Genomic DNA, 45804 nt, shown 5'->3' on the forward strand with positions numbered 1-45804 from the left:
TGCGCCTCGACTTCACCGACGGCTCGTACCTGGTTCTGCTGACCCCGTCCGCCCACGTGCAGCCCTTCCTCGACGGCTGACCCAAGGCCCTGTCGGCAGTACTTCTTGTCGGCCGCCTCGACGACTGCCTCCGCATCAGTGACGAGCGCCGTCATCGTCCTCTTCGCGTGGCCGGACCTCGCCGTCCACGCCGTGGCGGCGTTACGGGCGCGGGTACGCAGTTCGGCGATGGCGCCATCGTCCGGGTCGCCGCCGCCGGTGAAGCCCGGCGCTTGAGCGACCGCGTCCCGGGAGGCGCCCAGCTTCGGGCCGCGGCGAGGTGGGTGCCGAGCCCTTTCAGATCCGGTTGCACCATGACGGCCGACTCCTGGCTGCGCCCCACCCCGACTCGCCGGACACCGACCAACCGCGGGGGTGTCCACATTGGCTCGTCACGGCGACTCGTCATGTCCTACGAGATTCCGCGCAGGGTGCGGCGGCCGGCCAGGACGGCGGCGCCGGCCAGCAGGAGGGTCGTGACGGCGGCGGTCAGCAGCATGGTGAGCAGGCGGGGCCAAGCGGCCAGAGGCAGGGCCGGCGGATCGAGCCCGGCCAGCGGCAGGGCCCATCCGGTCAGCCACCAGCCCACCGTGGCCACGCCCGTGCCGGCCACAACCGCGGCCACGACCAGCACCGGGTACGTCCACAGGGTGGCCTGGCGCAGCGCCGAGCGGCTCAGGCCCTGGCCGCGCAGTGCCGACAGGTCTTCCACCTGCCGTTCCCGGTCGACGGCCGCGGCCAGCACCAGGGCGCCCGCGGCCAGGGCCGTGGCCAGGGCGGCGACGATCACGTAGAACCAGAGGGCGATCGCCGGGCCCTGCTTGTCCAGGCGCTTCCGGACGTCGGCCGCCCGGACGTCGGCGATCACGGTGAGGTTGTGGGCGGACAGGGCGGCGACGACGTCCTCCGGGGCCTTGTCGTTGAGCCAGACCATCGCGTTGCTGCTGGTGGCGCCGTCGGTGGCGAGGCGGTCGGCGTAGTCGAGGTCGGTCAGCACGGCCGGCGAGCCCGCGCCGGGGACGGCCGGCAGCGACGCCCGCACGTCGACCGGGGTCGCGCGGGCGTCCAGGTTGTCGATCGCGGGCAGCGCGGTGACGCCGGAGACGGCCACCGGCAGCGGGTACGGGGCGGACGCGGGGTGCACGAACATGCCGTCGGGCAGGCCGTTGAGCGAGGTCACCTCGATCTCGAGGCCGCCCGGCGCACCGGCTCCGATCCGGCCGCCCTCGGAGGCACGCCACGGCGCCGGGTCGTTGAGGACGTCGGACGGCGCGTCGTTGATGCTGTGCACGGTCAGCACACCGGCCACGTCGAGGGTGCCCTGGCCGCCGACGATCCGCAGCGAGTTCAGCGTGCAGCCCCGGGCACAGGCCTGAACGCTCTGCCCGTACGTGTGCCGGCCATTGCGCAACACGCCGAGCTCGACCACCTCGTCGTTCCCGCCCTCGCGGGGGGACAGCACCGCGGTCACGGCCACCGCCTTGCCCTGCGCGAACCGGGCGCTGATGTCGAACGTCACCTGGGCCCCGTCCACGTTCACCGGGGGCGCGGCCGCGGGGTGCAGCTGCTGGGCGATCCGCGTGGCTGCCGGCCCGCCCGAGGGCCACGCGGCCACCGCGTTCAGACGGGTGGTGTCGACCGCGACGGCGGACGGGGCGCCGGGCTCGGACGGCAGTGTCACGGCCGCCATCGCGAACGTTCCCTGCGGGTCGACCGCGCGTACCGCCGCGAGCAGGTTCTGCCGGCCGGTCGGGGCCAGGTGGAGCACCCGCGTGGCGCCGGTGCCGAGCACGGCCTGGTCGCTACGGCCGCCCGCGGCCACGTCGACCGCCGCCGCCGCGTACCCGATGACCGCCACCGCTGCCGTGAGCAGCGCGAACAACCGCACCGCGCCGGGCCGCCGGGACAGCTGCAAGCCGGCCAGCGCGACGCCCAGCCGCCCGCGCCGCAAGGCGCGACGGCCCAGCACGGTCGCCAGCGGCACAAGCAGCCGCGCCGCGACCAGCGACCCGGCCAGCAGCACCAGGGCCGCCGCGGCCGTCCCGACCCCGCGCAGCGTCGAGCTGAGCTGCACGACAGCCACCGCGGCCAGGATCACCACCACCAGGTCGGCGGCGACGGCCCGGGCGCTGTCGGGCACGGACGGCGCGCGGCGCAGCAGCTCGGCGACGGGGGTGGCGATCTGCCTGCGCTCGGCGAGCAGCGCGGTCAGCACCGCCGCTCCGGCCGCCACCGGCGCCCAGCGCAGCGATTCCAGACCGGGATCGGCCCCGACGCCGGGGAAGCGGTAGGCCGCGAACGCGTTGACGAGCAGCTGACCGGCCAGGCAGCCCGCCGTCGCGCCGATCAGGATCGCCACCAGGTTCTCGCCGGTCGCCAGCCACCAGCGCTGACCCCAGCGGGCGCCGCGCAGCGCCACCACGGCCAGCTCGGGCCGCCGTCCCTCGGTGCCGTAGCCGACGGCCAGGAAGATGGTCAGGCAGGCCAGCAGCACGAGCGCGACAGCCAGGACGGGAACGATGCGGTGGCCGGCGTCGCGGCCCGAGTCGATCCGGGCCAGCAGGTCGGGCAGCTGGCTGTGCAGTTCGACCCCGCCCTGGAAGGCGGTCACCCCGGCCCGCACGTCGGCCAGACCATCGCGTACGGCGGGAAGCTTGTCGACGTCGAGAGCGCCGGGCTCCGGGAAGGCGTCGAGTCCGGTGTCGACGGCCCCCCGGTCCATGGCGTGAATGGTGGCGCTGTTGACGAACGCCGGCAGACCCGCGCCCGCGGGCAGGCTCGCTCCCGGGTTGATGAAGCCGCGGGATCCCCAGTAGACGTCGCCCGGGTCGGGCACCCGGTAGAGGCCGGCGACCAGGAAACGCTTGGCCGCGCCGTTCTTCACGTAGAACGGGGGCTCGCCGCGCGGGACGATGCGCAGGGCGAAGCTGAGCGAGACCGAGTCGCCCGCGCCGATCTCGAGGCGCCGGCCGATCTGCTCGGGCAGCACGATGTCGGACTCGCCGACCAGGCAGCGCCCGGCGGTCATCTCGAGGTGGTCGCAGACGTCCTGGCGGTAGGCGAACCTGGTCGCGTACGCGATCGACGGCTCGATGCCGATCGCCGGGAACTCCATCGAGTAGACGTAGTCGAAGCCGGGCAGCCCGGCCAGCGCGGTGCCGCTGCGCTCCAGGTCGGGGCCGCGCGGCTCCGCGCCCGGTTTGTCCTCCCGAACATCCTGCTGATACGCCCGTACCGCGACGGCGAGCTCGTTCGGAGTGGCCGTCTCGACCTGGCCGGCGGCCACCGCCCGGTCGGCCGCGCGCAGATACGCCGGCGCCGCCACGGCCGCCGCCACCCCGAACAGCGCCAGCAGCGCCACCACCAGCGTCTGGCCGCGGCGCGCCCACACCATCGCGAGCACCAGGGCGATCATGAGAGTTCACCGTTCAGCCGCCGCACCGACAGCCAGGTCGTCACGCCGAGCACGACCACGGCCACCGCGGCCGCGATGCCCAGCGCGGCGGGCCCGAGCGCGCCGGGCGGCGGGATCACCCGCCAGCCGTCCGGGAACGGGGGTGCGATGACGTCGGCGATCGGACGGGCGGCCAGCGCCGCCGCCAGCCCGCCGAGCAGCCCGGCCAGCGCCACCGAGCCGGCCCCGGCGTACGCGGTGGTCAGGGCGGTTCGCCGGGGCAGGCCCTGATGACGCAGCGCCCGCAGATGGTCGAGCTGAGGTTCGCGGTCGACGGCGGCCGCCACCGCGAGCAGGCCGGCCGCGAGCAGGGCGGCCAGGACGGCGGCGAACAGGCCGAACGAGGCGGTGACGACCGAGCTGCCGGCGGCCAGTTCGGCCACCCGCCCGTCGGCCGTGCGGTCGTCGAGCACGGGCAGACCGATCGCCTCGACCACCGCGGCGGGCGCGTCGCCGGTCAGCCAGACCTGCAGGGTGCCGCCCTGGTCGCTGTCGCCGGCGACCCGGCGGGCGGCGTCGAGGTCGGTCAGCACACCGTCGGCGCCGATGACCGGCAGCACCCGCGCCGCGGCGGCGACGCGGACGGGCGTGGCCACGTCCCCGAAACGGCCCAGCGCCGCGTCGTCGAAGAACCAGGTGCCCGGCGCCTTGCCGGCCAGCACGACCGGCAGCGGGAGCGGCGAGTCGACGACCGCCGCCTTGGTGCCGCCGGCCTGGCCCGCGCTGAGGGTGAGGCCGCCGGGACCGGCCGCGACGTGGACGGCCGGGGTGGTGAAGTCGCCGCGCCAGCGGGTCACGTCGCCGAGCCCGGCGGTGCCGACGACGGTGGCCGGCGGGTTCTGCTGGCTGAGCGAGCGGATGGTGACCGCGCCGGTGTCCGAGCCCCCGGGGGTGAACAGTTCCCACCCGACCAGGCGGCAGCCGGGGGCGACCGCGCAGGCCGGCACGGCGGCCGAGACCGACTGGGCGCCCCGCCGGATGCCCCTGAACTCCAGGCGTACGCCCTCGCCGGTGCCCTCGTGCTGCAGGATCACGCCGAGCAGGGTGGTGGTGCGCCGCCCGCTGGTCACGTCCACGGTCAGCCGGTTGCCGGTGATCAGCGGCAGCAGCTCCGGGGGCTTCGCAGTGGTCAGGGCGGTGACCGGGCCGTACTCGGGACGCCAGGTCGCCACGGTGGCGAGCCGGCTGCTGTCGACGGCCAGCACGGGCGGGGTGCCGCCGGAGTCCACGACGACGGCCATCGCGTAGCGGCCCTCGGGGTCGGCCTGGCGCACGGCGTGCAGCAGCTGGGTGCGGGATGCCGCCGAGACGGTCAGCACCCGGGCCGCGCCCAGCTCGACGCCGGCCCGCTCGACCCGCTCGGCGCGGCCGGCCGCGAAGGTGCCCAGCGTCAGCGCCAGCAGCGCGACGGCCACCACGACCAGGGCGAAGACCCGGTCGGTGCCGGGCTGGCGCGAGACCCGTACGGCGGTCAGCCCGAGCCGCACCCGGCCGGCGCGCAGAGCCACCGCCCCCACCCGGTCGGCCAGCCGCCGCAGCAGCCGGGCCAGCAGCAGCCCGACAGCCAGCGCGACCAGCGCGGGCGCGACCACGCCGAGGCCGCTGCCGCCCGACCGGGCCTGGTAGACCGCCCCGGCGGCCAGCGCGATCAGGGCCAGGTCGACGACCCCCGAGCGCCAGTCCCGCCGGGCCGAGGGCACCCGCCGCAACAGGGCCGCGACCGGCGCCCGTTGCTGCAGCGCGTCCACGGCGAGCAGCACGAGCAGGGCGATGCCGAGCGTGACGACGACGAGGCCCAGCGACAGCAGCAGCGCCACCCACAGCTCGACGCGCACCGGCAGACCGCGGGACAGCGGCCAGGCGACCAGGAACCCGGCGACCCACCCGGCCAGGCCGCCGCCGGCCAGCGGCAGCAGATGCTGGCTCAGGGCCAGGCGGAGGATGCCGCGGGCTGTGCTGCCGCGCAGCTTGAGCAGGCCGGCGTCGGCGCGGCGGTCGCGGCCGGTGAAACGGCCGGCCAGCGCGATCGCGAACCAGGCGAGGACGGCGACCTGGCCCAGGGCGATCGCCACGCCGCCGGCCACGGCCAGCCGTTCGGCGCGCACCCGGTCGACCAGCTTGCCGGTGGGGGCGACCAGCTCGAGCTGCTGGGCCGCGAAGCGGGGCGCCGCGTGGTTGACCAGCCCGTTCAGGTCGTACCCGCCATCGCCGCGCAGCAACGGGAGCGGCACCTCGAGGGCCCACGCGTGGACCGGGCGGGTCAGGCCGGGGTCGCGGAACGTGTCGAGCGAGGTGAACAGCGGGTCGAGCGAGCCCTGGGCGCGGAAGAGCTTGTCGCTCCAGTACGGACCGCCCGGGTCGATCGGCTGGTAGACGGCGGTGACGCGGAACGTCATCGGGTTCACCGTGGTCGCCGGCCGGACCCGGAACGTGTCGCCCGGCTTCAGCTTGAGCCGGGTGGCGGAGTCGCTGCTGACGGCCGCCTCGTTCGCGACCGCCGGGCAGGTTCCGGTGAGCCGGGCGTGCTCGCAGAACCCGTCGCGGTAGGCGATCGGCAGGCCGGTGGACGCCCCGGCCGCTCCGGGATAGACGAAGCTGGCGTCGGCCACGGCCCCCAGCACCGGCTCGGCGCCGGGCACCGGCAGCAGGCCCCGAGCGGTGGCGCCGAAGTCATCGAGCGCGCCGCGCGGGTCGTCGGTGCCCGCACCGGCCTGGCGCACCAGGATGACGCGTTCCTCGACCGGGGACGAGGTCACCACAGTGCCCGCCGAGCGCGACGAGACGGTCAGTCCGTACCACGCGGCGCAGCCGGCAGCCGTCGCGAGCAGGGCCGCGAGCAGACCGACCAGCAACGCCGGACCGGAGCGCCGGCGGACGGCGCCCAGGGCTATGTAGTACATCCGTTCCGATCCCCCGTCGTACTCGATCAACGGACACTCTGGTACCGCCGATCGCTTTTGCCAAGCGTCGATTAGGTTGAGGTCCATGAGCGTACGTTTCGGGGTGTTCGTGCCCCAGGGCTGGAAGATGGACCTGGTCGAGATCGCCGACCCGGTCGAGCAGTACGAGGCGATGACCCAGGTGGCCCGCGTGGCCGACGCCGGTCCGTGGGACGCGATCTGGCTCTACGACCACTTCCACACCGTGCCCGAGCCGACGGACAACTCGGTCTTCGAGTGCTGGACGGCCACGTCGACGCTGGCCCGCGACACGAGCCGGGTGCGGATCGGCCAGATGGTGGGCTGCAACGGCTACCGCCAGCCCTCCCTCTACGCCAAGATCGCGTCGACGGTCGACGTGGCCAGCAACGGCCGGCTCATCGCCGGTCTGGGCGCCGGCTGGTACGAGCACGAGTGGAAGGCGTACGGCTACGAGTGGAAGGACGTGCCGCAGCGGATGAGCGAGTTCCGCGAGGCCGTCCAGGTCGTGCACAAGCTGTGGACCGAGGACCGCCCGGTCTTCGAGGGCAAGCACTACCGCCTCGACGGCGCGATCAACCAGCCGCGCCGCAAGCCCCAGTTCTGGCTGGGCGGCGGCGGCGAGAAGATCACGCTGAAGCTGGTCGCCCAGTACGCCGACGGCTGCAACGTCGGCGGTGGCAACCCCGAGGTGATCGCCCACAAGCTGAACGTGCTGCGCGCCCACTGCGACACTGTGGGCCGCGACTTCGCCGACATCACCAAGTCGACGACGATCGAGCTCGACCTCACGGAGTCGACGTCCGACACCATGGCCCGCGTCGAGAAGGTCGTCGAGGCCGGCGCCGACTACATCATCTTCTACATCCCGCGCGTCGCCTACGACCACGCCCCACTGCTCCGCCTGGCCGAAGACCTGATCCCGCAGTTCCGCTGAGGCCGCACCCGGCCCCGGCGACTCCCACTTCGCCGGGGCCGGCATCCGCCGCGCGATCGACTTCTGGACTCCTCAGGCCGGCTTCTCCTTGGTCACCAGGCGGCGGTTCTCCTCGCCCGCGCTGACCGAGAGGGCCCAGCCCTTCACCGACGACGCCCGGCGGGAGGACGTGATTGTTCGGCCCTTGGTGGCGTCGGGGCAGGGCTGGCCGGCGGTGGGTGGGACCGAGGTGCCGGAGATGCCGAAGCTGGCGCCGGTGATCCAGAAGCCGACCAGTTTGCCGCGGTAGCCCTTGGCCGTGCCGCGGCCCTTGTCGAGCACGGCGGCGTTGCGCAGTTCGTAGCGGCCGAACTCGCGGTAGTGCGTCACCGGGAAGGGTTGCTTGCCGCAGGCGACGGTGTAGGTGTCGTTGGTCCAGAAGTCGTGGTTGAAGACCAGGGTGGACGCCCGGGCCGACAGCTTGGTGTCGCTCCAGCCGAACGCCTTCTGCAGGTCGGCCCGGGCCACGTAGCCCTTCATCGTCCGCGAGTCGTAGGTCACCGCGGCCGAGGCCGGGGCGGCCGCGGCGACGGTGGCCACGAGGGCCGCGCCGGCGGTGGCGAGGCGGAGCAGTGCTTTCATTGTGCGACTCCTGGGCTGCGGGGATCCATCGGAACCAACGATCATGGTCAGTCGTGGGATGCGGGGAGGACGACGGTGAAGACGCTGCCCGCGTCGGCGCCGGCGGCCGGGGCGGCGGTGATGCGGCCGCCGTGGGCGTCCACGATGGCCTTGGTGATGGCCAGGCCCAGGCCGGTGCCCTCGGTGCCCTGGCGGACGGCGTTGCTGGCGCGGAAGAAGCGCTCGAACAGCCGGTCGTACTCGTCGGCGGGCACGCCGATGCCGGTGTCGGCCACCTCGATGACGACGTCGCCGGCCAGCCGGGCCGTGACCGTGACGGCGCCGCCGTCGGGCGTGTACTTCACGGCGTTGCTCACCAGGTTGTCGAGCACCTGGCGCAGCCGGACCGGGTCGGCCAGCACGGGCAGGTGGCGCGGCACGCCCGCGGTGACGGTCAGGCGCTTGGCCTGTGCGGCCGGCTCCTGGGCCTGCAGGGCCTCGCGAATCAGGCGGGCGGCCGAGAGCGGCTGCGGGTCGATGTGCAGCTGACCGGCCTCCAGGCGGGCCAGGTCGAGCAGGTCGTCCACCAGGTGCTGCATGTGGGTGGACCGGCGGTCGATCACCTCGGTCAGGTGCCGCTGCTCGTCGGAGAGCTGCGGGTCGTCCAGCAGCGTCTCGCTGTGGCTGCGGATCGCGCTGAGCGGGTTGCGCAGCTCGTGGCTGACCATGCCGACCAGCTCGTCCTTGACCCGTGCGAGCTCCAGCGCCAGGTCCTCGGCGCGGCGGCGTTCCATGTGCCGGCCCAGGTGGGCGCAGACGCCGTCGAGCAGGTCGAGCACGTCGGGGTCGGGTTCCTGGGGTACGGCGGTGAAGAACAGCAACACGCCGAGCACCCGGTCGTCGGAGCGCACCGGCACCCCGATCGCGCTGTGCAGGCCGGCCGCCCGCACCTGGGCCGCACGGAGGACCGTACGGGGATCATCGAGCACTTCCGGCAGCCACAGCTCGCTGTCGCCGGCCCAGATGTGCCCGGCCAGACCCTCGCCCCACCGCACGTGCGCCGGCCGGTCGGGGACGGCGTGCCCGGGCGCCGCCCAGGAACCCACGCGGTCGATTCGGTCCCCGTCGACCTGCCAGAACTCACCCAGGGCCCATTCCAGTCCGGCGCACACGGCGGCCACCGTCCGGTCGGCCGCCTCACCGGCGCTGTGCGCGTCGGCCAGCCCGCGGGCAACGGCCAGGAGCACCTCGCGGAACACCTCGGCCTGCCGCTGCTCGGTGATGTCGTGCATGGCGACCACCGCGCCGAGGCGTTGCCCGTCGGGCGTCTCCAGCGGGCGGGCGTTCACCGTGAAGCGGCGGGACGGTTGGTCGGCCGGGGCGATCACCAGTTCGGCGTGGTCGACCCGTTCGCCCGCGTACGCCTTGGCCAGCGGGACCTGGTCCGGCCGGAGCGGCGTACGCCCGTCGGGGTGGTAGAGGTCGTAGGCGCGGGGCCAGTCCTCGGGCGGCAGCTCCCGGGCCGCGCAGCCGTGGATGTCGCGCAGCGCCTGGTTGAACAGGGTCAGCCGCCCGTCCTCGTCGCAGGCGCCGACCCCGGTGTCCAGGCTGTCCAGCAGCGCCTGCAGGAAGGCCCGCTCGCGTTCGAGCTGGCGCTGCGCGGTCCGCCGGTCGCTGATGTCGTGCAGGAAGGCGTGGAAGCCGCCGTCGTGCTGGAGCAGGCTCATCTCGATCGGGAACTCGGCGCCGTCGCGCTTGCGCGCACACAGCTCGACCCGCTTGCCGACCAGCGTCGACATGCCGCCGCTGTGCATCCGGGCCAGACCGGCGGCGTGCGCGGAGGCGAACCGGCCGGGGATGATGAGGTCGGCCACCGGCCGGCCCTCGGCCTCGCCCGCGGGGTAGCCGAAGAGGCGCTCGGCCGCCGCGTTCCAGCCCGTCACCACCCCGTAGGCGTCGACCGAGACGTGCGCGTCGGGCGCGTTGTCGAGCATCTCCCGCAGCCGGCGCACGGTGGCGGCCTGCTCGTGTTCGCTCGCCCGCAGCGCGATCTCGCTCTCGGCCGCGGCCGCCAGGTCCTCGATGAGCAGCAGCTCGCGCGGTTCCCAGTCGCGGGGCCGGTTGTCGAGCACGCCGAACGCGGCCAGCGGGTAGCCGTCGGGGCTGCGGACGGGGAACCCGGCGTACGCGATGATGCCGCCGGCGACGGCCGGATGCCCGGCGACGCGCTCGTCGGTCCGCGCGTCGCACACCAGCAGGGGCGCGTCGGAGTCGACCACGAGCCGGCAGAACGTGTGCTCGGGCGGCGGGCCGGACTGCCCGGCCACCGTACGGTCGTCCGCGCCGACGAGCGAGACGACAGCCCGGGCGGCCCGCAGTTGGTGCGCGGCGGCGTGGGCCAGCCGGTCCAGCGACGGGTAGGGCGGGCGCCCGAGCATGCCGGTAGCGCGCAGGCGGCTCAGCCGGACGGCGTCGCTCAGCCGGCCGGCCGCACCGGTCGTGCCCGCTGTCGGCCCCACTCCCTCCGATTCGGCCGCACCGGGGCGGGCCTGAGCCGGAAGACGGAAGTCGTCGCTCAGCCCTCTTGTCAGCTACGGAATCAGTGGGAGGATGGCTGCCAAACAATGGAGATCCTGCGTCTGGAGATCGCGTGACCGCCAAGACCGTGCTGCACAACTTCATCGGTGGCGCCCCGGCCGCGCCCGCCGAGGGCCGATACGAGGACCTGATCGACCCGGCCACCGGCGAGGTGTTCGCGTCCGCCCCGGTTTCCGGCCGGCCGGACGTCGACAAGGCGATGCAAGCGGCCTCCGCGGCGTTCGAAGGCTGGCGCAACACCACGCCGAGCGAGCGGCAGCAGGCGCTGCTGAAGTTCGCCGACGCGGTCGAGGCGCGGGCCGACGAGCTGGTCAAGGCCGAGTCGCAGAACACCGGCAAGCCGCTGGGCCTGACCGCCAGCGAGGAACTGCCGCCGGCGATCGACCAGATCCGCTTCTTCGCGGGCGCCGCCCGGCTGCTCGAGGGCCGCTCGGCCGGTCAGTACATGCAGGGCTTCGAGAGCTACGTGCGGCGCGAGCCGATCGGCGTGTGCGCGCAGGTCACGCCGTGGAACTACCCGCTGATGATGGCCGTGTGGAAGATCGCGCCCGCGCTCGCCGCCGGCAACACGGTCGTCCTCAAGCCGTCCGACACCACCCCGGTCACGTCGGTCATGCTGGCCGAGATCGCCGCCGAGTTCCTGCCCGCGGGCGTCCTCAACGTGATCGTCGGCGACCGCGACACCGGACGCGAGCTGGTCACCCACAAGACCCCGCAGATGGTGTCGATCACCGGCTCGGTCCGCGCCGGCATGGAGGTCGCCTCGGCCGCCTCGGCCGACCTCAAGCGCACCCACCTCGAGCTGGGCGGCAAGGCCCCGGTCGTGGTGTTCGACGACGCCGACATCGCGGCCGCGGCCGCCTCGATCGCCGAGGCGGGCTACTTCAACGCCGGCCAGGACTGCACCGCGGCAACCCGGGTGCTCGCCTCGCCGCGGGTCTACTCCGACTTCGTGGCGGCGCTCAGCGAGGCCGCGAAGGGCACCAGGACCGGCGCGGCCGACGACGAGGACGTGCTCTACGGCCCGCTCAACAACGCGCGCCAGCTCGAACGGGTGGCCGGCTTCGTCGACCGCCTGCCCGACCACGCGGTGCTGGGCGCCGGCGGCTCGCGCGTGGGCGACCGGGGCTACTTCTACTCCCCCACCGTGGTCTCCGGCCTGAAGCAGACCGACGAGGCCGTTCAGGACGAGATCTTCGGCCCGGTCATCACCGTCCAGCAGTTCAGCGACGAGGACGAGGCGGTCGCCTGGGCCAACGGCGTCGAGTACGGCCTGGCCTCCTCGGTGTGGACGAAGGACCACGGCCGCGCGATGCGCATGACCCAGCGGCTCGACTTCGGCTGCGTGTGGGTCAACTGCCACATCCCGCTGGTGGCCGAGATGCCGCACGGCGGCTTCAAGCACTCCGGCCACGGCAAGGACCTGTCGGTCTACGGCCTAGAGGACTACACCCGGCTCAAGCACGTGATGCACAGTCTCGGCTGAGCCCACAGGCACATGGGGGCGGCTGGCGGGCCGCCCCCATGTTGTGTCTTCACCGCTCCTGCAGGTCCCAGGGGCTTCCGTACGCCGTGAGCAGGTCGAGGAACGGGACGGGATCAAAGGCCTCGGGCCCCAGCACGCCGGCGCCCGCCCAGACGCCGGTGGCGAGCAGTTCGAGGGCGACGACCGGGTTCACGGCCGTCTGCCAGACCACGGCCTGGGCCCCGTACTCGCGCATCGACCACTCGTTGTCGACGAGGTGGTACAGGTAGACCTCGCGCGGTTTGCCGTCCTTGCCGGTGCCCTTCACCCACGTGCCGGCGCAGGTCTTGCCGGTCATCCGGTCGCCCAGGGTGGCCGGGTCGGGCAGCACCGCCGCCACGACATCCCGGGGCGAGACTTCGACGCCCTTGACGCGTACGGGCTCCGTCCTGTCGAGTCCGAGCTTGCGCAGTGTCTTCAGCACGCCGATGAATTCGGCGCCCAGGCCGTACTTGAAGGTGACCTTGCCGGCCTCGACCCAGCGCGGGATCAGCAGCACCTCCTCGTGTTCGACGTGGACGCACTCGACCGGGCCGATGCCGCCGGGGAAGTCGAAGATCTCGGGCTCGGCGAACGGCTCGGTCGTGTGCCAGCCACGTTCCTTGGAGAAGATGACCGGCGGGTTCAGGCACTCCTCGATGGTCGTCCACACCGAGAACGACGGCGCGAAGTCGTAGCCCTCGACCACCAGGTTCGCCCCGTCGCGCACGCCGATCTCGTCGATCCGGTCGAACAGGTGCTCGGCGGCGTACCGGGCGAAGATGTCGGACAGGCCCGGCTCGACACCGATGCCGACCAGCGCCAGCCGCCCGTCCCGCTCCCAGCCGGGCGCGGCCGCGAACTGCTCGTCGCCCAGCTTCACCCCGGTCTGCCGGTAGGGGTCGGTCGGGTGCGGGCGCGACAGCGACATGGCCATGTCGAGGTAGTGGGCGCCGGCCGCGGCGGCTCCCTCGAAGACCGGCATGACGAAGCGCGGGTCGACGGCGTTGAAGACGTGCGTGATGCCGTGCTCGCGGCACAGCTCCTCGACGGCGGCCGCGGACGACGCGTCGACCTTGGCCGGCACGAAACGCTCGTCGGCGGCGGCCGCCTTCTCGGCCCGCGCGAGGTCGTAGTCGGCGATCACGAACAGATCGAAGAAGGTGCGACGGGCCGCGATGGCAGCGGCGGCGGATCCGACACCACCCGCTCCGACGGCGAGGATGCGCATGATGACCGTGCCTTTCGGACATTTAGGATGGTGGATCACTGAAACCGTGCCACACGAGCCTCGATGCCACGGAAAAGCTTGTCAAGGGCGATCAACTCTGCGATAAACGCATCTACGCGGCCCGGCCCGGGTCGCCGCCACCGGAACGGATTCCCTTGAGCAACGCGAACCGGACGAGTGATTCCATTGCCGTCCAGGAGCGTGAAAGGAAGAATCGCGGCGTGACGGCGGACCTGGCACTGGACGACATCAACAAGCAGATCATCGAGCACCTGCAGCGCGACGGGCGGATGTCGTACGCGACGCTGGCCAAGACGATCGGGCTCTCCGAAGCAGCCGTGCGCCAGCGCGTGCAGCGCCTGCTCGACGGCGGGCTCATGCAGATCGTGGCGGTGACCGACCCGCTCACCCTCGGCTTCGCCCGGCAGGCGATGGTCGGCCTCAAGGTGAACGGCGACCTGCGGGCCATCGCCGACGAGATCGCCCAGATCCCCGAGGTCGACTACGTGGTGATCTGCGCCGGCGGCTTCGACCTGCTGGTCGAGCTCGTCTGCACCGACGACGAGCACCTGCTCGACCTGCTCAACGAGAAGGTGCGCGCGATCAAGGGCGTCATCGCGTGCGAGACGTTCATGTACCTGAAGCTGGCCAAGCAGACGTACGCGTGGGGCACCCGATGACGCCGTCGTTCTGGCTGAGCACCCTCGACCCCGTGACACCCCGGCCGCCGCTGCCCGGCGACCGGTCGTACGACGTCGCGATCGCCGGGGGCGGCTACACCGGACTGTGGACGGCCTACTACCTCTCGCACCTCGCGCCGGAATTGTCGATCGTCGTGCTCGAGGCCTCGTACTGCGGGTTCGGCGCCTCCGGCCGGAACGGCGGCTGGGCCTCGGGCCTGTTCCCGGTCAGCGAGGCCAAGCTGGCCCGGCGGTACGGTCCCGGCCGTGCGCGGGCGATGCACGCCGGGCTCGCGGACGCGGTCGACGAGGTGGGCCGGGTCTCGTCCGCCGAGGGCATCGACTGCCACTACGCCAAGGGTGGCACCATCTCGCTGGCCCGCTCGCCCGCCCAGCTGCGCCGCGCGCGCAAGTCGGCGGGCTTCCTGGACATGGACGCCGCCAAGGCCATCTGCAACGCCACCGATGTGCTCGGCGGCGTCTACAGCCCCGACTGTGCGGCACTGCACCCCGCACGGCTCGTCCGCGGCCTGGCCTCCGCGGTGGAAGATCGCGGCGTCGACATCTTCGAGGGCACCCGCGTGCTGTCGCTCAATCGGGCCACGGTCGTCACCGACCACGGCACCGTCACCGCCGGCACAGTCGTGCGGGCCCTGGAGGGCTACACCGCTCAGTTGCCCGGGCACCGCCGCGCTCTCGCCCCCGTCTACTCGCTGATGATCGCCACCGAGCCGCTGCCCGCGGCCGACTGGGAGCGCATCGGCCTGGCCCGCCGCGAGACCTTCACCGACGAACGCCACATGATCATCTACGGCCAGCGCACCGCCGACGACCGCCTGGCCTTCGGCGGCCGCGGCGCCCCGTACCACTTCGGCTCCCGCATCGAGCCCTCGTACGACCAGGTGCCCGAGGTCTTCGACAGCCTGCGCCACACGCTCACCGACATGTTCGGCATCCGCCCCGAGATCGCCTACCGCTGGGGTGGCCCGCTCGGCGTCCCCCGCGACTGGATGCCCAGCGTGGGCCTGGCCGACGGCATGGCCTGGGCGGGCGGCTACGTGGGCGACGGCGTGGCCGCGGCGAACCTGGCCGGCCGCACCCTGGCCGACCTCATCACCGGCGCCGAGTCGAGCCGGACCACCCTGCCCTGGGTGGGCCACCGCTCCCGCCGCTGGGAACCGGAGCCGCTGCGCTGGCTGGGCATCAACGCCGCCCTCCGGGCCACCAACCTGCGCGACGCGCTCGAGAAGCACCCCGCCCCGGCCCGCTGAACCGCGGCGGCCGGCCAGCCCGCCGCCGCCCATCGGTCAGCCCCGCCGCCGTCCTGTCATTCCGCCACCCGCATCCGCTCGCACAGCCCGCGCAGAGCGGTGCCGCCGGACCGGCGCTGGGCGCGGTCGAGCAGGCTCCGCGCGGTCTCCCGCACCGTCCGCCGCAGTGCCACCACCGTAGGGCCACCCCGGCCCGCCTTGTTCCGTCCGCGTACCGCCCCGCGCGGATGTCCGTGAACCACCCACACGGATCCGGACTGGACGGGACGATCTCCGGTCTTGTACCTTTCTCGCCGACTGTGACGCTGCCCGAGGAGGTGAGCCCCGTGACCGTTGTATCGATGTGGGTGCTCCCCCTTGCTGTCACGGCGGGCGATTGACGTAGCTGTCGCCCGGAGCGCCTCGCCACGAAGGCACTCCGAAGGGCCACACCATGCGTTCCCCCGACAGCAACACCGACTTCGACGTGATCATCGCCGGCTGCGGGCCGACCGGCGCGATGCTGGCCGCCGAGCTGCGGCTGCACGACGTACGCGTGCTCGTTCTGGAGAAGGAGACCGAGCCCGCGTCGTTCGCCCGCATCGTCGGGCTGCACATCCGCAGCATCGAGCTGCTGGCCATGCGCGGGCTGCTGGACCGCATGCTCGAACACGGGCGGCGCCGACCGGCCGGCGCCTACTTCGCTGCCATCGACCGGCCGGCGCCCGAGGGTCTCGACACCCCGTACGCCTATCTGCTCGGCATCCCCCAACCGGTTGTCGTCCGCCTGCTCGAGGATCACGCCGTTGCGTTGGGCGCGCGGGTCCGGCACGGCTCCGCGGTGGCCGCCCTGGAACAGAACGACGAGGGGGTCACCGTCCGGCTGGCCGACGGGGACGAGCTGCGCTCGCGCTGGCTCATCGGCTGCGACGGCGGGCACAGCATCGTACGCAAGCTGATCGGCGTCGCCTTTCCCGGCGAGCCCACCCGCACCGAGACGCTGATGGGCGACATGGAAGCGGATGCCCCACCGGCGGAGGTCACCGACCGGCGCGTCAGCTTCCGTCACGCGGGCGGCGGCGTCTACCGCGTCGTGGTGCCGGCCGCGGAACTCAGCGATCGTGCCGAACCACCCACCATCGAGGACGTCCGGCGCTCCTTGCGCGCCCTCGCCGGGACCGACTTCGGCGTGCACTCCGCGCGCTGGCTGTCCCGCTTCGGCGACGCCACCCGCCTGGCCGAACGCTACCGGGCGGGCCGGGTGATGCTGGCCGGCGACGCCGCGCACATTCATCCGCCGATCGGCGGTCAGGGCCTGAACCTGGGGATCCAGGACGCGGTCAACCTGGGCTGGAAGCTGGCCGCGGAGGTCCGCGGCTGGGCGCCGGCCACCCTCCTGGACACCTACCAGTCCGAACGCCGCCCGGTGGCCGCGGCCGTCCTGGACAACACCCGCGCCCAGACCGAGCTGACATCGGACGAACCGGGCCCGCAGGCAGTACGCCGGCTGCTCACCGAACTGATGGACATCGACGCGGTCAACCGCCACCTACTCGGAAAGATCACCGCGATCGACCTCCGCTACGACTTCGGCGAGGGCCCCGAGCTGCTGGGCCGCCGCCTGCCCGACATCACCACCGGACAGGGCTCCCTGTACGCCCGGCTGCACCGCGGCCGCGGGCTGCTGCTGGACCGGACCGGCAATCTGACCACGGGCGGCTGGTCGGACCGCGTCGACCGCCTCTCGGATCCGGCCCCCGGCGCCCCGTCCGTCCTGCTGCGCCCCGACGGCCACGTGGCCTGGCTCGGCGAGCACCAGCGCGACCTGGACGACCACCTCGCCCGCTGGTTCGGCGCGGAAAACCAGCGGCGCCCGGCGGACGGGTGAAGGTACGCTGCCTGCCACCCACCGAACAGGAGCTGAGAATGCCCGGTCGCTCGCGCACGCGCTGACGCCCCCGTCATCGCGTGCGGCCCCGGAACGGCGCGGCACGTATCCCACCCCGATCAAGGGATCACCGTGCCCATCTCCGGCTTCCGCGCCTTCTGGCTGGCCCAGTCCACCTCGCAACTGGCCGAGCACTCCACCTCGGCCGTCCTCCCCCTGCTGGCCGTCCTGACCCTCGACGTCACCGCGCCCGATCTGGGCCTGCTGCGCGCGGCCGGCCAGGCTCCCCTGCTGCTGCTCCCCCTGCTGGCCGGCGCCTGGGTCGACCGCCGCCCCGGCCGCGGCGTCATGGTCCTCGCCGACGTCGGCCGCGCCCTGATCCTGACCGCGGCCGCGGCAGCCGCCTTCCTCGGCCGTCTCGACGTTCCGCTGCTGCTGGTGACCGCCTTCGCCGTCGGCGCACTCTCCGTGTTCTTCGACGTCGCCTACCAGGGCTTTCTCGTACGCCTGACCGACCGCGACCACCTTCTGCCGGCCGTCGGCAGGATCGAGGGCGCCCGCTCCGCCGCCCAGATGGCCGGCCCAGCCCTGGGCGGCGCCCTGGTGTCAGCCCTGTCCGCTCCGCTGGCTGCCGCCTCCGCCGCCCTGGTCTTCGGGGTCTCGGCCGTTTCCCTGACACGCATCGGCAACCGGTTCGCCGCCCCGGCCGGACGCACCCGCATCCGCGACGGAGTCGCCTTCGTGGCCCGCGACCCTCTCCTTCGGACGATCTGTGTCGTCTCCGGGGCGTTCCACCTCTCCCTGGCCGCCGCGATGACCCTCTACCTGCTCTACCTGCCGCGGACCCTGGGCCTGTCCGCCGCCTCGATCGGCCTGGTGCTGGCCGCGACCGGCCCGGGCGCGCTGCTCGGGTCGGTGCTGGCGGCCCGCCTGCCCCGGCGTTTCGGGTACGGCCCGGTGATCGTCGTCGCCGCGTTCGCCGGCGACGGCGTCATGCTCGTCGTCCCCGCTCTGCCCGGCGGCGGAGGTGCGACCGTGGCAGCCCTCATCGCCGTCAACCTGGTGTTCGGGACGTTCGGGCAGGTAGTCAACATCACTGTCATGGCGGTGCGGCAGTCCGTCACGCCGGACAGCCTGCAGGGCCGGGTCGCCGCGACCATCACGTTCGCCGGCATGGGTCTGGCGCCAGTCGGGTCTCTGGTGGGCGGACTTCTCGGTGGGCAGCTGGGACTCCGCCCGGCCCTGATGGTGGCCGCCGCCGGCCTGCTGCTGTCCCCCGTCCTGATGCTCTTGTCGCCGCTGGCCCGCGTGGGGCGGGTTACGGTTTCCGGATAGTCACTTCCGTTTACGGTCAGAAGGGACGCAATGCGGCCGGAGCAGACGCCAGGCCCGCTCTCCCGATTCGAGTTCGCCACCCGCGATGTGGGGGCGGCTCACGACGTGCTGCGGCGGATCTACGCCGGGTACGCGTTCGAGATCCACCGGGTGGCGCGCGACTTCAGCTATCGGCACCTGGCCGTGGACGTCGGCCCGATCCAGGCGGTCCGGGTCACGTACACGATGGACGTGACCGTGCGGTTCCAGCCGCTCGACAGCCTGATCTTCGTGGCGCTGGCCGGCGGCCGCGTCGACACCCACGACGGGCGCGACGTGGCCCGCACCGGGCCGGGCGACGTGCGGTTGCACCGGACCGGGCGGCAGCTGACCAACCACTGCCGCGACTTCGACATGTTCAGCATCAACCTGGACCCGGCCGTGGCGGCCGACCTGGCCGGCGCCCGGACGGGCATCGCGCCGCACGACTTCCGGTTCGACGGGCCGGCGCCCGTCTCGGCCGAACTCGGCCGCTACTGGTGGGACACCATGGCGTACCTGCACCGCTTTCTCACCGGCCCGCCGGAGCCGGTACGGAGTCCGCTGGCGATCAGGGCCGCCGCCGACCTCGCCGCCGCGGCCGCCCTTGTCGTCTTCCCGAACACGGCGATGGCAGCCCCCGGCCGTCCCGCCACCGGGCCGCCCGCGCCGGCCTCGGTGCGCCGGGCCGTCGCGTACATCGAGTCGCACGCCGGCGAACCGATCACGGCCGCCTGGATCGCCGAGGCCGCCCGGATATCCCCGCGCGGGTTGCAGGCGGCCTTCCGGCGGCATCTGGACACCACACCGATGGCCTATCTGCGAAGGGTGCGGTTGAGCCGGGCCCACCGCGACCTGGTGGACGCCGACCCGACCCGCGGCGACACGGTGGCCGCCATCGCCCGTCGCTGGGGCTACCTCAGCCTGAGCCGGTTCGCGGCCGACTACCGTGCCGCGTACGGCCGGTCCCCGCGCGAGACCCTGATCTACTGAGCCTCGATCGGCAGCCACAGGTCGGTGACGGCCGTGCTGAAGTCGTCCGCCCGGTCCACCACCGACACGATCGACGGACCCGGCCGCAGCCGCCACGGGTTCGACGGGAACCACTCGGCGGCCGTGGCGGCCCACGTCCTCTGCAACGCGTCCGGGTAGTTTCCGCTGCTGCGGAAGACAGCCCACGTTCCGGCCGGCACCGGGATGCTGTCGAGATCCCCCGGCACCGGGCTGTCCGCGGTGGCGGCCACGCCGTGCAGGTAGGTCAGCTCGCTGCCCTCCGCGGCCTCCGGTTCGGAGTCGCTGACGGCCAGCAGCCCGCCCGGCTCGGTGCCGGCCAGCTCCTTCAGCCGCGCGTGCTCCTCCACCGGCAGCCGCGCCACGTGCGCCTGGATGTGCGGATTGACCCCCTCGTAGATCATCGGCACTCGGGCCGCGTGTCCCACCAACCGGAACTCCGGCCGTTCGACGATGCGGGTGTCCATCGGCTCGCTCCCTTCGACGGTCAGGCGGAACCTGATCTGCGGTTGTGTCCGAAGGGGGCCTCCGTCCCGGCGCACGTCGCCCGGCCCGGCCCCGTGCACGGCCCTGAACGCCCGCCCGAAGGCCTCGGCCGACCCGTACCCGTACCGCACCGCGATCCCGAGCAGGTCGCCCTCGCCCCGGACGACCTCGGCCGCCGCCACGGTCATCCGCCGCCGTCGCACGTACTCCGACAGCGGCATCCCGGCCAGCGACGAGAACATCCGCCGCAGGTGGTACTCGCTGCTGCCCGCGGCCCGGGCCACCGCGGCCACGTCCACGTCCTCGCCGACGTGCTGCTCGACGAGGTCGACGAGCCGGTTGAGCGCCGAAATCACAGGACCTCCTTCGGCGCCCACTCTGCCGGGGTGTGCCGTGCCGCCGCCCGATCGTTGTGGCCGGATCCGATCAGAACAGGGTGAGCGGGCCGACCGGCTCGGGTTCGGGCAGGGGGTCGAGGCCGGGCGCCAGGGCAGCCACCTCAACGTGGAAGCGGCGGGCCAGGGCGGGAGCGTCGGCGTTGTCGGGGGTGTGGATGAAGACCGTGGGTGAGCGGCCCTCGCGCAGCCAGCGGGCCACCACCGGCAGCCAGCGCTGCCAGCCCTCGGCGGTGCGGGCCGGGTCGTCGCGGCCCAGGTAGCGGATCACCGGTCGATCGGTGAGCGCGTGCGGGCGTACGGGAAGCCGGGGTTTCCTGGCCCAGGCGTCGCGCTCGGCGTCGCTGGTGGGCGGGGCGGCGAACATGACGCTCGTGTCGAACGGCACCAGTTCGGCGCCGGCTCCGGCCAGGATCGACTCCAGCGGGGCCGGGTCCTCGGCGAAGGACGGATGACGAACCTCGACCGCGTAGCGGTAGCCCGTGGGGCGGCGGCGCAGGAAGCCGGCCAGCGCCGGCAGGTCGGCGGGGCCGAACGACGGGGGCAGCTGGATCCACAGCGCGTGCACGCGGGGCCCGAGCGGCTCGATGGCGTCGAGGAACACCCGCAGAGCCTCGTCACCGCCGGTGAGGCGCTGGTCGTGGGTGACCACCCGCGGGAGCTTCAGCACGAAGCGGAAGTCGGGCGGCGTCTGCCCGGCCCAGCCGGCGACCGTGTCACGGGACGGCGTCGCATAGAACGTCGTGTTGCCCTCGACGGCGTTGCACCAGCCCGCGTACGCCTGCAGTTTCGGCTGCCCCGGCCCGGCGACCCGGCCCGACCAGGCCTTGTGTGTCCACATCGCACAGCCCACGTGCAGCCGCATCTTCCCACCTCTCGACGACCCACCGTGACACTAACGGGTTACCAAAAGCGAAAGCCCCATCGGCCCCCGGACCGGGATGATCAACTCATTCCGCAAGACGTCATGACGAAAGGGGTTTGTTGTGAACCGCATTACTCGGCTTCTCGCCGTCGCCGGCCTCGGGCTCGGCACCGCTGTCGCGATCGGGGCGGGTCCGGCCCAGGCCGCCCCCGCCACCACGCAGGGTGCCGCGCAGACCGCCACGGGCGGTTACTACGGGTACGACGACGACGAGGTTGTCGGCTACTTCCGCACGCGCGGCGCCTGCGAGCGCGTCGGCCGCATGGGCGAGTGGCGGGACCGCTGGGACGACTACGACTGCGACCGGGTCGGCTTCGGCCACCACCGTCGTGGTTACGTCCTGCGGGTCGACGACTGGAACAACGACTGGGACAACCACAACTGGTACGGCGGTTGGTACAACGGCTACCGGGGTGGCGACTACGGCTGGTACCGCGGCGGGAGCAACACGATCATCTTCCGCCGCTGACCTGAGTTCCCGACGGGCCACACTCCTGCCAGGGGTGTGGCCCGTCGCGCAAACGGGAACAGCGGGCCGGTGACCACAGACGAACGGCCCGCTCCGCTCATCCGGCCTCCGCGCCTGCGCACGAAGGAAGATCGCGGCGCATCGCGGCTGGAGCTCTTCTTCGACCTGGCCTACGTCCTGGTCATCGACCAACTGGCCATCGGTTTCGCCGAGCACCTGAATCTGGGCGGCGCCCTCACTTTCGTCGGTCTCATCATCGTGACGTGGTGGTCGTGGGTGACGATCACCCTGTACGCCAACCGGTTCGACACCAACGACGTGCTCTACCGCCTGGCCAAACTGGCCGCCACGGGCTCGGTCATCGGCCTGGCGGCCGCGGCGCTGGGCGCCACCGGCAGCGAGGGCACGCAGTTCGCCCTCTGCTATCTGGCCACCCGCGTCATCCTGCTTCTGCTCTATGTGCGGGCGTGGCGCCACGTCCCCGAGGCGCGGCACACTGTCGGCATCTACATCGGTGGCGCCGTGGCTGCGACGCTGCTCTGGACGGCTTCCCTTCCGGTGCACGGCACGGCCCGGTACGTGCTCTGGGGCGCCGGCATCCTGGTCGAGGCGGCCGCTCCCGTCCTGGCCACCCTGTTCGGCGACAGGACCCCGCTGCACCTCGACCACCTGCCCGAACGGTTCGGGCTCTTCGTCATCCTGGTGCTGGGCGAGTCGGTGCGGTCGATCGCCGTCGGCGTGCACGAGCAGCACTGGGTCGCCGCGTCCGTAGTCTCAGCCGGGGTCGCCTTCGCCGCCGTCGCCGCCATGTTCTGGATCTACTTCGACCTGGGCGGCGCCGCCGGCAAACGAAAACTGGTCGAGGACGGCGACGACCCCGAGACGGGGGTGGCGGACGCCTACATCTACGGCCACCTGCCGCTCGTGGTCGGCCTGGCCATCGCGGCGGTCGGCGTCGAACAGTTCGTCGTGCACCCGGCGGGCGAACTGGGTGACACCGCCCGCTGGGCCCTGCACGGCGGGACGGCCCTCTATCTGGCCGGCGTGGCGATGGTCATGATGGGCACCTCGGGCCGGTGGCGCTCGGCCTGGCCGTGGCCGGCCGTCGTCATCCCGCTGGTCGCGTTGCTGGGACTGCCGCAATTCCTGGCGCCCATGGTGTCGGTCATCCTCCTCACGGTGATCCTGGTGGCCACGGTGCTGGCCGGCATCCGCGCTCAGCGCCGGGGAGCCTTGCGCACGACCGAGGCCTGATCAGCCGACGGTCAGCACGATGCGGCCGAAGACCTCGCCGGCGTCCATCCGCCGATGCGCGCCGGCCGCCTCGTCCAGGGTGAGCACGTCGTGCACCACCGCCTTCAGTGTCCCGTGGGCGGTGGCGGCCAGGTTCTCCGCCCGTACGCGATTCCGCTGTTCGACCGGCACAGTGTCGAGGCTCAGGGTTCCGTACGAGAGGGACCGCCGGAACGAGCGCAGCAGCGCCGAGCCGAAGTCAGCGGGCGGAAAGCCACCGACGACGCCGAGCGACACCATGCGGCCGTTGTCGGCGAGCCGCTCGAGGAACGACGGCATCCCGGCCCCGCCCACGAGGTCGAGGATGACGTCGAACCCGTCGGTGCCGTCGCCCTCGCCGGCACGGTCGAGCACGACCGTGGCCCCCAGCTCCCGCAGCCGTTTGCCGCGCTCCGGCGACGACGTCGTCACCGCGATCTGCCGAGCGCCGCCGAGCGCCGCCGTTTGCACAGCCAGGATGCCGATGCTGCCCGCCGCGCCCCGCACCAGCACCGACTCACCGCGGGCGAAGCGGGCGTGGGCCAGGCCGAAGTGCGCGACCGGCCCGGAACTGCCGATCGTCACCGCGTCCACCGGCGTGAGCCCCGCGGGCAACGGGGTCACGTCGTCGAGCCCGGCGATCGCGCGTTCGGCGTAGCCGCCGCCGATCCCGGTGAAGGCCCACACGCTCCGCCCGACCCACGACTCGTCGGCCGGGTCGCCCGCCGCGATGACGCGCCCCGCGACCTCGCTGCCCGGAACGTGCCCCTCGGGAAGACCGAGGCTGCCGATGGTGCCGCGCCGGATGACCGCGTCGACGCCGCCGACCCCGATCGCCTCGGTCGCGATGAGCAGTTGGCCCGGCGCCGGCTCGGGCTCGGGCGCGTCGATCACCTTCATGCCGCTGGGGTCGCCGTACGCCTGGATGCTGATTGCCTTCATGCCGGCGACGTTAACGGACGCCCCCGTCCACTTCGCTAAAGTGAGAGGTCATGGACGACCCATTGCCTCAGATGCTGCGCTCGGACGCCCGCGACAACCGCGACCGGGTGCTCGCGGCCGCGCGCCGTCTGTTCTCCGAACGGGGCCTCGGCGTGCCGATGCGCGAGATCGCCCGCGGGGCCGAGGTGGGGCCGGCCACGCTCTACCGCCGCTTCCCGACGAAGCAGGCCCTGGTCGACGCCGCGTTCACCGACGAGCTGCGCGCCTGCAGCGGCATCGTGCGCGACGGCTGCGCCGACCCCGACCCGTGGCGCGGCCTCAGCACGATCGTCCGCGACATCACCGAACTGAACGCGACCAACCAGGGCTTCGTGGACGCCTTCGTCTCGTCGTACCCGGGCGCGGTCGACTTCACAGCTCATCGCGCCGGCATGCTGCGCGCGCTGACCGGCCTGTGGCGCCGCGCCCAACAGGCCGGCGCCCTGCGCCCCGACACCGTCGTCGACGACCTCATCCTCATGATCATGGCAGGCCGCGGACTGCCGCCGGACCCGCCCGCCCTGCGGGTGGCAGCGGCCCGGCGGTTCGCTGCCCTCATCCTCGACTCGCTCCGCGCCTCCCCCACGACCGGAGCGCTACCCCCACCGGCCCGGGTGGCCCATCACGCCTCGACCAGCTCGTAGCCGGCCGTCGTGACATCAGACGTGTTCGCGTCGCCCCACTCGGGCGAGGCCGGTGTCCGCGGTGTCCGGCGGGAACGGCCGGAGCGCGGTGAGGATCCGCCCGGCGCCCCTGGGCGGGCGCCGGGCGGTTCCGGTCAGAGGCGGTTGGAGGCCTCGGTAAGGACCGAGCGCAGGATCTGCTCGATCTCGATGAACTGCTCCTCGCCTGCGATCAGCGGCGGCGCGAGCTGGATGACCGGGTCGCCGCGGTCGTCGGCGCGGCAGTAGAGGCCGGCCTCGAACAGGGCGCTGGAGAGGAAGCCGCGCAGCAGGCGCTCCGACTCGTCCTCGTTGAAGGTCTCCTTGGTGGCCTTGTCCTTGACGAGCTCGATGCCGAAGAAGTAGCCGTCGCCGCGGACGTCGCCCACGATGGGCAGGTCCGACAGGCGGTCGAGGTACGAGCGGAACAGGTCGCTGTTGTCCCGGACGTGCTTGTTGAGGTCTTCCCGCTCCATGATGTCGAGGTTGGCCAGGGCCACCGCCGAGCCGACCGGGTGGCCGCCGTAGGTGATGCCGTGGGCGAACCAGTTGGTGCCCTCGAGGAACGGCTCGGCCAGGCGCTCCGACGCGATCATCGCGCCGAGCGGCACGTAGCCGCTGGTCAGGCCCTTGGCGACGGTGATGATGTCGGGCGTGTAGCCGTAGCGCTGGCCGCCGAAGTACTCGCCGAGGCGGCCGAAGCCGCTGATCACGTCGTCCGAGACCATGAGCACGTCGTAGCGGTCGCAGATCTCGCGGACCCGCTGGAAGTAGCCGGGCGGGGGCGGGAAGCAGCCGCCCGCGTTCTGCACGGGCTCGAGGAAGACCGCGGCTACCGTTTCCGGGCCCTCGAACTCGATGGCCTCGGCGATGCGGTCGGCGGCCCACACGCCGAACTCCTCGAGCGACATGCGCTCGTCGGGGCGGCGGTAGTAGTTGGTGTTGGGCACCCGGAACGTCGACGGGACCAACGGCTCGAAGTCCTGCTTGAGGGCGGGGATGCCGGTGATCGACAGGGCGCCCATCGAGGTGCCGTGGTAGGCGATCGAGCGGGACAGCACCTTGGTCTTGGTGGGCTTGCCCGTGTGCTTGAAGTAGGAGCGGGCCAGCTTCCAGGCCGACTCGACGGCCTCGGAGCCGCCGGTGGTGAAGAAGACCCGGTTGAGGTCGCCCGGGGTCAGGTCGGCCAGGCGGTCGGCCAGCTCGACGGCCTTGGGGTGGGCGTACGACCAGATCGGGAAGTACGCCAGCTCGCCGGCCTGCTTGGCGGCGGCCTCGGCCAGCTCCTGGCGGCCGTGGCCGGTCTGCACGACGAACAGCGCGGACAGGCCGTCGAGGTAGCGCCGGCCGGTGGAATCCCAGATGTAGCAGCCGTCGCCGCGCACGATCATCGGGATGTCGGCCTTCTGGTAGGACGACAGCCGGGTGAAGTGCATCCACAGGTGGTCGCGGGCGTCGCCGGCCAGCTTTTCGTAGTCGGGTGACTGGAGGTCGCTCAAGGGGGGCTCCGTTACAGAGAAGAGGCGAAGGCTTGTTCGAGGAGGCTGAGGCCGCGATCCAGCTCGTCGTCCGAGATGATCAGCGGCGGCAGCAGCCGGATCACGTTGCCGTAGGTGCCGCAGGTGAGAAGCAGCAGACCCAGCTCGTGCGCCGCCTTGGCCACCGCTGCGGTGAGCACGGCGTCGGGCGCGGGGCCGGCCGCCGTGTCTTCGCCGGGTATCACGACCTCGAGGGCCAGCATCGCGCCGCGGCCCCGGACCTCGCCGATCGCCGGGTGCTTGGCGGCCAGCGCCTCGAGCCGGGGCCGGGCCACCGACTCGATGTGGCGGGCGGCCGCCGCGAGGTCGAGCTCCCGCATCGTCTCGATGGTGGCCAGCGCGGCGGCACACGCGATCGGGTTTCCGCCGTACGTTCCGCCGAGGCCACCGGGGTGGACGGAGTCCATGATCTCGGCCCGGCCGGTGACCGCGGCCAGCGGCAGCCCGCCGGCGATGCCCTTGGCCGTGGTGATGAGGTCGGGCTCGATGCCCTCGTGGGTGGAGGCGAACCACTCACCGGTGCGGCAGAATCCGGTCTGGATCTCGTCGGCGATGAACACCGCACCGGCCGCCCGGCTCCAGGCCGCGATGGCCGGCAGGAAGCCCTCGGCGGGCACGACGAATCCGCCCTCGCCCTGGATCGGCTCGATCAGCACGGCCGCCACGTTGACCGCGCCGACGGTCTTCTCGATCTGGCCGATGGCGTACGCGGCGGCCGCGGCCCCGCTGCGGCCGTCGCGCAACGGGTAGGACATCGCGACGCGGTAGATCTCGCCGGCGAACGGGCCGAAGCCCTGCTTGTACGGCATGACCTTGGCCGTCAGCGCCATCGTCAGGTTGGTGCGGCCGTGGTAGGCGTGGTCGAACACGACGACGGCGGGCCGCCCGGTGGCGTGCCGGGCGATCTTCACGGCGTTCTCGACCGCCTCGGCGCCCGAGCTGAACAGCGCCGACCGCTTGTCGAAGTCGCCCGGGGTGAGCGCGGCCAGCTCCTCGCAGACCGCCACGTACTGCTCGTACGGGGCGATCATGAAGCAGGTGTGGGTGAACCGCTCGACCTGCGCCTGCACCGCCTCGACGACCCGGGGCGCGGCGTTGCCGACGTTGGTGACGGCGATGCCGGCGGCGAAGTCGATCCACTCGCGGCCGTCCACATCGGTCATCGTGCCGCCGCCGGCGGTGCTCACGTAGGACGGGATCATGCTGCTGACCCCGCGCGCGACGGCCGCGGACCGACGCTGGTGCAACTCGGCCGACGAGGCCATCACTCAACTCCTTCAGGCTCCAGGACCCGATCATTTCACTGATTCCGTCGCACGCAAGAGGCCCGACAACTATTTCCGCATCGCGACGGGTCTTCCGTCTCGTACCGAGCCAGGAGCTTCCGCATCGCGACGGGTCTTCCGTCTCGTGCCGAGCCAGGAGCTTCCGCATCGCGACGGGTCAGGAGTCGAAGCCCAGCCCGACCTTGTCGAGGGAGCGCAGCCACAGGTTGCGACGGCCCTCGTTGCGATCCGCCTGCGCGATGGACCAGCGGGTGAGCTGAATGACACCGGAACGCACCGGTTCGGGCGGGAACGGGATCGGCTTGCTGCGCACCATCTTCAGCGCGGTGCGCTCGGTCCGGGCGCCGCTGAGCAGGTCGAGCATCACGTCGGCGCCGAAGCGGGTCGCGCCGACACCGAGTCCGGTGTAGCCGACCGCGTACGCCAGCCGGCCGCCGTAGGCCGTGCCGAAGAAGCTGCTGAAACGGCTGCAGGTGTCGATCACGCCGCCCCACTTGTGGGTGAAGCGCACCTCGGACAGCTGCGGGAACGTCTCGGCGAAATGGTCGGCCAGCACCGCGAACGTCGCCTCGCGCTGATCGTGCGCGGGGTCGATCCGTCCGCCGTTGTAGTAGACGGCGTCGTACCCGCCCCACAGGATTCGATTGTCCGCAGTGAGGCGGTAGTAGTGGAACTGGTTGCCGGCGTCGCCGATGCCCTGCCGGTTGCACCAGCCGATCGAGGCCAGCTGGGCCGGGGACAACGGCTCGGTCATGAGCACGTAGTCGTACACGGGAACCACGAAGTGCCCGAGCCGTCGCAGCAGCTTGCCGTGCGCGCCGGTCGCCAGCGCGACCCGGGCCGCGTCGATCCGCCCGCGCCACGTGTGCAGCCGCAGGCCGGCGCCGTGCGGTTTGATCCGCTCGACCGGGGACTGCTCGTAGAAGCGCACGCCCAGCGACAGACAGGCCTCGCGCAGACCCCACACCAGGCGGGCCGGGTCGACCATCGCGCAGCCGTCGCGGTCCCACACCCCACCGAGGTACGTGGGCGAGTCGACCTCGGCCCGGACCTGCTCGCGGTCCAGGAAGCCGGGGCCCCGCTGGAGCTCACGAAGCTGCCACTCGGCCGTGGCGACCTGCAATTCGCCCGTACGGGAGAAGTCGCAGTCGATGCCGTAGCGCGCGACCGTGGCCTCGATGCCGTCCAGGTTGTCCAGGCCCATCTTGACCAGGCGGGGCATCTCGTCCGGGAAGCGGCTCAGGCCGTTCTCGTGGCCGTGGGTGAGCGAGGCGGCGCAGAACCCGCCGTTGCGACCGGACGCGGCCCAGCCCGCCGTGCCCGCCTCGACCACCACCACGTCGCGGGCGGGGTCGCGCTCCTTGGCCATCAGTGCCGTCCACAGCCCGCTGTACCCGGCGCCGACCACCGCGAGATCCGCGGTGTCGACGCCGTCGAGCGGTTCACAGGGAGCCGGAGCCCCCGCCTGGGTCAGCCAGTACGGTTCGGAAACAGCATCCTTCAGCGAAGAACGCACGAGTTATCAGTCCCGCTTACGCTGTCTCGATCGGACGTTCGCGATGACGGCGCCCAGGACGCCGACCGCGAAGATGAGCGTGCCCATGACGTTGACCTGCGGCGGAATGCCGACGCGGGTCGCTCCCCAGATCCACAGCGGGAACGTCTTGGTGGTGCCCGCCGTGAAGGCGGTGACGATGAAGTCGTCGATGGAGAGCGCGAACGCGAGCAGCACGCCGGAGAAGACGGCGGGCAGGATGATCGGGAAGGTGACCTTCCAGAACGTGGTCCACGCGGTCGCGCCCAGGTCGTACGCGGCCTCCTCGATCGAACGGTCCAGGGTGAGCACCCGTGACCGCACGACGACGGCGACGAACGAGATCGAGAACATGACGTGCGCGATCGTGATCGTCACCGGGCCCAGACCCGTGCCGGCCGAGACGAACAGACTCAGCAGCGACGCGCCCATGATCAGTTCGGGCGAGGACATCGTCGCGAACATGACCAGGTTGAGCGAGCCGGAACCGGTGAACCGATAACGGCCCAGCGCGTAGCCGATGCCGGTGCCGAGCGCGGCCGCCAGCAGGCTGGACACGATGGCGATCACGATCGACGTGAGCAGGGCGCTGGTCAGATCCGGGTATTCGAACAGGCGCCCGTACCACTTGAGGGTGAAGCCGTTCCAGGTCTGGTTGTAGCGGCCCGGCGTGTCGTTGAAGCCGAACGCGATCATGACGGCGATCGGCAGGATGAGCCAGCCGATGATCATCCAGGTGTACACGTGGAGCAGGCCGGCGCCGGTGATCCGCCGCTTGGGCTTGAGCGCGGCCGGGTCCTCGGCGGAGGCGGGCGGCCGCTGCAGGGTCGACGCTGTCATCGCGCGGCCACCTTCATGACGTCCTCGGTGCCGAGGATCCGGGCGTACGAGAACACGCCGACCAGGAGCACGGCCATCAGCACGAACGAGAGCGCCGAGGCCGTCGGGTAGTCGGAGTTCTCGAGGAACTGCGTCTGGATGACCTGGCCGATCATGGTCGTGTCCGAACTGCCCAGCACCTCGGAGTTGACGAAGTCGGAGCTGGCCGGGATGAAGGTCATCAGCACGCCGGCGAACACACCGGGCAGGGCCAGCGGGAAGATCACCCGGCGGAACGTGGTGGCCGGGTTGGCGTACAGGTCCCGCGCCGCCTCGACCACGCGCGGGTCGATGCGCTCGAGCGCCACGTAGATCGGCAGCACCATGAAAGGCAGGAAGTTGTAGACCAGCCCGAGGATCACCGCGTACGGCGTGCCGAGGATGTGGAACGCCTGCGAGATCAGGCCGGCGTCCCGCAGCGGCTGCAGCAGCGGGCCCTCGTCGGTGAGGATCTGCTTCCACGAGATCGTCCGCAGCACGAACGAGACGAAGAACGGCAGCAGAACCAGGAAGAGGTACGTCGGCTTGCGGCGCCCGCCGTAGAAGGCGATCCAGTAGGCCATGGGGAACGCGATGGCGATCAGCAGGATCGTGGCGATCACGCCGTAGATCAGCGACCGGATGAGCTGCGTCTGATAGGCCGAGATCGCTTCCGTGTACGTCTGCCAGTGCCCGGTGAAGCGGTAGCCGTGGACGATGTCGCCCTCCTGGAGGGAGAGCGACAGCATCGTGAACATCGGCACCGCGAAGAAGATCAGCAACCAGATCCCGCCGGGCAGAACCAGCAGGTAGGGAGCGATCTTTCGTCTGACGCGGCTCATATCATCCCAGCACGATAGGTTCGAAGGTCTTCTGGAACTTCTGCTGCTCGCTCGTGGCCTCGAACGACACGTAGTAGTGCAGCTTGGCGTACTCGGCGGCGGTCGGGTAGACGAGCTTGCTGTCCGCGACGTCGAGCAGCGCGTCCTTGTCGTCGCCGCTCAGCTTGGCCGCTCGCGCGCGCATGTCGGCCTGGGCCGCGGGCACGGGGCACACGTAGTTGATGTACTCGGCGAGCGTCGACGCGTTCGCGACCTCGTAGAAGAAGTCCATCGCCATGATGGCGTCGACCGGGTTCTTGGCCGTGACCGGGATCGTGAAGTTGTCGGTCCAGATCGTCCCGCCCTCGGCCGGGATGATGAACTTGAAGTTCGTGTTGTCGGAGAGGTTCTTCTGGAAGATGTCTCCCGACCAGGCCTGGGTCGCCCACACCTCACCGCTGCCGAGCGCCTCGATGTAGCTCTGGTCGTAGTAGTTGCGGACGAAGCCGTCGGCCTTCTGCTTCTTGAGCTCCTGGGCCGCCTTCTCCCAGTCGTCCTCGGTGGAGTCGGCCGGCTTGACACCGCTCTTCAGCAGGCCGAAGTTGGCCAGCTCCTGGATGTCGGAGAACATGCCGACCTTGCCCTTGAGCTTCGGGTTGGTCCACAGGTCGGCCAGGCCGGTGATCGGGCCGGTCTTGCTCTCGTCGTACGCGATGCCGGTCATGCCCGAGGCGTACGGGATGCTGTAGGCGTTGCCCGGGTCGAAGGCCTCCTTCTTGTACGCCTCGCCGGCGTTCTTGGCGTAGTTCGGCAGCTTCGAGTGGTCGAGCGGGGCCAGGAAGCCCGAGTCGCGGAACTGCGTGAACTGGAAGCTGTTGGTGATGACCATGAGGTCGTACCCGATGGACTGACCGGCCGACAGCTGCGGCTGCACCTTGGCGAACCAGGGGCCCATCTCCTGGATGACTTCCTGGTAGTTCACCTTGATGCCGGTCTTGGCGGTGAACTTCTTGAGCTCGGGCCGCTTCGGATCCATGTAGAGCGGCCAGCCGGCGAAGTTCAGCGTGCCGTTCTTGACCTTGCCGTTCCAGAACTTGGCCACGGCGTCGGGCTCGGCGCTGGCCGGCGCCTCCGTGCCCTGACCCTGCACGCCGCAGGCGGCCAGGGCGGCGCCCATGCCGGCCAGGCCGGAGAGCCGGAGCGCGTCCCGACGGCCGAAGCGGCGCTGGGTCAGGCCGCGGAGCAGGGTGGGGTCGGACATGTTCGACGCAGACATCTCAGTCTCCGATCATGTATGAGTGCTGGGGAGCCCAGGTCAGGTACACCCGGTCGCCGCGATCCGCAAGATCGTCGGCGTTCGAAGCATTTTGATCGAAGACTGTGAAATCCGCGCCTGCCGCCGTCGCCACCGTGTAATTCGTTGAGGTTCCGTGATAAACGACCTCCGTCACTGTTCCGGAGAGGACACTGCCGCCGGTCGCCTGCACGGGGGGAACGCCGCGGTGCATATCGATCTTCTCGGGACGGATCGACACCTCGAGCCTGTCCCCCTGGCACACCGACGGGGCCGCCGGCACCACCACCCTGTCCTGTGTGGTGTAGCTGAGCACGGCCAGCCCGCCCTCGACCCGGTCCACGTGGCCGTCGACGATGTTCGACGTGCCGATGAAGCCGGCCACGAACCGCGACGCCGGGCGCTCGTAGATCTCGCGCGGCGAGCCCAGCTGCTCGATCACGCCGGCGTTCATGACCGCGATCCGGTCCGACATCGTCAGCGCCTCGCCCTGGTCGTGGGTGACGTAGACGAACGTGATCCCGACCTCGCGCTGGATGCGCTTGAGCTCGATCTGCATCTGCTGACGCAGCTTGAGGTCGAGCGCACCCAGCGGCTCGTCCAGCAGCAGCGCCCGCGGGCGGTTGACCAGTGCCCGGGCCAGCGCGACCCGCTGCTGCTGACCGCCCGACATCTCCCGCGGCGAGCGCTTCTCCATGCCGGTCAGCGACACGATCTCGAGGATCTCGCCGACCCGGCGGCTGATCTCGCTCTTGGCGACCCTCTTGCGCTCCAGGCCGAAGGCGACGTTCTGGTACGTGTTGAGGTGGGGGAACAACGCGTACGACTGGAACACCATGTTGACGTCGCGCTTGTTGGCCGAGACGCCGGTGACGTCGTTGCCGTCCAGGAAGACCTTGCCCGCGGTGGGCTCCTCGAAGCCCGCGATCATCCGCATGGTCGTGGTCTTGCCGCAGCCCGACGGGCCCAGCAGCGAGAAGAACTCGCCCTGCCCGATCGCCAGGTCGGTGCGCTTGACGGCGGGCACCGTCTCGCCGTGCGACAGGTAGTTCTTGTTCACGCCGACGAACTCGATCGCCGGGGTGCCGCCGGCCGGCGTCGGCCGGGCGCGTACCGCGCTGTGCTGGGGGGTGCTCATCCAGGGCTTCCTCTTCGCGGTGGGGGGTGTATACGTCAGCCGAGGTAGCTCATGACGTGCTTGATCCGGGTGTACTCCTCGAACCCGTACATCGAAAGGTCCTTGCCGTACCCGGAGTGGCCGAAGCCGCCATGCGGCATTTCCGACACGAACGGCAGATGAGTATTGATCCAGACGGCCCCGAAGTCGAGCCGCCGGGAGACCCGCATCGCGCGCCCGTGGTTCTGGGTCCATACGCTCGCGCTCAGTCCGAAGCGGACGTCATTGGCCCAGCGGACCGCCTCGGCCTCGTCGTCGAACCGCTGCACGGTGATGACCGGCCCGAACACCTCGTCCTGGACCATCTCGTCGCGCTGCTGGAGACCGGCCACGACGGTCGGCTCGAGGAAGTAGCCGCGCTCGCCGATCCGCTTGCCGCCGGCCACGATGCTCGCGTGGTCGGGCGTGCGGTCGAGGAAGCCCTGCACCCGGGCGAGCTGGGCGGCGTTGTTGACCGGTCCGAAGTAGGCATCGGTGTCGGCCGGCGCACCGACCCTGGTGTTCCGGGCCGCCTCGGCCAGGGCCTCGGTGAAGTCGGCGGCCACCCGGCCGTGCACCAGCACCCGGGTCGCCGCCGTGCAGTCCTGACCGGCATTGAAGTAGCCGGCGCCCGCGATAGCCTCGGCCGTGGCGGCGATGTCGGCGTCGTCGAAGACGATCACCGGCGCCTTGCCGCCCAGCTCGAGGTGGGCCCGCTTGAGGTCGGCGGCGGCCGAGACCGCCACCTCCACGCCGGCCCGGGTCGACCCGGTGATCGAGACGAGCTGCGGCGCCGGGTGGGCGACCAGGGCCCGGCCGGTGTCGCGGTTGCCGCAGACGACGTTGAGGACGCCCGGCGGCAGGAACTCGGCGGCGATCTCGGCCAGCAGCAGGGTGGAGACCGGGGTGGTGTCGGACGGCTTGAGGACGACCGCGTTGCCGGCCGCGACGGCGGGGGCGAACTTCCAGACCGCCATGACCATCGGATAGTTCCACGGGGTGATCTGCGCGCAGACCCCGATCGGCTCGCGCCGCACGTACGACGTGTGGTCGCGCAGGTACTCCCCCGCCGACTTGCCTTCCAGGATGCGCGCCGCGCCCGCGAAGAAACGCAGCTCGTCGAGGAGCGGACCCATCTCCTCGGCCCGCGTGGCCCCGACCGGCTTGCCCGTGTTGCGGCACTCGGCGTCGATGATCTCGTCGGCCCGCGCCTCGACCGCGTCGGCCAGCCGCAACAGGGCCCGCTGCCGCTCGGCCGGGGTGGCGTCGCGCCAAGCCTCGAAGCCGGCGTCGGCCGCGGCCATCGCCGCGTCCACGTCCTGCTCGGACGAGACCGGGGCCAGCGCGTAGGCCTCCCCGGTGCTGGGGTCGATCACCTCGGAGGTGACCCCGTCGACCGTGCCGGTGTAGTCCCCACCGACGAAGTTGCGCAGAACGGGCAGCGCGGTGCTCACGAAATAAGACCTCCCGTAGCGGGCTGTGACAGCTCCCACACGAACGACTGCGAGACCTTGACACAGACGAAGGACAGAAGACAAGGGAATCCGAAACTAATTTCCAAACCTGAAACGGAATCGGCGCTCAGGAGGCGTCGGAGCTACGCAATCCCGCGTTCGCCTGTGTAATACCTGTCGGCCACGTCCAGCGCCCGATCGAGGACGGCGAGCCCCTCGCGCACCTCGTCGGCGGCGACCGTGCAGGGCGGCGCGACGTGCACCCGGTTGAAGTGGGTGAAGGGCCAGAGACCCCGCTCCCTGCACGCCGCGGCCAGCTCGTTCATCGGCCCGGCGGCGCTGCCGGAGGCGTTGAACGGTACCAACGGCTCGCGGGTGGCCCGATCGCGCACGAGTTCGAGAGCCCAGAAGACGCCGAGGCCCCGCACCTCGCCGACGCTCGGGTGCCGGTCTGCCAGTTCGGCCAGGCCGGGTGCGATCACGTCGTCGCCGATCATGCGGGCGTGCTCCACGATCCCCTCCTCCTTGAAGATCTCGATGGAGGCGACGGCCGAGGCGCACGCGAGCGGGTGGCCCGAGTAGGTGAGGCCGCCCGGGAACGGCCGCTCCCGGAACGTCTCCGCGATCTCGTCCGAGATGATCACGCCGCCTAGCGGCAGGTACCCCGAGTTGACGCCCTTGGCGAACGTGATCAGGTCGGGGGCCACGCCCCAGCGGTCGACGGCGAACCACTCCCCGCACCGCCCGAAGCCGGCCATCACCTCGTCGGCGATGAACACGATGCCGTACGCGTCGCAGATCTCCCGCACGCCCCGCAGATAGCCCGGCGGCGGGACGAGGATGCCGTTGGTGCCCACGACGGTCTCGATCAGCACGGCGGCGATCGTGCCGGCGCCCTCGAAGACGATCGTGTCGCGCAGGTGCCGCAGGGCCCGCTCGGTCTCCTGCTCGGGCGTCTGCGAATAGAAGGGCGAGCGGTACGGGTACGGACCCCAGAAGTGCACCACGCCGACCGCGGTGGGCTCGTTGGCCCAGCGGCGCGGATCGCCGGTCGCGGTGATCGCGGTCGACGTCGAGCCGTGGTAGCTCCGATAGGTGGCGAGCACCTTGTGGCGGCCGGTGTGGCCGCGCGCCATCCGGATCGCGTTCTCGTTGGCCTCGGCGCCGCCGTTGGTGAAGAACACCTTGTTCAGGTTCTCCGGGGCGAGCTCGCTGATGAGGCGGGCCGCTTCGCCGCGCTTGTCGTTGGCGAAGGCGGGCTGAATGGTGCAGAGCTGGGCCGCCTGCTCCTGGATCGCCGCCACCAGCCGCGGGTGCTGGTGTCCGATGTTGACGTTGACCAGCTGGCTTGCGAAGTCGAGGTATTTCGTATCTTCGTAGTCCCAGAAGTAGCTTCCGCTCGCCCCTTTGACGGGAAGCGGGTTGATCAGACCCTGGGCCGACCAGCTGTGGAAGACGTGGGCGCGGTCGTCCGCGCTGACTTCTGCGGCCGTCATCGGTTCGTCGGGAAGCCGAGGTCCACCGACGAGGTGCCCGGGTCGGGCCAGCGCGAGGTGACGACCTTGGAGCGCGTGAAGAAGTGGATGCCGTCCGGCCCGTACATGTGGGTGTCGCCGAACAGCGAGGACTTCCAGCCGCCGAACGAGTAGTAGGCGACCGGCACCGGGATCGGCACGTTGACGCCGACCATGCCCGCGTTCACGTCGAACTGGAACTGCCGGGCCGCGCCGCCGTCGCGGGTGAAGATGGCGGTGCCGTTGCCGTACTCGTTGTCGTTGACGAGCTGCAGGGCTTCGGCGTACGTCCGGGCACGCACCACGCACAGCACGGGCCCGAAGATCTCGTCGACGTAGACGTCCATGTCCGGCTTGACGTTGTCGAGCAGCGTGACGCCGAGGAAGTAGCCGTTGCCGGGCAGGTCGGCCTCGCGGCCGTCGGCGACGACCGTGGCGCCTTCCGCGGCGCCCTTGGCGATGTAGCCGGCGACCTTCTCGCGGTGCTGGGCGGTGATCAGCGGGCCCATCTGCGACTCGGGGTCGGCGCCGTCGCCGATCTTCAGCTTGGGCAGGCGGGCCGCGATCGCGTCGACCAGCGGGTCGGCCACGTCGCCCACGGCCACCACGACCGAGACGGCCATGCAGCGCTCGCCGGCCGAGCCGTAGGCGGCGCTGACCGCGGCGTCGGCGGCCGCGTCGAGCTCGGCGTCGGGCAGCACGACCATGTGGTTCTTGGCGCCGCCGAGGGCCTGCACGCGCTTGCCGTGCGCGGTGCCCGTCTCGTAGATGTACCGGGCGATCGGGGTCGAGCCGACGAAGCTGACCGCGGCGATGTCCGGGTGGGTCAGCAGCGCGTCGACCGCCTCCTTGTCGCCGTTGACCACGGTGAACACACCCTCGGGCAGACCGGCCTCCTGCCAGAGCCGAGCCAGGAAGAGCGCCGGCGACGGGTCCTTCTCGCTGGGCTTGAGGACGAAGGCGTTGCCGGCCGCGATGGCCGTCGTGCACATCCACAGCGGCACCATCGCCGGGAAGTTGAACGGGGTGATGCCGGCGACCACACCCAGCGGCTGCTTGATCGAATAGACGTCGACCCCGGTGGCCGCCTGCTCCGAGAAGCCGCCCTTCATCAGGTGCGGGATGCCGGTGGCGAACTCGGCGTTCTCGACGCCGCGGGCCACCTCGCCCGCCGCGTCCGACAGCACCTTGCCGTGCTCGCTGGTGATGATCGCGGCGAGCTCACCGCTCTTCGCGGCCAGCAGCTCGCGGAACGTGAACAGCACGGCGGCCCGCTTCGACAGCGACGCGGAACGCCACGACTTCGCGGCCTCCTTCGCTACGGCGACAGCCTGGCCGACCTCCTCGGCCGAGGCGAGGTCCACTTCCGCGGTCTGCTCGCCGGTCGCGGGGTTGAAGACGGGGCCGACGCGGCCCGAGGCGCCGGCGCGCTCAGAGCCGCCGATCCAGTGCGCGATTCGATTCATGGCCCGAGATTACGTACCACCTCTGGACCGAACAATGCAGGAAACGTACTGTCACAAAATGCTCGCCGAGGTGAGATCCCGATTGGGCGATGTCTCGGCCCGCGGCCTGGCCGAGGCCGTGGGCCGGGCGGTGGGCGACGGCGCGCTGCCGCCGGGCAGCAAGCTTCCGCCGGTACGCCGGGTGGCCGCCGAGCTGCACATGTCGCCCACCACGGTCAGCGCAGCCTGGCAGCTGTTGCGCCGCTCGGGAACCATCCAGACCGACGGACGTCGCGGCACCATCGTCGCCACGTCGCGGGCCGACGGGCCGGGCCGCTATCGGGCGGCCCTCCGCGGGCGCTCCGGCTTCGCGCTGGACCTGTCGACCGGCGTACCGGACCCGCAGTTGCTGCCCGCCCTGCCTGCGCTGGCAGGCCCCTCCCCGGCACCGACCAGCTATCTGGACGAGCCCGTGCTCCCCGAACTCGCGGCGCTGCTGCGCGACCGGTGGCCCTACCTCCCCGACCGCCTGGCCGTCTTCGACGGCGCGATGGACGCCGTCGACCACGTCGCGTCCTCCCTGCTCCGCATCGGCGACCGGGCCGTGGTCGAGAACCCGTGCTTCCCACCGCTGCTCGATCTGCTCGAGTTCCTGGGCGTCCAGCCGATCGCGGCCGCCACCGACGCCGAGGGCATGCTCCCCGGCTCCCTGGCAGCCGCGCTGGCCCACCGCCCCGCCGCGATCTTCCTGCAGCCACGCGCGCTCAATCCCACCGGCGCGTCGTGGTCCGCGCCCCGGGCCGCCGCTCTGGCCGCCGTGCTGGCCGCGAGCCCCCAGGTATACGCCGTGGAGGACGACTCAGCCGGCGACGTCTCCTCGGCTCGCCTGCACTCGCTGGGCGCCCACCTGCCCCGGCAGACGATCCACGTGCGAAGCTTCGCCAAGTCCCACGGCCCCGACCTGCGCCTGGCCGCGGTCGCGGGCCCCGCCGCGGTGCTGGACCCCATCCTCGAGCGCCGCCTGCTGGGCCAGGGCTGGACGAGCCGCCTGCTACAACACCTGCTGCTGACCCTGCTGACCGACCCCGCCTCGGTAGCCGCCGTCCGGACCGCCCGCGACGAGTACGCCCGCCGCCGCCACCTGATCGTGTCCGGCCTGCGCCGCCACGGCCTCCCCCAGCCCGCCGGCGACGGCCTGAACCTGTGGCTGCCCGTGCGCGACGAGCCGGCCGCCCTGATCTCGCTGGCCAGCAACGGCATAGCGGCCGCCGCCGGCGCCGCCTTCACGCTCACCCCCACCGGCCCCCACCTGCGCGTCACCGTAGGCCTGATCACCACCGACCACGAAGCCATAGCCACCCACCTGGCCGAAGCAGCCCACTCCCCCGCCCTGGCAGCACCCCGCTGACGACCAGGGCGCGCAGGCAGCGCCGCCTGCCCTTCAGCGCCTGACTGTGCCGCATCAAAGCTTCGCTCCAGCTGCCGGCGCGGGCGATCCGCACACCCTCGCCCCGGCCACGGCCTGCCCCACCCCGCCGGCGGTGGCCTGAACCTGTGACTCCCCGCGCGAGCCGGCCGCCCCGATCTCCCTGACCGGCAACGGTATAGCGTCCGCGGCCGGCACCGCCTTCACAGGAACCCCCACCTGCGCGCGACCGTAGGCCTGATCACCGCCGATCACGAGGACAGAGCCACCAACCTGGCCGAAGCAGCGCACTCCCCCCACCCTGCCCGCAACTCGTTGACGGTCGTCATCTTGATGTGTGGCAACTGGGCATGCGACCATTCAGGATATGGGCGCACACGACAACTTGCCGACGACCGAGGCGAACTTCGACCGCCCGGGCCCATGGGCCGAGGAGGAGTATCTTGCGCTTGGCGAGACGACGAATCGAATCGAGCTGATCGACGGAGGCCTCTGGGTAAGCTCGGGACCGAGCGTGGCCCACCAGGGCATATTGCACGTCGTTCACGCAGCGCTGCGCCCCACTGCGCGCGCCGCGAACCTGAAGGTCTTCAAGGGCATCAACGTTCGACTAGGCCCGAACCGGCTGCTGATCCCCGACCTCGCGGTGGTGAGCCCGGAGATCAGGGTCACGACAGTGGTCGAGGCCGCCGACGTCACCCTTGTCGGGGAGGTCGCCTCGCCGAGCAGCAAAGCGATGGACAGCGGCCAGAAGTGGGAGTTCTACGAGGCCGCGAAGATCGACTCCTACCTGCTGATCGAGCCGAACATGCCCGACTACGACGAGGTCACGCTTCGCCTGTTCCGTCAGCGGCGTAACCGCTACGTCGAGGTAGCCACGGCGAAGCCGGGCGAGGTCCTGATCGCGGATTCACCCTTCCGCATCGAGCTCGACACGAATGAACTGGTGAACTTCTGATCCCCACTGCGGCCCGCCCTGATACCGGCCGGCGCGGTCGCGGCGGATCCGCGACAACGGGTGGGGCGCGCAGCTCTGCTTACGGCTCCGGGCATGCGGGCGAATCGCTCCGCATGCCCGGCGTTGTTATGCCCAGACCTCCTCGGGCAGTCGGCCAGGCTGCGATCCAGCCGGTCCTGCCGGCCGACGCGCCCCGGGCCATCACCGCCGTCACCGAGGCGTGCCGGATCACCGCGAACATCAGCCTCCCTGAGAGCCCGGACCGGCCGACCCACAGAGGTTGACATGCGTCATCTAGTCGTCCGACAATCTACGGGTGACGGAGGGAAGGCTGCAGCGACGTGGTGAGCCCTGGGAAGACCTGGGTTCAATGACTCCGGGCGACGTGGGCTACCGGTTGGACGGGGTCGAGGGCGACGTGCTGCCCAGCCTCACGCCGACCGTGCCTCACCAGAGCGTGGCTCACTTGCTGGTGCGGTCCCTCCGCACCTCTGCTCGCCGGGCTGGGCTGGGCGCGCACGGCGGGGTGCTGTTGCGGCTCGGCCCCGGAAGCCTGCTCGTGCCCGACCTCGCCGTCGCCCGGGTCGACCGGCTCGCCGCCTTCGCCGAGGCCGCCGACACGACTCTCGTCGGTGAGATCACCCGACCCGGCGCCGACCCCACCGGAACCCCGAACCGGATCGAGCACTATGCGGCGGCCGGCATCCCGTGGTTTCTGTTGGCACAGCCCGAATCGGCCGAGCACAAGGCCGTCAGCCTCCGGCTCTTCCACCTCAGCCGCGGCCGTTATCTCGAACACACGTCGGCCTCCCCCGGCCAGATCCTGGTCGCCAAAGAGCCGTTTCCGTTCCGCATCCGAACCACCGACCTGGTCGTGTTCTGACCACGACCCCCGAGAGCGGATCCCACCGACAGCGGCATCAAGGCGCAAGTCGGCCCACCCGACAGCGGCACCAAGGCGCAAGTCGGCCCATCCGCCTCCACCAAAGCCAGCGAAGGCGCCAGTGGTGACTGCGCCCCGTCGACCTATCGCCGGCCAAGCCTCCGCGGCCCGCAAAGCCGATCCATCAGTCTGATCAAGTCGACCGCTCAGCCCAGGCCACGGCCGCTCGCCCCCGAAGCCGAATCGGTCGGTCGGTCGGCTCATCTCAGCACCTCATCCTGGTTCATGGGTCCTCACCCCAGAGGCCGAGGGGAACCGGGCCATTGCCCTCTGCCGACACTCGGGACTCGAGTCGGGGTCGCCACCCTCGGAAGACCGGAGAAAATCACCCCCTCTGCGCTGCTCGAGACGCTGCTACGGACGCGGCGGCCGGGAGCACGAAGTTGAGCAGCAGGACCAGTAGCTCCTCGGCCACCGGGTAGTGCTCGACGAGGACGCCCACGAGCAGGTTGACGACCTGGAGGGCCAGCCAGAGCGGGACGAAGACGGCGGCGGCCGTGCGGAGGGCGGTCTCCCGGCTGGCATGCGGAATCAACAAGCCGGCCAGCAAGGCGATCGCGGCCCACAGGGCCACGCCGGCCACGAGGAACCAGAACAGGCGGATGCCGCCCAGCGACGGGCCGTCGGGCCAGGCCCACCACGCGGCGCCGGCCACGGCGGTGGGGACGCCGAAGACCGGCAGCAGAGCCATCGCTTCCTCGGACGGCCGGTAGCCGGCGGAGAAGACGCCTATGCCGGCGTTGACCACCGACAGCACAAGCCACAGCGGGGCGAAGACGCCGAACGTGACCGCGCCGGGCGCCTCGTGGGCGAACAGCTCGGTGAGCAGCAGGACCGTGCCGGCCAGCAGGATGCCGGCCAGCAGGAAACGGGGCAACCGCACGGCAACCACCTCGCAGGACAACCGATGAGGGGCCGAAGTCTGCCACTCGCGGACGCCTCATCGAGCTGCCTGTGGATAGCCCGGGCACCCTCCGGCAGAGCCTTGTGGACAACCGGATGTGGGCCGTCCCGAGGCAGTAGCGTCGGGTTCTGCCCTCGCTCAGGAGCGGGGGCGGAAGCTGTCGAAGACGAGCTGCAGGTCGTCCCGGTAGCGCGCCCAGGAACTGTCCGGGGTCTGCCAATAGAAGCCGTAGGCCTGAGTCTTGGAGGTGATGACGCCACGGTTGTTGACGTGCTGGCGGGTGCCGTTGCGGGTGAAGGTGAACTCCCAGTCGGCGGCCTTCTGGAAGTAGTCGACCTCGCGGATGTGGATCTCGCGGTAGGAGGGGAAGTCGCCGCGGGCCACGCGGTAGTCGGCCTTGCCTCGCCAGTCGGCCACGGGGTTGGGCGCGGGCTTCCTCGTCTGGTCGATGCCGAGGACGCGGCCCGTCCTGCTGTCCCGGAAGTACACCATCGTCCCCTCCCGCGAACGGGTCCAGCCCTCGGGGACGTAGACGGCGAAACCGGTCCGGTCCTGGTAGTCGCGCCACCCGGCGGGCAGTTCGGGCAGGCCGGATCCCGAGCCGGCGCCGCTGTCGTCGGCGACGGTGGGCGACGGCGTCGCTGAGGCCCGGGAGGACGCGGAGGCGGCGGGGGCGCCGGCGGGGTCCGAGGTGCTGGGTGAGGACGACGGCTGACCGGGCGCCGAGACGGCCGGCACGCCGGCGCGGGTGTTCGCTTCGCCGTCCGGGCCGGACCTTGTGACGTTCCAGACGACCACGCCCGCGATCATGGCGACCACAGCCGCCGCGGCAGCCAGGAACCAGCGCCGGGTCGGCGAACTGTCCGGGCGTGCGTCGGAATCGAGCGGGACCGGAGTTGCTCGGCCGCGGTAAGCCGGGCCGAGCCCGGGTACCGCTGAACCGGCCTCGGACGGCGAACGCTGCCCGACGCGGCCGCCGGGCGGGGCGGCGTCAGTCGCCGGCGTGACGTGGGTCGGCGTGGAGGGAGCGGCGGGCGACGCTGCGTCGTCGCGCGTCGCGGCGATGCCGCCAGAAACGCCGGCCACTGGTGGAGCGTCACGCGTTGACTCGGAGGCGCTGGCCCGCGCTGCATCGTCACCCGTTGACGAGGGGATGCCGGACTGCGCTGTGTGGTCGGCGGACGCCGCACCGTCACGCGTTGACCCGGGGGCGCCGGCGGGCGCTGTGCCGTCGCGCGTTGAGGCAGTACCCGCTGAGATGTCAGCCGACCCCGCACCGTCGCCCGTTGACCCGGCGGCGCCGGCCGGGGCTGCGCAGTCGCCCGTTGACGCGGGGACGCCGGACCGCCCAACGCCGTCACGCTCTGCGGCAGTACCGGCAGAGTCGTCAGCCGACACCACAGGGTCACCCGTTGACCCGGGGACGCCGGACCGCCCAATCCCGTCACGCTCTGCGGCAGTACCGGCAGAGTCGTCAGCCGACACCACAGGGTCACCCGTTGACCCGGGGACGCCGGACCGCCCAATCCCGTCACGCTCTGCGGCAGTACCGGCAGAGTCGTCAGCCGACACCACACTGTCGCCCGTTGACGCGGACGCGTCGGGCGGCGCTGTGCCGTCACGTGTTGCGGCAGAGGCGTCAGGCGACGCCGCACCGTCGCCCGTTGAGGCGGGGGCGTCCGCCGGGGCTGCGCCGTCGTGGCTTGTGGGGACGTCGGTGGGGATTCCTGCCGGCGCTGCGTCGGCGCGCATCGCGGCAGGGGCGGTGGCGAGAGCGCCGGATGGCGTTGCGGCGCTGCTGGCGGGATCAGCGCCGGGGGCAGGCCGCTGAGCTGGGATGCGACGGGCGGCCGGATTCTCGGAGGGCGGCGCCGGGTCGTCGGTTGCGGGGCGGGGGCTGAGGACGGCCGGGAGGTCGTCGGTGGTGGCGGCCTCGGGGTGGGCGGGAACCAGCGCGTGCCCGTACGCGCCGGAGGCTGCCTTGCGTAGCAGGTGCTCGGCCTCGGCGGCGTTGATGCGCTCGGCGGGGTTCTTGCGCAGCAGACCTTTCAGCACCGGCTCCAGCGGCCCGGCTTGGCGCGGCGGGTCGGGTTCGTCGGCGGCCAGCGCGGTCAGGCTGGCCAGCGCCGACGCACGGTGGAACGGGGAATGGCCCTCGACGGCGGCGTACAGCGTCGCCCCGAGCGACCACAGGTCCGAGGCCATCCCGGCCGTCCCGTCGCGGGCCCGTTCCGGTGACATGTATTCGGGGGATCCGATCAGCATGTCCGAGCTGCTGATCTGGCTGTCGCCCTCGATGGTGGCGATGCCGAAGTCGGTCAGCAGCACCCGGCCGTCGTCGGCGAGCAGAACGTTGGCCGGCTTCACGTCGCGGTGGTCCACGCCGGCGGCGTGGGCGGCTCGGAGCGCGGCCAGCAAGTCCAGGCCGACCCGGGCGGCGCGGCGCGGGTCGAGCGGGCCCGCGGTGCGCAGCACCTCCTGCAGCGAGCTGGACGGCACGTACGCCATGACGATCCAGGCGCGGCCGTCCACATCGAGCACGTCGAAGACCTGTACCACGTTGGGGTGGCCGAGCCGGGCGGCGGCGCGGGCCTCGCGGAGGGTGCGGCGGTGGACGGCGTTGCGGTCCGAGGCCTGCAGGTCGGCGGGGAGCAGCACCTCTTTGATCGCCACTTCGCGTTGCAGCACCTCGTCACGGGCCTGCCAGACCTTGCCCATGCCACCCACGCCCAGGGTTTCGCCCAAGCGGTAACGACCGGCGATGAGAGGCATGTGAGGCCCCTTACCCGGCTGTGGCCGAGATCAGACCTGTGCACGTGTCCTTATCGGTCGCGGAATGTGCAATACTTCCGGAACTCCGAATCGAAAGTTTCGCCGGAGTTCGTGGGGCAGGCGAGGAGAGTCCATGGCCGCGACCGGAAGACGCGTCACTATCGCGACCATTGCCGAGGCCGCCGGGGTGAGTGTGCCTACGGTGTCGCGGGTGCTCAATGGGCGTACGGATGTCTCCCCGGAGACGCGCGACCGCATCGAGCATCTGCTGCGGGAACACGATTATCGGCCTCGTAACTCTCGGCAGCCACTGCGCGCCGGATTGATCGACCTCGTTTTTCACGATCTCGACAGCCCGTGGGCGGTCGAGCTGATCCGCGGCGTCGAAGAGGTCACCCACGCCGCCGGGGTCGGCACCGTGGTGTCAGCCGTGCACCGGCGCACCGCGTCTACCCGGCAGTGGCTGCAGAATCTGCGGTCGCGCCAGTCCGACGGCGTGGTCCTGGTCATCTCGGACGGGGCCGGCCCGGTCTACACCGAGCTGCACCGGCTGAACGTCCCGATGGTGATCATCGACCCGGCCGGCGGAGCCGCGTCCGACGTGCCGACGATCGGCGCCACGAACTGGTCGGGCGGTCGCAGCGCCACCGAGCATCTGATTTCGCTCGGCCACCGCCGCATCGGCCTGGTCGAGGGGCCGCGCAACCTGTTGTGCAGCCGTGCTCGTCTCGACGGCTACCGCGCCGCTCTCGAGTCGGCAGGCCTGCGGGTCGACCGGCGGCTGATCGAGCCGGGCGACTTCAGCCACGAGGGCGGTTTCGCGGCCGCCCAGCGGCTGCTCGACCGCGACGACCCGCCAACCGCGATCTTCGCGTCGAGCGACCAGATGGCGCTGGGCGTCTACGAGGCGGCCCGGCTCAAGGGCATCCGGGTGCCCAACGACCTGAGCGTGGTCGGCTTCGACGATCTGCCCGAGGCCCGCTGGTCGTCGCCGCCGCTGACGACCGTCCGTCAGCCGCTGGCCGACATGGGCGGGCTCGCCGCGCGAACCGTCTTGCGACTGTCTCGCGGCGAGCCCATTGAAACCCCCCGGGTGGAGCTGGCGACCGAGCTCGTGGTCCGGGAAAGCACCGTCCTACTTGCCGAATCCCGCCGTTAGACCACTCAGCAGCTGGCGGCGGCCGATGGCGTAGAGCAGGACGATCGGTACGGTCGTGAGCACGACCGAGGCGGCGATGGCGGGGATGT

General features: G+C 71.7%; 35 protein-coding genes (1 of these 35 cut by a window edge). 15 read left to right on the top strand and 20 right to left on the bottom strand.

Going from position 1 to position 45804, the window contains the following annotated elements; all coding sequences use genetic code 11:
* Positions 1-80, top strand: the final stretch of a protein-coding gene (locus LXN57_RS34115; RefSeq protein WP_251802346.1) for a hypothetical protein. The gene continues 415 nt to the left of window position 1, outside the view; only the last 80 of its 495 coding nucleotides appear in the window; its start codon lies off the left edge, out of view; it ends in the stop codon at positions 78-80.
* Between the two features lie 371 nt (positions 81-451).
* Here the strand turns inward: LXN57_RS34115 and LXN57_RS34120 are convergent, their stop codons facing one another.
* Both LXN57_RS34120 and LXN57_RS34125 read right to left on the bottom strand, forming a co-directional pair.
* A complete protein-coding gene (locus LXN57_RS34120) occupies positions 452-3454 on the bottom strand; it encodes an ABC transporter permease (RefSeq protein WP_251802347.1) in 3003 nt (1000 codons plus the stop codon).
* Positions 3451-6393 carry an FtsX-like permease family protein gene (locus LXN57_RS34125; protein WP_251802348.1) on the bottom strand — a complete coding sequence of 981 codons (2943 nt, stop codon included), beginning with the start codon at positions 6391-6393 and terminating at the stop codon, positions 3451-3453. Before LXN57_RS34125 ends, LXN57_RS34120 begins: the two co-directional genes overlap by 4 nt.
* Positions 6394-6478: 85 nt before the next feature.
* On the opposite strand from LXN57_RS34125, the gene LXN57_RS34130 reads away from it, so the two are divergent.
* Entirely contained in the window at positions 6479-7348 is an 870-nt protein-coding gene (locus LXN57_RS34130) for an LLM class F420-dependent oxidoreductase (RefSeq protein WP_251802349.1), read from the top strand.
* A 72-nt stretch (positions 7349-7420) separates the two neighbouring features.
* Here LXN57_RS34130 and LXN57_RS34135 read toward each other — a convergent pair whose 3' ends face one another.
* Together LXN57_RS34135 and LXN57_RS34140 are read right to left on the bottom strand one after the other, a co-directional pair.
* Positions 7421-7969 (bottom strand): hypothetical protein, encoded by a 549-nt coding sequence (locus tag LXN57_RS34135; RefSeq protein WP_251802350.1) that lies wholly within the window; start codon positions 7967-7969, stop codon positions 7421-7423.
* 47 nt (positions 7970-8016) lie between these two features.
* Positions 8017-10467, bottom strand: coding sequence for a PAS domain-containing sensor histidine kinase (locus LXN57_RS34140; protein ID WP_251802351.1), 2451 nt, complete (start codon positions 10465-10467; stop codon positions 8017-8019).
* Positions 10468-10598: 131 nt separating this feature from the next.
* Between LXN57_RS34140 and LXN57_RS34145 the strand changes: the two genes are divergently transcribed.
* Positions 10599-12032, top strand: coding sequence for a gamma-aminobutyraldehyde dehydrogenase (locus LXN57_RS34145; RefSeq protein ID WP_251802352.1), 1434 nt, complete (start codon positions 10599-10601; stop codon positions 12030-12032).
* A 49-nt stretch (positions 12033-12081) separates the two neighbouring features.
* On the opposite strand, the gene LXN57_RS34150 is transcribed toward LXN57_RS34145, so the two are convergent.
* Complete coding sequence (locus tag LXN57_RS34150) at positions 12082-13281, bottom strand: saccharopine dehydrogenase family protein (RefSeq protein ID WP_251802353.1); 1200 nt, start codon at positions 13279-13281, stop codon at positions 12082-12084.
* Between the two features lie 221 nt (positions 13282-13502).
* On the opposite strand from LXN57_RS34150, the gene LXN57_RS34155 reads away from it, so the two are divergent.
* The 5 genes from LXN57_RS34155 (at position 13503) to LXN57_RS34175 (ending at position 19445) form a co-directional block, all read left to right on the top strand.
* Positions 13503-13961: an Lrp/AsnC family transcriptional regulator gene (locus LXN57_RS34155; RefSeq protein WP_251802354.1), complete on the top strand. Its 459-nt coding sequence runs from the start codon at positions 13503-13505 to the stop codon at positions 13959-13961.
* A complete protein-coding gene (locus LXN57_RS34160) occupies positions 13958-15232 on the top strand; it encodes an NAD(P)/FAD-dependent oxidoreductase (RefSeq protein ID WP_251802381.1) in 1275 nt (424 codons plus the stop codon). The genes LXN57_RS34155 and LXN57_RS34160 overlap by 4 nt, the downstream gene beginning before the upstream one ends.
* A 433-nt stretch (positions 15233-15665) precedes the next feature.
* Complete coding sequence (locus tag LXN57_RS34165) at positions 15666-17099, top strand: FAD-dependent monooxygenase (RefSeq protein ID WP_251802355.1); 1434 nt, start codon at positions 15666-15668, stop codon at positions 17097-17099.
* A gap of 132 nt (positions 17100-17231) precedes the next feature.
* Positions 17232-18434 carry an MFS transporter gene (locus LXN57_RS34170; RefSeq protein WP_251802356.1) on the top strand — a complete coding sequence of 401 codons (1203 nt, stop codon included), beginning with the start codon at positions 17232-17234 and terminating at the stop codon, positions 18432-18434.
* A gap of 30 nt (positions 18435-18464) precedes the next feature.
* Complete coding sequence (locus LXN57_RS34175) at positions 18465-19445, top strand: AraC family transcriptional regulator (RefSeq protein WP_251802357.1); 981 nt, start codon at positions 18465-18467, stop codon at positions 19443-19445.
* On the opposite strand, the gene LXN57_RS34180 is transcribed toward LXN57_RS34175, so the two are convergent.
* Together LXN57_RS34180 and LXN57_RS34185 are read right to left on the bottom strand one after the other, a co-directional pair.
* A complete protein-coding gene (locus LXN57_RS34180) occupies positions 19439-20305 on the bottom strand; it encodes an AraC family transcriptional regulator (RefSeq protein WP_251802358.1) in 867 nt (288 codons plus the stop codon). The two genes, LXN57_RS34175 and LXN57_RS34180, sit on opposite strands and share 7 nt — an antisense overlap.
* A 70-nt stretch (positions 20306-20375) precedes the next feature.
* Positions 20376-21209 (bottom strand): DUF72 domain-containing protein, encoded by an 834-nt coding sequence (locus LXN57_RS34185; protein WP_507185056.1) that lies wholly within the window; start codon positions 21207-21209, stop codon positions 20376-20378.
* 121 nt (positions 21210-21330) lie between these two features.
* Here LXN57_RS34185 and LXN57_RS34190 point away from each other — a divergent pair, with 121 nt between their 5' ends.
* Positions 21331-21738 carry a hypothetical protein gene (locus LXN57_RS34190; protein WP_251802359.1) on the top strand — a complete coding sequence of 136 codons (408 nt, stop codon included), beginning with the start codon at positions 21331-21333 and terminating at the stop codon, positions 21736-21738.
* Between the two features lie 69 nt (positions 21739-21807).
* Positions 21808-22992 carry a low temperature requirement protein A gene (locus tag LXN57_RS34195; protein WP_251802360.1) on the top strand — a complete coding sequence of 395 codons (1185 nt, stop codon included), beginning with the start codon at positions 21808-21810 and terminating at the stop codon, positions 22990-22992.
* Here the strand turns inward: LXN57_RS34195 and LXN57_RS34200 are convergent, their stop codons facing one another.
* Complete coding sequence (locus LXN57_RS34200; protein ID WP_251802361.1) at positions 22993-23952, bottom strand: zinc-binding dehydrogenase; 960 nt, start codon at positions 23950-23952, stop codon at positions 22993-22995. It abuts the gene before it with no gap.
* 50 nt (positions 23953-24002) lie between these two features.
* On the opposite strand from LXN57_RS34200, the gene LXN57_RS34205 reads away from it, so the two are divergent.
* Complete coding sequence (locus tag LXN57_RS34205) at positions 24003-24635, top strand: TetR/AcrR family transcriptional regulator (protein ID WP_251802362.1); 633 nt, start codon at positions 24003-24005, stop codon at positions 24633-24635.
* Between the two features lie 134 nt (positions 24636-24769).
* Here LXN57_RS34205 and LXN57_RS34210 read toward each other — a convergent pair whose 3' ends face one another.
* From LXN57_RS34210 to LXN57_RS34255, 10 genes are all read right to left on the bottom strand, one after another.
* A complete protein-coding gene (locus tag LXN57_RS34210; protein ID WP_285904702.1) occupies positions 24770-26152 on the bottom strand; it encodes an aspartate aminotransferase family protein in 1383 nt (460 codons plus the stop codon).
* A gap of 11 nt (positions 26153-26163) precedes the next feature.
* On the bottom strand, positions 26164-27456 hold the full coding sequence (gene gabT / locus LXN57_RS34215; RefSeq protein ID WP_251802363.1) for a 4-aminobutyrate--2-oxoglutarate transaminase: 1293 nt from the start codon (positions 27454-27456) through the stop codon (positions 26164-26166).
* Between the two features lie 178 nt (positions 27457-27634).
* On the bottom strand, positions 27635-28993 hold the full coding sequence (locus LXN57_RS34220; protein WP_251802364.1) for an NAD(P)/FAD-dependent oxidoreductase: 1359 nt from the start codon (positions 28991-28993) through the stop codon (positions 27635-27637).
* Positions 28994-28999: 6 nt separating this feature from the next.
* On the bottom strand, positions 29000-29851 hold the full coding sequence (locus tag LXN57_RS34225; protein WP_251802365.1) for an ABC transporter permease: 852 nt from the start codon (positions 29849-29851) through the stop codon (positions 29000-29002).
* The gene (locus tag LXN57_RS34230; RefSeq protein ID WP_251802366.1) at positions 29848-30711 is read right to left on the bottom strand and encodes an ABC transporter permease; all 864 of its coding nucleotides are present in this window, start codon (positions 30709-30711) and stop codon (positions 29848-29850) included. Before LXN57_RS34230 ends, LXN57_RS34225 begins: the two co-directional genes overlap by 4 nt.
* A 1-nt stretch (position 30712) precedes the next feature.
* Positions 30713-31966: a polyamine ABC transporter substrate-binding protein gene (locus LXN57_RS34235; RefSeq protein WP_251802367.1), complete on the bottom strand. Its 1254-nt coding sequence runs from the start codon at positions 31964-31966 to the stop codon at positions 30713-30715.
* A 1-nt stretch (position 31967) separates the two neighbouring features.
* A complete protein-coding gene (locus LXN57_RS34240; protein ID WP_251802368.1) occupies positions 31968-33122 on the bottom strand; it encodes an ABC transporter ATP-binding protein in 1155 nt (384 codons plus the stop codon).
* A gap of 35 nt (positions 33123-33157) precedes the next feature.
* On the bottom strand, positions 33158-34594 hold the full coding sequence (locus tag LXN57_RS34245) for an aminobutyraldehyde dehydrogenase (RefSeq protein WP_251802369.1): 1437 nt from the start codon (positions 34592-34594) through the stop codon (positions 33158-33160).
* 143 nt (positions 34595-34737) lie between these two features.
* Complete coding sequence (locus LXN57_RS34250; protein ID WP_251802370.1) at positions 34738-36090, bottom strand: aspartate aminotransferase family protein; 1353 nt, start codon at positions 36088-36090, stop codon at positions 34738-34740.
* A complete protein-coding gene (locus LXN57_RS34255; protein WP_251802371.1) occupies positions 36087-37574 on the bottom strand; it encodes a CoA-acylating methylmalonate-semialdehyde dehydrogenase in 1488 nt (495 codons plus the stop codon). The genes LXN57_RS34250 and LXN57_RS34255 overlap by 4 nt, the downstream gene beginning before the upstream one ends.
* Positions 37575-37632: 58 nt before the next feature.
* On the opposite strand from LXN57_RS34255, the gene LXN57_RS34260 reads away from it, so the two are divergent.
* The 3 genes from LXN57_RS34260 to LXN57_RS34270 all read left to right on the top strand — a co-directional run bounded on the left by LXN57_RS34260 (position 37633) and on the right by LXN57_RS34270 (position 40820).
* Entirely contained in the window at positions 37633-38961 is a 1329-nt protein-coding gene (locus tag LXN57_RS34260; RefSeq protein WP_251802372.1) for a GntR family transcriptional regulator, read from the top strand.
* A gap of 385 nt (positions 38962-39346) precedes the next feature.
* Positions 39347-39937 (top strand): Uma2 family endonuclease, encoded by a 591-nt coding sequence (locus LXN57_RS34265; RefSeq protein ID WP_251802373.1) that lies wholly within the window; start codon positions 39347-39349, stop codon positions 39935-39937.
* A 316-nt stretch (positions 39938-40253) separates the two neighbouring features.
* Positions 40254-40820 carry a Uma2 family endonuclease gene (locus LXN57_RS34270; RefSeq protein WP_251802374.1) on the top strand — a complete coding sequence of 189 codons (567 nt, stop codon included), beginning with the start codon at positions 40254-40256 and terminating at the stop codon, positions 40818-40820.
* A gap of 385 nt (positions 40821-41205) precedes the next feature.
* Here LXN57_RS34270 and LXN57_RS34275 read toward each other — a convergent pair whose 3' ends face one another.
* A complete protein-coding gene (locus LXN57_RS34275) occupies positions 41206-41763 on the bottom strand; it encodes a hypothetical protein (protein ID WP_251802375.1) in 558 nt (185 codons plus the stop codon).
* A gap of 159 nt (positions 41764-41922) precedes the next feature.
* A complete protein-coding gene (locus LXN57_RS34280; protein WP_251802376.1) occupies positions 41923-44556 on the bottom strand; it encodes a serine/threonine-protein kinase in 2634 nt (877 codons plus the stop codon).
* Positions 44557-44689: 133 nt separating this feature from the next.
* On the opposite strand from LXN57_RS34280, the gene LXN57_RS34285 reads away from it, so the two are divergent.
* On the top strand, positions 44690-45715 hold the full coding sequence (locus LXN57_RS34285; RefSeq protein WP_221377663.1) for a LacI family DNA-binding transcriptional regulator: 1026 nt from the start codon (positions 44690-44692) through the stop codon (positions 45713-45715).
* The last annotated feature ends 89 nt before the right edge of the window (positions 45716-45804 follow it).

This window comes from Paractinoplanes hotanensis, assembly GCF_023717965.1.
In the GTDB taxonomy this organism is placed as follows: Bacteria; Actinomycetota; Actinomycetes; order Mycobacteriales; family Micromonosporaceae; genus Actinoplanes; species Actinoplanes polyasparticus.

What these genes read in the sequence shown, in the direction of transcription:
- LXN57_RS34120 (WP_251802347.1), bottom strand. Translation starts at nt 3,454, where the DNA reads ATGATCGCCCTGGTGCTCGCGATGGTGTGGGCGCGCCGCGGCCAGACG.
- LXN57_RS34125 (WP_251802348.1), bottom strand. Translation starts at nt 6,393, where the DNA reads ATGTACTACATAGCCCTGGGCGCCGTCCGCCGGCGCTCCGGTCCGGCG.
- LXN57_RS34130 (WP_251802349.1), top strand. Translation starts at nt 6,479, where the DNA reads ATGAGCGTACGTTTCGGGGTGTTCGTGCCCCAGGGCTGGAAGATGGAC.
- LXN57_RS34135 (WP_251802350.1), bottom strand. Translation starts at nt 7,969, where the DNA reads ATGAAAGCACTGCTCCGCCTCGCCACCGCCGGCGCGGCCCTCGTGGCC.
- LXN57_RS34150 (WP_251802353.1), bottom strand. Translation starts at nt 13,281, where the DNA reads ATGCGCATCCTCGCCGTCGGAGCGGGTGGTGTCGGATCCGCCGCCGCT.
- LXN57_RS34160 (WP_251802381.1), top strand. Translation starts at nt 13,958, where the DNA reads ATGACGCCGTCGTTCTGGCTGAGCACCCTCGACCCCGTGACACCCCGG.
- LXN57_RS34165 (WP_251802355.1), top strand. Translation starts at nt 15,666, where the DNA reads ATGCGTTCCCCCGACAGCAACACCGACTTCGACGTGATCATCGCCGGC.
- LXN57_RS34175 (WP_251802357.1), top strand. Translation starts at nt 18,465, where the DNA reads ATGCGGCCGGAGCAGACGCCAGGCCCGCTCTCCCGATTCGAGTTCGCC.
- LXN57_RS34185 (WP_507185056.1), bottom strand. Translation starts at nt 21,209, where the DNA reads ATGCGGCTGCACGTGGGCTGTGCGATGTGGACACACAAGGCCTGGTCG.
- LXN57_RS34200 (WP_251802361.1), bottom strand. Translation starts at nt 23,952, where the DNA reads ATGAAGGCAATCAGCATCCAGGCGTACGGCGACCCCAGCGGCATGAAG.
- LXN57_RS34205 (WP_251802362.1), top strand. Translation starts at nt 24,003, where the DNA reads ATGGACGACCCATTGCCTCAGATGCTGCGCTCGGACGCCCGCGACAAC.
- gabT (WP_251802363.1), bottom strand. Translation starts at nt 27,456, where the DNA reads ATGGCCTCGTCGGCCGAGTTGCACCAGCGTCGGTCCGCGGCCGTCGCG.
- LXN57_RS34225 (WP_251802365.1), bottom strand. Translation starts at nt 29,851, where the DNA reads ATGACAGCGTCGACCCTGCAGCGGCCGCCCGCCTCCGCCGAGGACCCG.
- LXN57_RS34230 (WP_251802366.1), bottom strand. Translation starts at nt 30,711, where the DNA reads ATGAGCCGCGTCAGACGAAAGATCGCTCCCTACCTGCTGGTTCTGCCC.
- LXN57_RS34235 (WP_251802367.1), bottom strand. Translation starts at nt 31,966, where the DNA reads ATGTCTGCGTCGAACATGTCCGACCCCACCCTGCTCCGCGGCCTGACC.
- LXN57_RS34240 (WP_251802368.1), bottom strand. Translation starts at nt 33,122, where the DNA reads ATGAGCACCCCCCAGCACAGCGCGGTACGCGCCCGGCCGACGCCGGCC.
- LXN57_RS34250 (WP_251802370.1), bottom strand. Translation starts at nt 36,090, where the DNA reads ATGACGGCCGCAGAAGTCAGCGCGGACGACCGCGCCCACGTCTTCCAC.
- LXN57_RS34255 (WP_251802371.1), bottom strand. Translation starts at nt 37,574, where the DNA reads ATGAATCGAATCGCGCACTGGATCGGCGGCTCTGAGCGCGCCGGCGCC.
- LXN57_RS34260 (WP_251802372.1), top strand. Translation starts at nt 37,633, where the DNA reads ATGCTCGCCGAGGTGAGATCCCGATTGGGCGATGTCTCGGCCCGCGGC.
- LXN57_RS34265 (WP_251802373.1), top strand. Translation starts at nt 39,347, where the DNA reads ATGGGCGCACACGACAACTTGCCGACGACCGAGGCGAACTTCGACCGC.
- LXN57_RS34280 (WP_251802376.1), bottom strand. Translation starts at nt 44,556, where the DNA reads ATGCCTCTCATCGCCGGTCGTTACCGCTTGGGCGAAACCCTGGGCGTG.
- LXN57_RS34285 (WP_221377663.1), top strand. Translation starts at nt 44,690, where the DNA reads ATGGCCGCGACCGGAAGACGCGTCACTATCGCGACCATTGCCGAGGCC.